At 38.5% G+C, this 57671-nt stretch carries 59 protein-coding genes (2 of these 59 running past the window's edge); 27 read left to right on the forward strand and 32 right to left on the reverse strand.

Annotated features, from left to right (window positions below; translation table 11 throughout):
• From G529_RS15990 to G529_RS0114315, 9 genes are all read right to left on the reverse strand, one after another.
• Positions 1-634, reverse strand: partial view of a hypothetical protein gene (locus G529_RS15990; RefSeq protein WP_051201465.1) — the 5' end (the start) only. 1958 nt of this gene lie to the left of the window's left edge; the window shows 634 of its 2592 coding nt (coding positions 1-634); it begins with the start codon at positions 632-634; its stop codon lies off the left edge, out of view.
• A gap of 15 nt (positions 635-649) precedes the next feature.
• The gene (locus G529_RS0114280; RefSeq protein WP_035696154.1) at positions 650-1150 is read right to left on the reverse strand and encodes a DUF4402 domain-containing protein; all 501 of its coding nucleotides are present in this window, start codon (positions 1148-1150) and stop codon (positions 650-652) included.
• Positions 1151-1154: 4 nt separating this feature from the next.
• Positions 1155-3836 carry a T9SS type A sorting domain-containing protein gene (locus tag G529_RS0114285; RefSeq protein ID WP_084509795.1) on the reverse strand — a complete coding sequence of 894 codons (2682 nt, stop codon included), beginning with the start codon at positions 3834-3836 and terminating at the stop codon, positions 1155-1157.
• Positions 3837-3839: 3 nt separating this feature from the next.
• Positions 3840-4652, reverse strand: coding sequence for a fimbrial biogenesis chaperone (locus tag G529_RS15995; RefSeq protein WP_035696155.1), 813 nt, complete (start codon positions 4650-4652; stop codon positions 3840-3842).
• A gap of 31 nt (positions 4653-4683) precedes the next feature.
• On the reverse strand, positions 4684-5181 hold the full coding sequence (locus tag G529_RS0114295; RefSeq protein ID WP_026916179.1) for a DUF4402 domain-containing protein: 498 nt from the start codon (positions 5179-5181) through the stop codon (positions 4684-4686).
• Between the two features lie 87 nt (positions 5182-5268).
• Entirely contained in the window at positions 5269-5652 is a 384-nt protein-coding gene (locus tag G529_RS0114300; protein WP_169513796.1) for a DUF4402 domain-containing protein, read from the reverse strand.
• Between the two features lie 296 nt (positions 5653-5948).
• The gene (locus G529_RS0114305; protein WP_026916181.1) at positions 5949-6455 is read right to left on the reverse strand and encodes a DUF4402 domain-containing protein; all 507 of its coding nucleotides are present in this window, start codon (positions 6453-6455) and stop codon (positions 5949-5951) included.
• Between the two features lie 206 nt (positions 6456-6661).
• Entirely contained in the window at positions 6662-6952 is a 291-nt protein-coding gene (locus tag G529_RS0114310; protein WP_051201466.1) for a hypothetical protein, read from the reverse strand.
• A 126-nt stretch (positions 6953-7078) separates the two neighbouring features.
• Positions 7079-7927, reverse strand: a complete 849-nt coding sequence (locus tag G529_RS0114315) for an OmpA/MotB family protein (RefSeq protein WP_026916183.1) — start codon at positions 7925-7927, stop codon at positions 7079-7081.
• A gap of 405 nt (positions 7928-8332) precedes the next feature.
• On the opposite strand from G529_RS0114315, the gene G529_RS16000 reads away from it, so the two are divergent.
• Both G529_RS16000 and tamL read left to right on the forward strand, forming a co-directional pair.
• Positions 8333-13363, forward strand: coding sequence for a translocation/assembly module TamB domain-containing protein (locus G529_RS16000; RefSeq protein ID WP_035696158.1), 5031 nt, complete (start codon positions 8333-8335; stop codon positions 13361-13363).
• Positions 13353-15626, forward strand: a complete 2274-nt coding sequence (gene tamL, locus G529_RS0114325) for a translocation and assembly module lipoprotein TamL (RefSeq protein ID WP_026916184.1) — start codon at positions 13353-13355, stop codon at positions 15624-15626. Before G529_RS16000 ends, tamL begins: the two co-directional genes overlap by 11 nt.
• Here tamL and upp read toward each other — a convergent pair.
• Entirely contained in the window at positions 15623-16282 is a 660-nt protein-coding gene (upp, locus tag G529_RS0114330; protein WP_026916185.1) for a uracil phosphoribosyltransferase, read from the reverse strand. The two genes, tamL and upp, sit on opposite strands and share 4 nt — an antisense overlap.
• Before the next feature lie 144 nt (positions 16283-16426).
• On the opposite strand from upp, the gene G529_RS0114335 reads away from it, so the two are divergent.
• The 14 genes from G529_RS0114335 to G529_RS0114400 all read left to right on the forward strand — a co-directional run bounded on the left by G529_RS0114335 (position 16427) and on the right by G529_RS0114400 (position 29517).
• The gene (locus tag G529_RS0114335) at positions 16427-17044 is read left to right on the forward strand and encodes a hypothetical protein (protein ID WP_026916186.1); all 618 of its coding nucleotides are present in this window, start codon (positions 16427-16429) and stop codon (positions 17042-17044) included.
• Positions 17045-17199: 155 nt separating this feature from the next.
• Positions 17200-17403, forward strand: coding sequence for a dodecin family protein (locus tag G529_RS0114340; RefSeq protein ID WP_026916187.1), 204 nt, complete (start codon positions 17200-17202; stop codon positions 17401-17403).
• A gap of 95 nt (positions 17404-17498) precedes the next feature.
• The gene (locus G529_RS0114345) at positions 17499-18071 is read left to right on the forward strand and encodes a Crp/Fnr family transcriptional regulator (RefSeq protein ID WP_026916188.1); all 573 of its coding nucleotides are present in this window, start codon (positions 17499-17501) and stop codon (positions 18069-18071) included.
• A 589-nt stretch (positions 18072-18660) separates the two neighbouring features.
• Positions 18661-19122 carry a cold-shock protein gene (locus tag G529_RS0114350; RefSeq protein WP_026916189.1) on the forward strand — a complete coding sequence of 154 codons (462 nt, stop codon included), beginning with the start codon at positions 18661-18663 and terminating at the stop codon, positions 19120-19122.
• Positions 19123-19449: 327 nt separating this feature from the next.
• Entirely contained in the window at positions 19450-20433 is a 984-nt protein-coding gene (locus G529_RS0114355; protein ID WP_051201467.1) for a fatty acid desaturase family protein, read from the forward strand.
• Positions 20434-20498: 65 nt separating this feature from the next.
• A complete protein-coding gene (locus G529_RS0114360; protein ID WP_026916191.1) occupies positions 20499-20693 on the forward strand; it encodes a cold-shock protein in 195 nt (64 codons plus the stop codon).
• Positions 20694-20788: 95 nt separating this feature from the next.
• Positions 20789-20983 carry a cold-shock protein gene (locus tag G529_RS0114365; RefSeq protein WP_026916191.1) on the forward strand — a complete coding sequence of 65 codons (195 nt, stop codon included), beginning with the start codon at positions 20789-20791 and terminating at the stop codon, positions 20981-20983.
• Between the two features lie 98 nt (positions 20984-21081).
• Positions 21082-21276, forward strand: coding sequence for a cold-shock protein (locus G529_RS0114370; RefSeq protein ID WP_026916192.1), 195 nt, complete (start codon positions 21082-21084; stop codon positions 21274-21276).
• 147 nt (positions 21277-21423) lie between these two features.
• Positions 21424-22479 carry an AI-2E family transporter gene (locus G529_RS0114375; protein ID WP_026916193.1) on the forward strand — a complete coding sequence of 352 codons (1056 nt, stop codon included), beginning with the start codon at positions 21424-21426 and terminating at the stop codon, positions 22477-22479.
• A 46-nt stretch (positions 22480-22525) separates the two neighbouring features.
• The gene (locus tag G529_RS0114380; RefSeq protein WP_026916194.1) at positions 22526-25360 is read left to right on the forward strand and encodes a M16 family metallopeptidase; all 2835 of its coding nucleotides are present in this window, start codon (positions 22526-22528) and stop codon (positions 25358-25360) included.
• Positions 25361-25585: 225 nt separating this feature from the next.
• Positions 25586-26887, forward strand: a complete 1302-nt coding sequence (locus tag G529_RS0114385) for a PAS domain S-box protein (RefSeq protein ID WP_026916195.1) — start codon at positions 25586-25588, stop codon at positions 26885-26887.
• Between the two features lie 137 nt (positions 26888-27024).
• Positions 27025-28611 carry a PAS domain-containing sensor histidine kinase gene (locus tag G529_RS0114390; RefSeq protein WP_169513797.1) on the forward strand — a complete coding sequence of 529 codons (1587 nt, stop codon included), beginning with the start codon at positions 27025-27027 and terminating at the stop codon, positions 28609-28611.
• The gene (locus tag G529_RS16005; protein WP_051201468.1) at positions 28611-29012 is read left to right on the forward strand and encodes a response regulator; all 402 of its coding nucleotides are present in this window, start codon (positions 28611-28613) and stop codon (positions 29010-29012) included. The genes G529_RS0114390 and G529_RS16005 overlap by 1 nt, the downstream gene beginning before the upstream one ends.
• A gap of 64 nt (positions 29013-29076) precedes the next feature.
• Positions 29077-29517 carry a PepSY-like domain-containing protein gene (locus G529_RS0114400; RefSeq protein WP_026916197.1) on the forward strand — a complete coding sequence of 147 codons (441 nt, stop codon included), beginning with the start codon at positions 29077-29079 and terminating at the stop codon, positions 29515-29517.
• A gap of 111 nt (positions 29518-29628) precedes the next feature.
• On the opposite strand, the gene G529_RS0114405 is transcribed toward G529_RS0114400, so the two are convergent.
• Positions 29629-30249 (reverse strand): SOS response-associated peptidase, encoded by a 621-nt coding sequence (locus G529_RS0114405; RefSeq protein WP_026916198.1) that lies wholly within the window; start codon positions 30247-30249, stop codon positions 29629-29631.
• A gap of 62 nt (positions 30250-30311) precedes the next feature.
• Between G529_RS0114405 and G529_RS0114410 the strand changes: the two genes are divergently transcribed.
• Positions 30312-30785 carry a peptide-methionine (S)-S-oxide reductase gene (locus tag G529_RS0114410; RefSeq protein WP_026916199.1) on the forward strand — a complete coding sequence of 158 codons (474 nt, stop codon included), beginning with the start codon at positions 30312-30314 and terminating at the stop codon, positions 30783-30785.
• Positions 30786-30792: 7 nt separating this feature from the next.
• Here the strand turns inward: G529_RS0114410 and G529_RS0114415 are convergent, their stop codons facing one another.
• From G529_RS0114415 to G529_RS0114435, 5 genes are all read right to left on the reverse strand, one after another.
• Complete coding sequence (locus G529_RS0114415) at positions 30793-31143, reverse strand: DoxX family protein (RefSeq protein WP_026916200.1); 351 nt, start codon at positions 31141-31143, stop codon at positions 30793-30795.
• A gap of 62 nt (positions 31144-31205) precedes the next feature.
• Positions 31206-31688, reverse strand: a complete 483-nt coding sequence (locus G529_RS0114420; RefSeq protein ID WP_026916201.1) for a DUF4251 domain-containing protein — start codon at positions 31686-31688, stop codon at positions 31206-31208.
• Positions 31685-31888 carry a hypothetical protein gene (locus G529_RS0114425; RefSeq protein ID WP_026916202.1) on the reverse strand — a complete coding sequence of 68 codons (204 nt, stop codon included), beginning with the start codon at positions 31886-31888 and terminating at the stop codon, positions 31685-31687. Before G529_RS0114425 ends, G529_RS0114420 begins: the two co-directional genes overlap by 4 nt.
• A gap of 61 nt (positions 31889-31949) precedes the next feature.
• Complete coding sequence (locus G529_RS0114430; RefSeq protein ID WP_026916203.1) at positions 31950-32804, reverse strand: formate/nitrite transporter family protein; 855 nt, start codon at positions 32802-32804, stop codon at positions 31950-31952.
• A gap of 27 nt (positions 32805-32831) precedes the next feature.
• Entirely contained in the window at positions 32832-33287 is a 456-nt protein-coding gene (locus G529_RS0114435; protein ID WP_026916204.1) for a nucleoside deaminase, read from the reverse strand.
• A gap of 190 nt (positions 33288-33477) precedes the next feature.
• On the opposite strand from G529_RS0114435, the gene G529_RS0114440 reads away from it, so the two are divergent.
• On the forward strand, positions 33478-33777 hold the full coding sequence (locus tag G529_RS0114440; protein WP_026916205.1) for an HPF/RaiA family ribosome-associated protein: 300 nt from the start codon (positions 33478-33480) through the stop codon (positions 33775-33777).
• Positions 33778-33833: 56 nt separating this feature from the next.
• Here the strand turns inward: G529_RS0114440 and G529_RS0114445 are convergent, their stop codons facing one another.
• From G529_RS0114445 to G529_RS0114510, 14 genes are all read right to left on the reverse strand, one after another.
• A complete protein-coding gene (locus G529_RS0114445; RefSeq protein ID WP_026916206.1) occupies positions 33834-35819 on the reverse strand; it encodes an aconitate hydratase in 1986 nt (661 codons plus the stop codon).
• Positions 35820-36093: 274 nt separating this feature from the next.
• A complete protein-coding gene (locus tag G529_RS0114450) occupies positions 36094-36810 on the reverse strand; it encodes a hypothetical protein (RefSeq protein ID WP_026916207.1) in 717 nt (238 codons plus the stop codon).
• 81 nt (positions 36811-36891) lie between these two features.
• Entirely contained in the window at positions 36892-37443 is a 552-nt protein-coding gene (locus G529_RS16300) for a 4'-phosphopantetheinyl transferase superfamily protein (RefSeq protein WP_051201469.1), read from the reverse strand.
• Positions 37440-37691 carry a phosphopantetheine-binding protein gene (locus G529_RS0114460; RefSeq protein ID WP_026916208.1) on the reverse strand — a complete coding sequence of 84 codons (252 nt, stop codon included), beginning with the start codon at positions 37689-37691 and terminating at the stop codon, positions 37440-37442. The genes G529_RS16300 and G529_RS0114460 overlap by 4 nt, the downstream gene beginning before the upstream one ends.
• Positions 37692-37694: 3 nt before the next feature.
• Positions 37695-38969, reverse strand: coding sequence for a beta-ketoacyl-[acyl-carrier-protein] synthase family protein (locus tag G529_RS0114465; RefSeq protein ID WP_026916209.1), 1275 nt, complete (start codon positions 38967-38969; stop codon positions 37695-37697).
• Positions 38970-38971: 2 nt separating this feature from the next.
• Positions 38972-39412 (reverse strand): 3-hydroxyacyl-ACP dehydratase FabZ family protein, encoded by a 441-nt coding sequence (locus G529_RS0114470; protein ID WP_026916210.1) that lies wholly within the window; start codon positions 39410-39412, stop codon positions 38972-38974.
• A 10-nt stretch (positions 39413-39422) separates the two neighbouring features.
• Positions 39423-40217 carry an enoyl-ACP reductase FabI gene (locus tag G529_RS0114475; protein WP_026916211.1) on the reverse strand — a complete coding sequence of 265 codons (795 nt, stop codon included), beginning with the start codon at positions 40215-40217 and terminating at the stop codon, positions 39423-39425.
• Complete coding sequence (locus tag G529_RS0114480) at positions 40211-41263, reverse strand: type III polyketide synthase (protein WP_026916212.1); 1053 nt, start codon at positions 41261-41263, stop codon at positions 40211-40213. Before G529_RS0114480 ends, G529_RS0114475 begins: the two co-directional genes overlap by 7 nt.
• A gap of 2 nt (positions 41264-41265) precedes the next feature.
• Positions 41266-41973, reverse strand: a complete 708-nt coding sequence (locus G529_RS0114485) for a methyltransferase domain-containing protein (protein ID WP_026916213.1) — start codon at positions 41971-41973, stop codon at positions 41266-41268.
• Positions 41966-43090: an NAD(P)/FAD-dependent oxidoreductase gene (locus tag G529_RS0114490; protein WP_026916214.1), complete on the reverse strand. Its 1125-nt coding sequence runs from the start codon at positions 43088-43090 to the stop codon at positions 41966-41968. Before G529_RS0114490 ends, G529_RS0114485 begins: the two co-directional genes overlap by 8 nt.
• A 76-nt stretch (positions 43091-43166) precedes the next feature.
• Entirely contained in the window at positions 43167-43871 is a 705-nt protein-coding gene (locus G529_RS0114495; protein WP_026916215.1) for a YiaD family glycine zipper/OmpA-like lipoprotein, read from the reverse strand.
• Positions 43872-43884: 13 nt separating this feature from the next.
• Positions 43885-44367, reverse strand: a complete 483-nt coding sequence (locus G529_RS0114500; RefSeq protein WP_026916216.1) for a membrane lipoprotein lipid attachment site-containing protein — start codon at positions 44365-44367, stop codon at positions 43885-43887.
• An 82-nt stretch (positions 44368-44449) separates the two neighbouring features.
• Positions 44450-44611 (reverse strand): DUF1328 domain-containing protein, encoded by a 162-nt coding sequence (locus tag G529_RS16450; protein ID WP_026916217.1) that lies wholly within the window; start codon positions 44609-44611, stop codon positions 44450-44452.
• Between the two features lie 130 nt (positions 44612-44741).
• Positions 44742-46748, reverse strand: coding sequence for an alpha-ketoacid dehydrogenase subunit alpha/beta (locus G529_RS0114510; RefSeq protein ID WP_035696161.1), 2007 nt, complete (start codon positions 46746-46748; stop codon positions 44742-44744).
• Positions 46749-46874: 126 nt separating this feature from the next.
• Between G529_RS0114510 and G529_RS0114515 the strand changes: the two genes are divergently transcribed.
• The 7 genes from G529_RS0114515 to G529_RS16015 all read left to right on the forward strand — a co-directional run bounded on the left by G529_RS0114515 (position 46875) and on the right by G529_RS16015 (position 53576).
• Positions 46875-47825 carry an isopenicillin N synthase family dioxygenase gene (locus tag G529_RS0114515; RefSeq protein WP_026916219.1) on the forward strand — a complete coding sequence of 317 codons (951 nt, stop codon included), beginning with the start codon at positions 46875-46877 and terminating at the stop codon, positions 47823-47825.
• Between the two features lie 2 nt (positions 47826-47827).
• Entirely contained in the window at positions 47828-48184 is a 357-nt protein-coding gene (locus G529_RS0114520; RefSeq protein WP_026916220.1) for a translation initiation factor, read from the forward strand.
• A gap of 27 nt (positions 48185-48211) precedes the next feature.
• On the forward strand, positions 48212-49141 hold the full coding sequence (locus G529_RS0114525) for a DUF1835 domain-containing protein (RefSeq protein ID WP_026916221.1): 930 nt from the start codon (positions 48212-48214) through the stop codon (positions 49139-49141).
• A gap of 1 nt (position 49142) precedes the next feature.
• Complete coding sequence (locus G529_RS0114530; RefSeq protein WP_026916222.1) at positions 49143-50012, forward strand: nucleoside phosphorylase; 870 nt, start codon at positions 49143-49145, stop codon at positions 50010-50012.
• Positions 50013-50085: 73 nt separating this feature from the next.
• On the forward strand, positions 50086-52143 hold the full coding sequence (gene ppk1 / locus G529_RS0114535) for a polyphosphate kinase 1 (protein ID WP_026916223.1): 2058 nt from the start codon (positions 50086-50088) through the stop codon (positions 52141-52143).
• Positions 52136-52996, forward strand: a complete 861-nt coding sequence (locus G529_RS0114540; protein ID WP_026916224.1) for a substrate-binding domain-containing protein — start codon at positions 52136-52138, stop codon at positions 52994-52996. Before ppk1 ends, G529_RS0114540 begins: the two co-directional genes overlap by 8 nt.
• Positions 52997-53009: 13 nt before the next feature.
• Positions 53010-53576, forward strand: coding sequence for a hypothetical protein (locus G529_RS16015; protein WP_157514690.1), 567 nt, complete (start codon positions 53010-53012; stop codon positions 53574-53576).
• A gap of 5 nt (positions 53577-53581) precedes the next feature.
• On the opposite strand, the gene ung is transcribed toward G529_RS16015, so the two are convergent.
• Positions 53582-54247, reverse strand: coding sequence for a uracil-DNA glycosylase (gene ung / locus G529_RS0114550; protein ID WP_026916225.1), 666 nt, complete (start codon positions 54245-54247; stop codon positions 53582-53584).
• Between the two features lie 47 nt (positions 54248-54294).
• Between ung and G529_RS0114555 the strand changes: the two genes are divergently transcribed.
• Positions 54295-56481 (forward strand): endonuclease MutS2, encoded by a 2187-nt coding sequence (locus G529_RS0114555; protein ID WP_026916226.1) that lies wholly within the window; start codon positions 54295-54297, stop codon positions 56479-56481.
• 2 nt (positions 56482-56483) lie between these two features.
• Positions 56484-56897 (forward strand): thiol-disulfide oxidoreductase DCC family protein, encoded by a 414-nt coding sequence (locus tag G529_RS0114560; protein WP_026916227.1) that lies wholly within the window; start codon positions 56484-56486, stop codon positions 56895-56897.
• Here G529_RS0114560 and G529_RS0114565 read toward each other — a convergent pair.
• Positions 56894-57671 carry the 3' portion of a dicarboxylate/amino acid:cation symporter gene (locus G529_RS0114565; protein ID WP_026916228.1) on the reverse strand. It continues 542 nt past the right edge of the window, so only the last 778 of its 1320 coding nucleotides appear in the window; its start codon lies off the right edge, out of view; it ends in the stop codon at positions 56894-56896. The two genes, G529_RS0114560 and G529_RS0114565, sit on opposite strands and share 4 nt — an antisense overlap.

Genomic DNA, 57671 nt, shown 5'->3' on the forward strand with positions numbered 1-57671 from the left:
CGTTCGTTTGCTGCGTGGTTGTTATGGCCCAGTCCAGATTTCCTCCTTTAAAAAATGGATATTTTCTTTCTATAAGGGTGTCTGGTTCAAGAATTCCTATGCTTCGGTTAAGATTCTTTCGAGCTCTGTCTCTTCTTTTTTGCTTGATTATAGGTAATTCCAGCTCTGTTGAAAAGGCAATTTGTAAATCCCGAATGGAAAAGGTTGTTTCTAACCCGAAAAACCTTTCGAAGAGATCAGACCGTAGATAAAAGATGGTAGCGGTTTGTATATATTCTTCATTCTGAAGCTTAATTTCCTGCGCATCCAACTCCAGGATCTTATTTTCCAGATCGAGTGTATACGGGGAATCCATATTTTCAACGAATCCTGAAATCACAGTGTTTGTATCATTGGTTTCGCTTTTAAGCTGAAAAAGTTGAAATAGATCGAGAAAGCTTATATACGCAACTTCATTTTTAATTGCTACAGGAATTTCCATGGTCCCCAGTTCACGGGAGGTCATGTCTATCATGAATTCATCATAATCGGGATATTCCTGAGCTTTTAGAACGCTGGAAAACGAAAGCAGTAAGAAGAACACTAAAACTCTGACCTTATACGAATGGCGAATCAATAGAATAATTCTTTTCATACGATACTAGCTGAACTATTCCTGAATAAAAGTAAGTGTGAAGAACCCGCTATAATTTCCTGCACCATTCGCTGAAAGCGGACCAATATTAAGAGTTCCGCCAACATAAACCGGGTTCGGAATTTCTGAAGCAGCCGTGGTAATAAAAGTTTTACCCGTACTATAGCTATTAATTTCAAGAGTTAATGTTTGTCCGCTTGTACCATTTAGGGTAAACTGACTGTCATGCATGATATTCACCAGGGTACCTGGATTAGCATAAACATCGAACAGAGCAGGAGAGACCGTAGTACCAGTGTTTAGCAGTTTTACATCTCCTGTCCAGGTGCGGGTACCATCGGAATCCACAGTAACAGTTCCTACACCATTATCAACTGCGAAACTTCCAAAGTTGAGAAATTGTGCAGTGTTCACTTCAACGTTGATTGGGATAGGTGGATTTTCCTGTGCTTTTAATTGCTTCGGAAAAAGGGCGATCATGAAAACGATCATTATGATGAAATATCGATATTGCATATAATTATTTTCTCACGATTACTTTTTTTGTAAATGTTCCTTGTGCTGAAGTATAAGTAACTAAATACACTCCGTTGCTTATAATATGATCAAATCTTAGATCTGCTTCGGCCGAAGCAGGAAGCTGCTGCAGGATCTTTCCATTTAAATTACTTAAGATCACGATATCCCCTTCGGCAGAATCTGCTTTCATCCGCACATGAATGGAACCCTGACCGCTCTTCAGAATAAAAGGTTCAAAGACAACGTCGGTTGGTGATACCTTATCATCATTAAAACGCAGGTAGAATCGATCATTGATTTCACCTTTATCGAGATCAACCTCGTAATCTTCATCCTGGAGGTTGGTCACCTTGTCATTTTGAGTATCTATAAGATAAATAGACATTTGAGCTGAAAGATTTTCAAGATCTTTTACACTGAATCGTATGGATCCAGATTGTTGTAAATTAACTCCAAGAGGAATTTGTTCTAGATTTTTGGCGTTATTCAATTTATGTGACTTAATGCTGGCTTCCAGCCGATCTTCAGTGATAATATATAAGTTCGGAACCTGGGTATTTGTATTCAGGATCTTCAAAGCATCTTTTTCACGATCGAATTTTCTACTGGCAAACGCATCATTATAAATTACTATGGCATCTTCAGCATTAGAAAATGAGAAGCTAGCGACAATACGGGCAAGTTCAGTATGAGATTCCTGTTGTTTATAGAAATCTTGCTCAAAATCGTTTACTCTTACTGAATTGTCCATGCTAATATTCGAACTGGAAGTACCACTGGTCGCATGCACAAAAAACCCCTGCATGGAAGGAATGATGTTTCCAGTATCGCCAGTAGAGCTAATGCCTGCAACATAAGAGGAGTAGGTGCCATTATATTGTTCCCCACTGGTGGAATTGAAAAAATAAACGGCGTTATCTATATTGGTAGTCATGGCAGACACCATATTCCAATCAATAGGTGATGGATAGGGGTTGGACACCAGGTGATAGCCTTTTGTATAATCTCCATGAATACTACTTAGACTTGTATTCATCGCGCCATCCTGTACACTGCCTTCCAATTCCACAACCACTGGAAGATCGCTGTTACCAAAGTTGAAAGCATAGCCTTCAAGTGAATTCATTGCATTAGTAGCAACATCATAGGCCTCCCATCCTGAGATATCATTACCATTAGCGTCTTTATTTCCTTCGATATATCGATATACATTTGGAAACTCTGACCCTAAACTGACGTATGGCGCGAAATCTCCAATGGTAGAGTCAGCAAACGGACTTCCAAAATATTTGTATCCAGAAGCAGAGGCAAGATATCGCTGCATTTTGACGGTACCGTTTAAGGTACCTGTTCCAGATCCATCGATAAGTGCAGTTTGATCCAGATTGCTGATTAAGGTTACTTTATTATCTGTGAAGAATATGCCCCGGTTAATTTTAAGCCAGCCATAAATTTTTAAATCTGCATTATTATTTACCTGCAGCGCATTGTCGATCTCTAGATTTAGAATATTTCCATTGAGGATCATGGAGGAGCCAATTTGCTGTTGTAGGTATCCTTTAAATGTAAGGGTGCCGGAATCTGCATCTATCTGTCCGGGACCAGAAACCTCGCCATATATTTCAAGTTTATTATCCAGGATTTCAATAAAACTAGATTCTTCCAGGATAATGTTTCTAACTTGGGCTATAGGTCCACTCTGTATGACCGGGTAATTTTGTAATCCTCGAGGAATTGTCACATCGGTTTCTGAAGATGGTAGAGTTTCGCACAACCAGTTTAGAGGATTATTCCAGTCATTTCCAACAGATCCACTCCATTCAAAAATTTCATTGATGATCACTTTTGCAGGTTTGGAAAATGTTACTTTGCAACCACTTACACTTCCGGTTTCCTCATCAGCTACAGCTTTTATCTTAACTCTGTATAAAATTCCTTCCAGATCGCTTGAGATATCTGTTAGAACCAGATCTTTAGATGTTTCACCATCAATATTTATATAGTTGCTGTCTTCGCTACTTTTTTGCTGCCACTGGTAAGAAAATTGCTGGTCACTGGTAACCTGAGTCGCAAAGATCACCGTAGAACCTATACAGCCCACCTGATCACCCGGACTCACAAGATTAAAACAATTCAGTTTGTCTGCGATTGCCGGAGGAAATGTTTCGATGTTATCTTCGTAACTTTCTTCAGAGCCATAATCACAATCTGTTTGCGCAACCCCTGTGGTATCTCCCTCGTACTCATCACAGCTTGTAAAATTATCCTGCCAGCCACTAACATCACCAAAGATATATACATTGCCGTCTTCGATATCTATGGAAGCTTGATCTGAACCTGAAGTTCGGGTAAAATTCCCCATTACAATAAGATAGGAGGAGATACTTATATCTACTTTGTTGCTCCCAATAAAGTCACCATATACAATAACGACAGCGTCGGGACCCATAGTAAACTGGCTTTTGTTTCCAGACATGTTGAGGTCTCCGTACACTAACAAGGTTCCGTTTACAACAAGATGACTGTCGTTCGATGGTAAAGTTACAGATAAGTATTCTTCAGTTTCACCCAGGGCAACCGTATGTAAACTATTAATTGTAAAGTCTTCCTGTGCGACCGACTGTCCCGACAGGAATATGACAAGAATTAAAAAAAATGAATGTCTAATTTGTGATAAGAACATAGGCTATTCCAGGTCTAGAACCGCATTTCCTAACATCACACCTTCTTCAGTTTCGTAAAATATTTGCAAAGATCCTTTTCCGGGATCCATCTGCTCGAAGTTTTGCAAGTCGAAATTAAAGCGTCTATTCAAATTTGGGGTATAGACTGCGATCCCTTTTACCAATCCTACTTCTACCGGTTCACTTTCTGGAGTATCGTACAAAACCCGAAGATTTCCATAAGCAGACATATTACCAGTTCGATTGAAATTCAAACTTAGATTTCCAGTATCCTTATCCAGGGATAGATCGTTAATTTTAATCTTTGTTGTTGATTCCCCAACTTTCAATATAACGGGAATACTAATTCCAAATACTGTCTTGATATTCAGGGAAATACCATCCTGGTCATTTTGAGCTTGTTCGCTACCCAGCGCAGTTTGCTTCTCGATAGCCCTAAAATACAAATGAGACCTGTATTCCTTATTCTCAAGTTCACCAGACCTGGTTATCTGCAACTTTACTGTTTGTGCTTCGTTTGGTGCCAATCGCACTCTACGAGGATAATACCTTAGGTTCTTATCTGCAAAGAACTGTCCTTCCTCCGGCTCGGTGATTTCCACGAAACCTCCGGCTTCCTTCATTTTGTACTGGATGAATGAGATGGCGTAAGATGCAGTATCGCTACCCGTATTTACAAGGTTTACTTCCTGGCTACGCTGATTTCCATCAAACACGACACGTTTTGGCATGATCATAAGATCACCCTGCGCTTTGCACGTAAATGGTAAAAGAGTGATAAAAACAAGAAGGGCAAATTGAAATCTTAGTTGCATGGGGATTGCAGATTTATCCTGTAAGGATTAGTTAGTTATAGCTTACAGTAACATTAAAACCAGAAGAATTTGTATAAAAACCAGCCGCCTGATTGGCTTCTAGATTCAGAGTTGCTCCAATTTTTAAAATATCCAGATCTTCTCCAGATAATTCAGGAATGGCTGTGAAATCGTCAATTAAGAGAAATTGATTAGGATTATTCTCATTAAATAATTTGAAGTTTTCCGGCAGTGTAATGGAGTAATTGTAATTACCATGTTTAACCACAGCTTCCGCAGCGCTTACCTGTCCAGGATTGGCAGGAGATAATTGAAGCCCGTAAGCAGTTCTGCTTCCTTCAGGAGACAGAATGACTCTTCCAGGATTATAGCCGCTAATAACATTACCAAAATGTAAATCTACACTCTTGGTAATTTCAATAGGTTCAACAACTGCGGCGGTGGAATTGACTACTGCACTGGCTGAAACCTGAGAAAAGGAAAAGCCTGTAACTAAAAAGAATAATATGAGAATGAAAGATACTTTCATGGATAAAAGTTACATATAAACAATTGGATAAAAAAGCGCCGCCATTTGTTATGACGGCGCTCTAGATATTTCTATTGGTAGAATTGTTTACTCATAACTAACGGTAACCTTTACGTCACCGGCATATTCTGCAACACCCTGGTTAGGGTTTACAGCTAATGTTCCTCCAACGTAGATTGTCTGAGTTCCAGAAGAAGTTGATTCTGGAAGATTTGTTACAGGCGTCAAAACCATATTTGAATGACCTGTAGCAGTTAGATCTGAAGCCTCTAGTGTTATTGTATATGTTTCATCACCACCAGTGATGTCGAATGATGCAGCCTGATTGGTTGTAGTTGGTGCATCCATATCTGCATCAATGGTTCTGGTTCCTGCCGCATCTGCAGCAATAATTACATTACCACCGGCAGCAGACCCGATGATTTTACCGAAATTAAGATCATTTGTCTTAACGATTTTGAGGGGACTCACAATTACTGCATTTGTAGTAGCAGTAGCATTTGATGATCCTTGGGAGAATCCAAGAGCACATACAAACAGCATTGCGAGTAGGGCAATCTTTTTCATAAAGAGTAGGTTTAGAGTTATTTAGTGCGGTAAATATGAACTTATTAAAGTCCTACAACCAAACTTATTCGTTAAAGAGGTGATAATAGTCGATGAGTGGCAATTTACTGTCGACGAATGGAAGATATGACATGTATGGTCTGACAGAAGGGAAATTTAATCGTTGAAATAGTATTGTAAGCTTTAGCCTACAAGGTGTATTAGTTATAGCTTACCACTACAGCTATAGGTGTAGTGGTACTGTATATGCCCGGGTCCAGACCTGGTTCCAATTCCAGAGTAGCCCCAACTTTGATTGTTTGAGAGTCTTGATTTAAGGTATTGGCTTCAACTTCCGTCTTAAAATCCTTTAGTGTAATTTCTGTAGCTCCATTACTGAGTTTAATGTTTTGTTCTGGAATCTGAACGCTGTAGGCATATCCATTCTGGCCGCTAACTTGCAGATTTGCAGCAGTTGCACTTTGAGAATCTTTTAAGATCGCTCCTCCGCTAGCCGTACGGCTATTATCCGTATTTAACGTTACCTGACCACCATGCTGAGCATCCACATCCGCGAAATTCATATTAGTAGTGGTTTGCAAAGCTATTGGTTGAACGATATTTACAGAAGCAGTAAATGTGGCGGTGGCGCTTGTTTGTGCCATGGAAATATTTAAACTAAATAAAAGTATGATACTAAATAACCCTGTGTATAATGTATTTTTCATACTTCAAATATAGATAAAGAGCAGATTACATCGACGAAATACATGAAAGGATCGACAAACGACATTCAACTTTAACATTACATTAACGTTTTAAAGACAAAGTATTAATTTTTTTAATAAGAAATGGCAGTTAGTCATAAAGGCTGAAAATAAAAAAGCCGCTGTTGAATGGCGGCTTTGTTTAGTATTACCAGTTTATGAATTGGTTAATTAGCATCTGAAGCTCCTTTTTGGTTATACTGCATATTTTCTTCATCTACTAATTCCGTTTTATTTTTAGCTCTGGCATCATTACTTGCTGGTATATCAAGTTCATCTGGAGTAAAATCCACATCTTGCCTATTGCTTAAATCCTTATCCTGGCCTTCATTCAGGCTTCTACCTTTTTCGTGTAGAACCTGCTTATCCTGTTTGGTTACTTCAGGATTATAAGGTATTTCCTTTTTATCTTCACTAATCAATTTCGCGCTCTTGCTTTCTGTTTTAATCTTTTTCATAATTTCTATTTTTATGAATATACTAAATGCAAAAGGTTGAATGCGTCAAGAGGAAGTTAATCTGTAGTTAAGGTAAATAAAAAAGAGAGCCGTAAGCTCTCTTTAATATATATAAGTGTTTTAAACTTATTCAGCGTCTGCCATACTACCTTCAGATTCGAGCATTGCGAAAAATTTATCCAGATTAGGAATGATCACGATTCTCGTTCTTCTGTTCTTTGCCATATTCTCCTTATTAGTGTTATCCACTAGTGGCTGATAGCTGCTTCTTCCTGCTGCAATTAGTTTGGAAGGCTCGACATTATATTTATCCTGCAGAATTCTAACAATAGAAGTAGCTCTTCGAACACTCAAGTCCCAGTTATCCTGAAGATACGATTCTTTAACCATGGTTCTGTCATCAGTATGACCTTCGATCATCACTTCCATTGCTGGTTCACTATTAATTACTTCAGCAAGTTTTTTGAGTAACGGTTGAGCTTCCTTCGTCACTCTGTAACTTCCGCTTCCAAAAAGTAGTTTATCTGATACATTGATCATCACGACAGTTTCGTCAACATTGATATCGATATCGTCTGCATCAGCACCTTCCGAGATATTCTGTTTAAGATTATAAGAAACTGCGAGGTTGATACTATCTTCTAAGGTTTCAGCACCTTTAACCTTTTCAGGGTCCATCTTGGCGATGGTAGATTTCATTTTCTCTTTTGTCTTTTTGGACATTACAGTGAGATCATTCATTTCCATCATTCCCTCATTCTCTGTTCTAAGAGAATTGATCTTTGCATTATAATCGGCAACACGCTCTTCAATGCGTGCATATTTTTCTTCAATTTCTTCTTTTTCAACCTGAGTCTTTTGAAGTGTACTTCTGGTGTCATTTAGTTCACCTTCCAAGGCCACATACTTCTTTTTCGATACACAGGATGTTAACAAACCTGCGGTTAATACAGTAGCTGTAATTACTCTTCTCATAATTTAGTTCTTAGTTTTCTGTTATGCTATCCCTGAATGCTAGAATAGTGCCAATAGAATTCGGTTAAGCAAACGGTTGCCCTGTATTTTGGATTGATCCAACCAATCACAATATTTACAAGTGCCTTAAAAACAGGGTTCTAACGTATTTTTTCGGCGATCAATTGAATTCAAGTTAATCTCAATTTCTTTAAAAAGCATTAAGTTATCTTTTTATAAAATGTGTAGATAAAGAAGCATGACTGTTGAAAAATTCTACAAATTCAAATTCTGAAATCCTCTATTTTGAGCCTACATTCATGAGGCTAACTATATATTTAACACAAGTTTATTAGTAAACTCGCAGCTATAAGTTCGCCATCATATATCTAAACGATAACTTTGGAAACTTCTAAAATTTATTTTTTGAGCACAGCCAAAGCACGCTTTTTCAAGATTTTAAAAATTCTGGGGAAAATACTCCTGAGCATCCTTATTCTACTTGTTCTAATACTCCTTTTTATAAGAAGTCCCTGGGGACAGAATATTATCAAGGATAAATTTATAAGCTCGATCGAAGAGAAGAGTGGTGCACAGATAGATCTGGAGAGAATTTTTGTACAGTTCAACGGGAATATTGAAGTCGACAATTTATATATCGAACATCCCGCGGGAGATACCATCATATATAGTGAACATATTACGGCGAATATTCCTTTCATGCCTCTAATTAAAGGTGAAGGATTCAGTCTCAAAGCTTTGGAGGCTCGCCGTGTTCGTGCTAATATTATTCGGGAAGATTCTATTACGGGGTTTAATTATGAAGTTCTCATGAAGGCCTTTGCTTCAGATACTACTCAAACTGCAACCACCGCGACAGATACGACCAGTTCAGGCATGCAGATATCTCTTGGAGAATTTGATCTGAAAAATTTTGACGTGGATTATGTAGATAAGGTGAGCGGTATTGATACCAAGGCAAAATTTGAAGAACTACAGCTCTCCTTTGCTGAAACAGATCTTACGAACATGGCTTTTGTTGTTGAAGACGCTATCCTGAATAATGCCCGCGTAACCTATAACCAAACGAAACCTTTTCCACCTTCGGAAGGTGAATCCAGTCCCGCCCCGATTTTTGAAGTACAAAAATTAAATTTCAATAATGTCCAGGCGATATACAATTCCAGTCCCGATTCGATTTCAGCTGAACTGAAGATTAATGTGCTGGAAACAAGTGCATCCAATTTCAACCTGCAGGATAGTATCATTTCTTCTGAATTGCTAAAACTTCATAATTCAGATATCATTCTGGAACTACAGCAGCAAAAATCCTCAGTAGCAAAGGATCAACAGAAAAGTACTGCCGAAAATTTTTCGTGGCCAGACTGGAAGATCAATATTGATAAAATCGACCTTTCCAATAATAATATCCTGTATCGTGTAAACGGTGCACAGGTAAAGCCTGGAACCTTTAATCCTGATGTTCTGGATATTCAGGATTTTGACTTGCAGGCTTCTCAAATTTCATACGCCCCAGAAAACGCGAGTTTAAATATTTCTGAATTTAATTTTACTGAAGCATCTGGAATTAAGGTAGATCAATTTAATCTCCAGGCAGAACTTACCAGCGATCATATAAGGCTTACAGATATAGTCTTCGACGGAATTGGAAACAGCTTGAATGGTAACCTAGAAATCAGTTACAATGATTTGGATGCTTTTCTGCAAGATCCTGGAAATGCTAATCTGCAGGCTGAACTTTCCAATATTAATATGAACCTGGATGAGTTTTTCAGATTTCAGCCAGAGTTTCGAGAAAATCAGTATTTAAAGAATCTCGCAAAATCTCCGGTTAAAGGAAATTTGTCCATTAGTGGTAAAGTGGATAATCTAAACCTGTCTAAACTTAATCTTCGTTGGAGAAATACCACTATACAGGGTAGCGGCAGCATAGTCAATGCACAGGATCCGGAAAATCTCAGCTTTAATCTGCCTAATGTACGACTTTCATCTACCCGCAAGGATCTCCAGAATTTTGTAAGTGAAGCCGATCTTGGAATGCAAATTCCCGAAAAGATTAGCATTAATGGAAGTTTTAAGGGTGATATGGAGCAGGTAAGGACTGCAGCCAAGATCGCGACTTCAGATGGTAGTATTGACGTAGATGGGAACTTCGAGTTTGGTGACAAGATTGCCTTTGACGCAGAGGTTCAGGGTGACGGGATCTCTCTGGGAAGACTGCTTCAAAATGATGCACTTGGTGATCTAAAAATAGACATTAAACTTACCGGAAGTGGTAATTCTGTGGCAGATCTTAATGCCAATCTTGATTCTACAATAGAGAGTTTTACCTATAATGGTTATGAGTTCAGGCAAATCGATTTAAATGGAGAGCTCAGGAACGGAAAAGGACCTGTTAATTTAGTATACCAGGATGCAAACCTGGATATGGAAGCACAACTGGATGTTGCCCTGGATTCGGTTTCTCCACGAGTTGATTTCAGTTTATATCTTGATGGTGCAGATCTTGAGGCTCTAGGGATTACCCAAAAGACTATCAAAGCAGCGTTTGAACTACAGGGATGGTTCGAAGGAAATTCTTCAGAATACGAACTTGAAGCTGAAATCATCGACGGTGTGGCGGTTTATAACAATAAGGCATATTTACTTGGCAGTTTTTCTGCAGATGCTTTTGTAAGACAGGATACCACTTCCGTAGACATTAATAACAGGATCCTGAACCTTGACCTTCAGTCCAATGCCAGTCCTGCAGCGTTTTCAGCAGCCATAGATCGACACTTTAAAAGATACATCACAGAAAATTACCAGGAAGATTCTATTTTCAATCCTGTTAATATGAAGATGAATGCGAAGATTAGCGAAGCGCCTATTCTAACAGAGGTTTTTCTTCTTAATCTTCAAAAACTTGATACCTTAACGATCGATGTGGACTTTGCAGAATCTGAAAGAAGATTGGATGCCAATGTCGATGTGCCATTCGTAAATTATTTCAATAGCGAGATCGATAGCCTGAAACTTGATATTAAATCGAATCCACAGGATCTTAAATTTGAATTCGCATTCAAGGAGCTCAATACCGGTCCGCTGGCTATCAAGCGTACCATATTTGGAGGTGATGTGCAAAACAGAAAACTGAACCTTGAATTTACTTCTCTTTATGACACCACCCGGGTCGTACACGCAACATCACAATTGAACTTTCAGGGTGATACGTTACAATTTCATATAGATAATAAGGACCTTGTTTTAAATGGGAACCCATGGCAGATCGAGAATTCGAATATGCTAAGCTTTGATACGGGTTACCTGAATTTCCAGAACTTTAGATTGTTTAGAGAAGATCAGGAAATGCGCATAAGCAACGATAAACCCGGTGTTGAAAAAGAACACCTGAGCCTTGACTTTAAAAACTTTAAGTTAGCTGCACTGTTAAGTTATCTGAATCCTGAAGAGAAGCTCGCACAGGGTCAGGTGAATGGAAATATAGTATATGAAGAACCTTTTGGAGAAACCGGTATCCTGGCAGATATGGAGATTAATAAACTATCTATGCTAGGTGTGGATATGGGAACTCTAAGTTTACAGGGGAATTCTTCTGGATTTAGTCAGTACGATTTCGAAATGGCGATGAAAGGTGGAGAAATCGATCTGGATCTTACCGGATCCTATATTGCGGCTGAGCCTTCAGCAAAGCTGGATCTAAATTTGGATTTGAACGAGGTGCGCATGACTGCTCTCGAAGGCTTTTCCCAGGGAGAGATCAAAAACGCTGATGGCAGTTTTAGTGGGAAATTTAAACTTAATGGCACTTTACTGGAACCGGTTTATGAAGGCAACTTACAGTTTGATTCAGCTTCCTTCAATATCGCGATGCTGGACTCTCAATTTACTTTGCCAAATGAACAACTCAATCTGGATAATCAAGGGGTATATTTCGATAATTTTGAGATCGTTGATGCTGAAAGCAACTCCATCGTGGTTAACGGTGAAATTACCACTCCAAGTTTCCTAAACCCAGGATTTGATCTTGATGTACAGGCAGAAAACTTTAAGCTCATCAATTCTACGGAAGAGGATAATGATCTGTTCTACGGAACTGCTGTCGTGGATGTAGACGCGCAAATCAAAGGTGATCTTACCTTACCAAAGGTGACGATGAATGTAGATGTGCGAAAAAGTACAGATCTTACCTATGTAGTACCGGAAACCGAACTTCAAATGAAAGAAAGGGATGGTATCGTCATATTCGTAAATAAAGAAACCCCCGACGATATCCTGACTGAAACCGAAGAAGAAAGCTACGTGGTTTCAGGCTATGACATTTTCGCAAGGTTAACGGTAAATGAAGGAGCAAAGTTCAATGTGATCATTAACCAGGAAACTGGTGATATTTTCCAGGTTCAGGGAGAAGGAGATCTTATCTTCAATATGTATCCTAATGGCAGAACTGCCCTTACGGGAATTTATAACATTAATGATGGTTACTATGAGATGAGTCTCTATAACCTTGTGAAAAGAAGATTTGATATAGCCGATGGGAGTCGTGTTTCCTGGGCAGGTGATCCCTTTGATGCACAGTTGGACGTTAGAGCCATTTACCGTGTAGAAACGGCCGCTTCAGGATTGCTGTCCTCAAGTTTGACCGCTGTAGATCCAGAGCAGGAAGGAATGTATCGACAGGAACTGCCTTTCTTGGTTTATTTAAACGTAGACGGAGATCTAATGGCCCCAAAAATTTCCTTTGGATTAGACATGCCAGAAGATGAACGTGGCGCCATTAGCGGAAGCGTATATAACAGGGTTCAGCAATTGAACAACCAGGAACAGGAATTGAACAAACAGGTATTCTCATTGCTGGTCCTCAACCGGTTCTTTCCAGAGGGCGGTAGTACAGGTGCAGGTGGTGGTACGATGGACGTAGCCAGAGATAACCTAAACAGTGCCTTATCAGACCAGTTAAACATGTTATCAAGCAAAGTACTTGGAAACAGTGGACTACAATTAAATTTTAATCTTGATAGTTATACAGATTATCAGGGAGATAATGGCCCTCAGGATCGTACTCAGTTGGGTATTAGTGCTCAAAAAGCATTCCTGGAAGACAGGTTGATCGTAGAAGTGGGAAGTGCCGTGGATATTCAGGGTGGAAATCAGGCAGGGCATGAGGCAAGCCCGGTCATTGGAAATGTTAGTATTTCCTATCTTCTTGATGAAAGTGGTATCTGGAGATTAAAAGGTTTCAGTAGAAGTCAGTACGAAAATGTGATCGATGGGCAGTTGGTAGTGAGCGGTATATCCTTGATTTTTACCAAAGAATTCAACAAGTTCAAGAATATGTTTGAAAAGGCGGTGATGGAAGAAGTAAAGAAGGAAAAGAAAGAACCTGCAGACACAGAAAGTTCAGAAGGTACAGAAAGCACGGAAGATGAAAATTAGAATTTCAGTAATTATAATAATAGCTGTAGCACTGTTCCAGTCCTGCAGCGTGGAAAAATTTATCCCGGAAGAAGAATTGCTCTATACGGGGTCTAGCATTCAAATCGAATCTGATACCGTAATAAAGGAGAAACCAGAACTAAAAGCTGAATTGCAAAGTGTTCTAAGGCCAAAACCTAATGCGCAGATCCTGGGTATGAGACCGGGACTCTATTTTCATTATAAAGCACAACGTGAAAAGCCGGGCTTCATCAATAAATTTTTAAATAAAAAAATAGGGGAGGAGCCGGTTTACTTATCTGATGTAGATCTGGAAAACACCGAAGATCTGCTTCTAAACAGATTGGAAAACAGGGGCTTCTTTTATTCAAATGTTACTTCAGAAGAAATGAAGAATGAAGATGCGAAAACAGCATCTGTGAATTATGATCTCAACGTACCAGAGCCTTATACGATGGCTACCTATCAGCTCGACAATGATACGCTACGAGTGTATAATGAGATCAAAGGCAATCTGGATAAAACGCTTCTGGGTGAAGGGATGAGATTTGACCTTCCAAAATTAAAACTGGAAAGGGAACGCATCGATCTTTTTCTGAAAGGGGAAGGTTATTACAACTTCAACCCAGGATTTTTAATTTTTGAAGCAGATACCAACCAGTATGACAGGAAAAAATTTGATTTATTTTTAAGACTAAAAAAAGATGTCCCTGCAAAATCTGTTATTCCATACAGGATTTCAAATGTAAATGTTTACGCAAATTATAATGTGGATGAAGACAGCGTTACCAACAATTTCAAACGATTCGAGGATAAGAATTACTTTCAGGATGAATTGTTCTTTAGACCAAAATATCTGGATCCTTATTTGTTAATAGAAACGGGTGATAATTTTAGCCCTGAAGCGTCCAGGGCAACCAGTAGGAGATTGGGAACTATAGGTTCTTATAAGTTTGTAAATATTAGGTACGATGAAGTTGATACTCTGGCTACAGATAGCATTGGCCTATTAGAAGCGAACATTTTCCTATCACCTTTAAAAAAGCGAGCGATAAAAGCAGAGCTGCAGGCCCTGACTAAATCCAACAATTTTGCTGGTCCGCATCTTGGAGTTACCTTTTCTAACAGAAACCTGTTCAAAGGTGGTGAACGTTTGGATATTTCAGCCAATTTTGGATATGAGGTTCAGCTTGGAGACGGAGGTATCCCGGGAAGAAATTCATTAAATTTCGCTCTTAGCAATGATTTAATTGTACCAAGACTTTTATTCCCAGTAGAATTTAATAACAACTTTTTTAAATATGACATTCCAAAAACCAGGATAAGCCTGGGAGGGGACTATTTAAAGAGAGCACAGTTATTTACTCTTACCAGCTTAAATGCTGCTTTTGGCTATTTCTGGAATGCTAACAGGTATGTTACACATGAATTGAATCCCATAGATCTTAATTTTGTAAGATTAGGGAATGAAAGCGAGGAGTTTTTAGAGATCTTGGACGAAAATCCGTTACTGAGAAGCAGTTTTGACCAGGAATTTATTGCAGGTCTAACTTATTCCTTCACCTACAATGGAATGATAGATTCTAATAAAAAACATGTGTTCTTTCTAAATTCCAATTTTGATATCGCTGGAAATACCATGAGTCTTATTGGCTCTGAAAACGAGCAGGGAAAAGATGAAGTTTTTGGGCTGGATTATGCACAGTACGCAAAACTGGATATGGATTTTCGCTATCATCTAAGATTTGAAAATCAGAGTTTAATAGCAACCAGATTGTTTAGTGGCTATGGAATCCCATATGGTAATTCTGATGTGATGCCTTTTAGCAAACAGTACTTTTCAGGTGGGCCTTATAGTGTTCGCGCCTTTAGAACCAGGTCTCTTGGTCCAGGGACATTCCAGGGAGCAGAAGATACCGAACAGTATCGTGACCAGTCTGGTAACATCAGGATCGAGGCAAATGCTGAATACAGGTTTCCAATCGTCACTTACTTAAACGGGGCATTTTTTATAGATGCCGGGAACGTCTGGAATAGCAAGTCCCAGGAAGAAACTGGCTTTGAAAATGGTCAGTTCCAGTCAGATTTTATAAATGAACTGGGAATTGGTGCAGGTGCAGGTCTGAGAATCGATATACAAAGTTTTGTGATAAGATTTGATCTTGCTTTTCCAATGCATGATCCAAACAAGCCACAGGGTGAAAGATGGGTAAATGATTTTGGCAGTCCGGTGTTTAATTTTGCGATTGGTTATCCATTCTAGTGTTGCAGCTTCTGCCCATAGCAAAGATCTCCGGCATCACCCAAACCAGGAACGATATAGCCATTCTTGTCTAGTTCATTATCTATGGTTGCAATCCAGAGTTTGGAATTTTCCGGAAACTCAGATTTTAAGAATTCAATACCTTCCGAAGATCCTATAACAGAAACCAGGTGGATCCTGGCCGGTGTCCCCATGGGAGTGATCGCTTTTAAAACATTAGCGAAAGATTTTCCCGTAGCAAGCATGGGATCTGCCAGAATAAGCGTTTTACCCTCCAGGGAAGGTGAAGCCAGGTATTCTACCAGGACTTCGAAATTTTCATCATTATCGGGATGATGTCTGTAAGCAGAAATAAAAGAATTTTCAGCGTCATCGAAGTAATTTAAAATGCCCTGATGTAAAGGCAGGCCGGCTCTTAAAATGGAACAGATCACCACCTCATTGTCTGGCTGGGCGATTTCAGAATTACCCAGTGGCGTTTCAACAGTTCGTTTTCGATAGTTGAGTTCCTGGCTCAGCTCATAAGACATGATTTCTCCCAAACGCTCTATATTTCTACGGAAGCGCATACGATCCTTTTGGACGTGTACATCTCTTAACTGACTTATAAATTTGTTAGCGATTGAATTATTTTGGGATAGTTCGTGAACCTGCATGTAATTTTCCTTTTTTGGTACTCAAAATTACTTTTTTTATTTTATTATTAAAGAATACACCTAAAACCTAATTTGGTCGTTATAAAATCGAAATTAAATATTGGCTGTATTTTTGATATGCTTTTGCTGCATAAAACACTTGCTATGAATAGATTCATTCTTTTACTCATCATGTTCAGTTCTGTATCGCTCTATTCTCAAATTGAGATTCCAAGAAGCACCAATACAGGAAGGGTTATCAAAGCCGAAGAATCAAATTCCACAGGCTTTCCTATTCTGAAAAGAGACAATGCCGAGAAGGAAAGTCGGTTTTTAAAAGAAAAGCCTAAAGCTATCGATCTCAGGGAAAATCCAAATAATTTACTTACTGAAGCAGACGCCATGAAAGAAAAATGGGCAAAAGATGCTGAAGTAAAAGAAGAATATAAATTTGACCAGAGCCTTGGTAACGTAGTAACGAAGGGTAGATTTGTGGAAGTTTACTGCCGAGACCACCAGTTTATTGACGGTGATAAGGTACAGATCATTGTCAATGGTGAATTAGTGGAGGCAAGTGTGACGCTAAGCGCTGGTTTTAAGCCGGTATTGGTCAATTTACAGGATGGTTTTAATAGCATTCAATTTGTTGCGCTGAATCAGGGAAGCTCAGGACCCAATACAGCTGAATTGAGAGTTCTTAGCGAAAAAGGGGAGATGCTCGCAAAGAAAGAATGGAACTTGCTTACTGGTGCAAAAGCCGAATTGATCGTTGTCAAAAATTAATGATCGAATATTACTTTTCAATGATTCTGACTTGTTCAATTTTTACTGCAAATTTCACATTAACTTAAGGTTACCTGACAATCTTCTGTTAATCTTTCGAACTAAGCTCCTTTAAGTTGCTAAATTGAAATTAATTAACCAGTAAAATTGAAATTATGGCAATTGTAAAAGTGATTGAAGTGATAGCCGCTTCAGAAAAAAGTTTTGATGACGCAGTACAAAAAGCAGTTACAGAGGCTGCGAAGACAGTAAAAAATATCCGCTCGGTTTACGTAAAGGAGATGAAAGCCCATGTAGATGGCGATAGAATTACTTCGTATGCGGTGAATGCAAAGATATCGTTTGAGAAAACCAACTAAGAGATCACAATAATTTAAAGAAATGCCGGACGAAAGCCCGGCATTTTTTATTGATTCCCTTTTAAAGACTTAAATTTGCTCCAAACATGGTACTAATGTCTGCAGATATTTTTGAGCATATATCCAGGGAAATCGAGTTTTCTGAGTTTGAAAAAACAGAATTTAGAAGTATTCTTTCTGAAGTTTCCATTCGAAAAAAAGAATTGCTTATTAAACCCGGGCAAACGGTACAAAATGAATATTTTGTGGTAGAGGGATGTTTGCGTGCTTACTATCTGGATGAGCAGGGTAATAAGCACATTATTCAGTTTGCCATCGAAGACTGGTGGATTAGTGATTTTGAAGCATTTTTTACTAACCAGCCTTCAAAACTTTATGTGGAGGCCATTGAAGATTCGAAGTTATTGTCTTTAAATCGAACGCTGCTCGAAGAACTATACCAGAGGATTCCAAAATTTGAACGCTTCTTCAGAATAAAAACCACCGGCGCTTTTGTTTCGCTCAGAAAAAGAATACTATCATCCCTGGAAAAATCGAACAAGGACCGTTATCTGGATTTCTGCGAAACCTATCCTGAAATCGAAAAAAGAGTTCAGAATTATCATATTGCAAACTATTTGGGAATGAAGCCAGAGAGCTTAAGCAGGATTCGAAAAGATCTGGCATAAAACCTAGTTAAGTGGCAACCTCCTTTGTGTTTTATACTGAAATGCATTTTATCAATAGCATGTCTATATATATAAAGTTGATGAACTTCATCTATAAGCTTAGGCTTAAATCATTCAATAATGTAAGACCTGTGTAAATGGCTTCAGAGTTAAATAAATTAGCTATGCATGATAAAAAGATCCAGGTTATACCAGGCCTGTTATCCATGTTTCGTCCTGGCAGACAGGAATTCTATAAGTTGATTTTTTGTTTTAGAAGACATCAATTGCCATGCTTTTATAAATTAATATTGTAATAAATATATACCGGTAAGTACATTCATTCCTTTCCCACATTACAATAGCAGCAGAATTACTTCACCTGATAGGTTATTGAATAAAATCTAATCCCGGAAGTTGATTATTTAAAGCTTTCACAATTGATTTGCTATGCCTATCTTTGTAAAAATTTTAGTGCAGGTCAAAATGGCTTACGCTCTCTCTGAATAAATCCTACAAAAGATAATCTTACACATTAAATTTTTCTGGTATTCGTTTAGTTGGTTCAATGCATTGAAATTTTCAACGAATATTAATTAATTTATAGTGAATGGCAAGATCCGGACAAACCCAAAACAAAAGAGAGAAAGAAAAGAAGAAAATCAAAAAGCGTAAGGAGAAAGAAGCCAAGCGTTTAGAAAGAAAAGAAAATTCCAACAAAGGTGGATCATTCGAAGATATGATCGCTTATGTTGATGCCGATGGGAATCTAACCGATACTCCACCAGATCCAAGTCAAAAGGTAGAAGTAGAAGTAGAGGACATCGAAATTGCAATTCCGAAGAAAGAGGACAGGGAGGAAGAGGAGATCATTACTGATACAGAAGGTAAGGTTTCATTTTTTGATCACTCTAAAGGATTTGGATTCATTATCGGAAAACAGACTGGCGAGAAATATTTCGTGCATGTGAGTGGTCTTATCGACGAGATCGATGAGAATGATAAAGTAAGCTTCGAACTGGAGCAGGGAATGAAAGGACTCAACGCTGTTAGAGTTAAGGTCATCGATTAAATTCTCTCCTAGAAAAGGGAACTAAATACAAAACTGAATTTATCCTGTAGCGTAAAAGTTTGAAAACTAATTAATTATTTATAGTGTGAATGTAAAAATAAAGATTACATTTGCCTTAGTAAATATTTTAGTTTTCTTCACTTTTTAGTCCTTTCAGGATATTTCAAGTTTTGTTTACTTCATTATTTAGTTTGTAAAATTAATAGTACCAGTATCAACAATCCAATATTCGCTCAAAAACGAGCATCCGATTTCTCAAAGACTCTTCGAAGCCGGGTAAATAGCTATTTCAAAAATAATAACATCAGTAAACATGCTAATGCAAGCATGATCGTAAAAACTGTGCTGATGCTATTGACATTTATAGTCCCTTTAATCATTGTTAACACAGGAGTCGTTGAAAGCACATGGTTGTTGTTTGGACTGTATATTTTAAGTGGTTTCGGCATGGCTGGTATTGGCATGGGAATCATGCATGATGCAATTCACAACTCTTACTCCAAAAATCAAAAGGTCAATCAATATCTGGGTTATACTTTAAATCTCATTGGTGCTAACGCAAGCATCTGGAGAATTCAGCACAACGTACTTCATCATACCTTCACAAACATTGAAGAGGCTGATGATGATATTAATCCTCCATTTTTCCTACGTTTTACTCCGCATACCAAAAGATATAGGATCCATAAATTTCAGCATTTGTATAGCTGGTTCTTTTATGGTTTATCTACTGTAAGCTGGGTAACTGCCAAGGATTTTGTTAGAATGGCCAAATTCAAGAAAATGGGATTTTTCAAGGAAGGTAAAGAATTCAAAAAACAGTTACTTACCGTAATTGGCTGGAAACTGGTTTCTTTCTTTTTTGTACTCATACTGCCAATAATCATGGCACCACAGGCATGGTGGATTGTTGTTATGGCTTTTATTAGCATGCACTTTGTTACAGGTTTAATGATTACTACCATATTTCAACTGGCACATATCGTTCCAACCACGGAGTATCCACTGGCAGATGAAAAAGGTATTGTACAGGGTGACTGGGCAAGTCATCAATTATTGACAACAGCTAATTTTTCTCCAAAGAGCAGGTTATTTTCCTGGTTTATTGGTGGATTGAACTATCAAATTGAACATCATTTATTGCCTAATATCTGTCATGTTCATTATAGAAAAATATCACATATCGTAGCGCAGACCGCGAAAGAATACGGTTTGCCTTATCATAACCAGCATAGTTTTGTATCTGCCGTTGGTGAGCATTTTAAAATGCTAAGACAGCTAGGTAAAGTTGATACATTGAGAGTTGGATAAAATAGATCGGAAGCCATACGATCTTAAAAGTTTAATGGCAATTTATAACAATTAATAAGTAAGTAATGCAAGAAGGAAAAGTGAAGTTTTTTAATTCAACAAAAGGATTTGGATTTATAAAAGCTGACGATTCGAACGAAGACATCTTCGTACACTCAACTGGTCTTATCGACGAGATTCGTGAAGATGACAGAGTACAATTTGAAACAGAACAGGGAAGAAAAGGCCTTAATGCTGTGAACGTTGAAGTAATTGACTAATTACTGATAAGTTTCAGCTTGAAACTTAAAATAAGAGATCATGGCCGGGTGATCTCATAATAAATCCGGCGCTATTAACATATAATATTAAAGTAATGCAAGAAGGTAAAGTAAAGTTTTTCAATTCAACAAAAGGATTTGGATTTATAAAAGCTGACGATTCTAACGAAGACATCTTTGTACACTCAACTGGTCTTATCGACGAGATTCGTGAAGATGACAGAGTACAGTTTGAAACAGAACAGGGAAGAAAAGGTTTAAACGCCGTTAACGTTGAAGTAATTGACTAATTACTCTTTGACGTTTGATTTTCAGACTCAAAATAACAGATCACTGCCGGATGATCTTTAAATGGAGCCGGCAACAATAACAATTAATTAGTATAGTAATGCAAGAAGGTAAAGTAAAATTTTTCAATGCAACCAAGGGATTTGGTTTCATTAAATCAGACGAAACAAACGAAGACATCTTTGTACACTCAAGTGGTCTTATCGATGAAATTCGCGAAGACGACAGAGTTCAGTTTGAAACTGAGCAAGGAAGAAAAGGATTGAATGCTGTAAATGTTGAAGTAATCGACTAACTACATTCTATTCCATAGATCCAAAAGCCATCCCTAATAGGATGGCTTTTTTTATTCCTTCCCGAGAATTATCTCTTTGTGTTTTTATTAATAGAATTGATTAAAACATTTACGATATTGTTCAAACCAACCAAAATTCAACAACTCATGTTCAAAAGTAAGCCTGCAATATTTTACATAGCCGCAGCAATTCTGGCTGTCTATTTTCTAATTGCCGGACTGGTTAAGGCCAAGGGTTTTTTCGCTCCATTGGCTACTGCCGTTATTCTTAGTCTCGTGGTCCTGCCACTGAGTATCTGGATGGAAAAATTTATGAAACGAGCCTGGGCTGCCATGATAAATAGTTTGCTGTTATTCGGGATAAGTATTGGATTGATGGCTTTAATAAGCATGCAGGTTAGAAATTTTACAGAAGACTGGCCAAAGATACAGGAGCAAATGGCGCCTAAAATTGAGCAGCTTAAAACATTTGCTCTGGAACATACACCTCTTGACCCTGAAGATATTAATCAATCCAATGAAGAAGATAATGAAGCCATGAGTGCCAGTATGCGCAAGAAGATTACGGCATTTCTTAGTGGACTGTCCAGTTTTCTGGCAAATTACCTTTTAACATTCGTATATGTATTCTTCCTGCTTAATTACAGGGAAATCTTTAAAAACTTCCTGCTGCGTATCATGCCCGATTCGAAAAAAGAGTCGATCAAACATACGTTGTCAAAATCCATAAAAGTAGCTCCTCAATACCTGCTGGGTAAATTAATGCTTATGGGCCTTCTTGCAATATTGTACTCCATTGGCCTCGGAATTTCTGGAGTGGATAATTTTATTCTGGTAAGTGTTATTGCCGCAATTTTGACTTTGATCCCCTACGTTGGTAATATTCTTGGATTTACTATGGCCGTTGCTTTTGGATTTCTAAGCAGCGGAGATACAGCTGTACTTATTGGTATTGCGCTTACTTTTACAATTACGCAATTTGTGGAATCTTATGTATTACAACCATTTATAGTTGGAGATCGTGTAGACGTACATCCATTCTTTGTTATCGTCTCTGTTATTGCTGGAAATTTGATATGGGGTATCATTGGGATGATCCTCGCTATCCCGGTGTTAGGTATCATCGTGGTAATTCTACACAATATTGAAGCAACCAAACCATTAGGTATACTTCTTAGTAAAACGAAGTTCTCTGAGACCTGATTGATATTAATTCCTTAATTTGGAAGAATAATCAATTTATTCTTCCATGAGAAAATTTTATTTTTTACTTATTTCAGGTATGCTGTCATCTGGGGTTGGTCTTAGCCAGTCTGCAGAACCAAACCAGCAAGTTCCCGAATTCGAACTCAATTACGAAAAATTCACTTTGGACAATGGTCTTGAGGTGATCCTTCATGAAGATCACAGTGATCCAATTGTGGCAGTAGCCACTATGATGCACGTGGGTTCAAACAGGGAGAAACCTGGTAAAACCGGTTTTGCTCACTTTTTTGAGCATATGAGTTTTAATGATTCTGAAAATGTTCCTGTTGGTGCCAACCGTAAGATGATTCCAGAGTGGGGTGGGAGCAGAAATGGCGGAACCTGGAGTGATGGTACGGTATATTACGAAGTAGTACCCAAAGACGCTTTTGAAAAGATCCTCTGGATCGATTCAGATAGATTTGGATATATGATCAATACAGTTACACAAGCTGCTCTTGATCGTGAAAAACAGGTAGTAAAGAACGAAAAGCGGCAACGCGTGGATAACGCTCCCTATGGTTATACAGATGAAATCATTAGAAAAAACCTCTACCCAGAAAACCATCCTTACAACTGGACCGTTATTGGACAGTTACCAGACCTACAGTCGGCAACCCTGGAAGATGTAAAGGAATTCTACCAGCAATATTATGGTGCGGCGAACGCATCGCTCGTAATTGCAGGTGACATAGACATAGCAGAAACCAAACGACTGGTTGCCCAATGGTTTGGCGAGATTCCCTCAGGACCTGAAGTTGAGCCAATGAAGGCAATGCCGGTAGAACTTAGAACTACCAAAAACCTTTATTTCGAAGATAATTTCGCAAAACTCCCGGAACTTAGAATGGTTTATCCAACAGTAGAAGATTATAACAAGGATATGTATGCCTTACAAATATTAGGACAACTCTTAAGCGGAAGCAAAAAATCACCTTTGTATCAAACGGTAGTTGAAGAATCCAATCTTGCACCACGCATTAGTACCTACCAAAGTAGTAGTGAGCTCGCGGGAGAATTTGTGGTAAGAGTACGTGCTAATTCAGGAACAGATCTGGATAGTGTTCATTTCGCCATTCAGAAAGGTTTTGAAAGGTTCGAAGAATCTGGGGTAAGTGAAGATGATCTGAAAAGAATCAAAGCCGAACTTGAAACTCAACTTTACCAGGGAGTTAGTACTGTACTCAACAAAGCTTTTCAATTAGTACAGGATAATGAATTTAATGGTGATCCCGGATACTTAAAGAAAACGGCAGAACTTACAAATGAGGTCACTTCAGAAGATATCATGCGCGTTTACAATAAGTATATCAAAGATCAGCATTATATTATGACCAGCGTTATTCCCAAAGGCAGCCTGAACCTGGCTATAAATAATTCAGAAGAAGCCAACGTGTGGATTGAAGAAGTCAAGAAAGATGTAGCCAGCGAGGAGGTTAGCCAGGGAGAGGAAGCTGTATACGACAAAACTCCGTCCAAATATGATCGAAGTGAACCTGAATTTGGCGATCTGCCTTTATTCAAGGCACCGCAAATCTGGACAGCAGAACTTGAAAATGGAATAGAGATTTATGGAATTGAGAATAACGAAATACCGCTTGTACAGTTTGATATTACAATTCCAGGTGGACAACGACTGGATCCAGATGGAAAAGAAGGTGTGTCGTACCTGCTAAGTGATTTAATGTTACAGGGAACAGCCACGAAAACTCCGGCAGAATTAGAAGAAGCTCTCGGACTTTTGGGAGCTAATGTATACATAAGTACCGGAAATGAAGACTTTCGTATTTCAGGCACCTGTTTAAGCAAGAACTTAAAGGCAACGATGAAACTCGTGAAGGAAATATTATTGCAACCAAGATGGGATTCAACAGAACTATCGAGATTAAAACAAGCTCTTGAGACCAGTTTGAAGGATCGAGAAGCGAATCCACAGGCAATTGCCTCTACAGCGTTCTATAAGCTATTATATGGAGAGGAGCATAGTTTCGGAGTGCCGGTAAATGGTACTTTAAAAACAACTGCAAATATTACTATGAATGATTTAAAAGCTTATTATGCTAAATTATCTCCTGAAGATGCCAAATTTCATATAGCAGGTGCGGTTGGAAAAGATCAGGTAATAGACATTGTTTCCAATTTAGAAACAGATTGGGATACTGCAGCTCCTGAAATATCTACCTCTGAAATAGATGCGCCAGGCGAACCGGGAACTTTATATTTTATAGATGTTCCAGACGCTAAACAATCTGTGATCATGGTGGGCAAACTGGTACTTTCAGAAAATGATGAGAATGCCAGTAAACTTGCTTTTGCTAATGAGATCCTGGGTGGTGGTTCGAGTGGTAAACTATTTCAGACTTTAAGAATTGAAAAAGGTTATACCTACGGAGCATACTCTGGTATTGCCCAGAATGAAACAATTTCACCATTTTATATCTCAACCAGTGTTCGTGCAAACGCTACTTTACCCTCCCTGGAGATCATCGAGAAGATGCTGACTAATTATGCTGAAGATTTTGGTGATGAAGAAGTTGAACTGACGCAGAACAAGCTATTAAAAGAAAACACTCGTTCTTATGAGAGTCTGGGAGCTAAGCTGGGTATGCTGAATGATATAAGCAAGTATAAGAAAGCTGCAAATTTTATTGAATTACAGCAGGAGGAACTTATGAATATGACAGAAAACGACTTCAAGTCTATTATTAAGCAATATATTGACGAAACAGGAATGATCTATTTGGTGGTTGGCGACCGGGCAACACAACTAGATGAAGTCAGGAAGCTGGGGAAACCTGTGGTTGAACTTGATATTTATGCCAATAAACTAAAAGAATAGGGAAGAATTCGATTCTATAATTTAGTACAACAGCGCGAAATTATCGCGCTGTTGTTGTTTTGTAAGACCTTTTAATCAGTTAATTAACAAATACTTATTCAAAGAATTAGTGATTTACAAATAATTAATAATATATTAGATAATACATCGTATAAAACTAACTCACGGTAAGAAGATTCTTTCAATCTTCTAAAATGAAGTTTAGTTAGAATTTGTCAATTGTTTATGTCTGGATCGTCAAGAATTCATCTCTTACATGTAGAGGACTCCAAAACAGATGCGTACTTACTACAAAGGCATCTGGAGAACACTGATATCCAGATTTACCTGGCGACAAGCAAAAAAGAGTTCGAATATTATCTCCACAATCATTCTTTTGATATTATTCTTTGCGATCATTACCTACCAGACCTTTATTCTAATGAAGCCTTGGAAACTGTTAGAAAAATGGATAGTGTCTTGCCATTTATAATATTTTCAGGCACTTTACCACCAGGTACAGCGGTTAAGCTTATGGAGAAAGGTGCCAACGATTTCATTTTTAAAGATAGGCCAGAAAGGCTCATACCTGCGATCCTTAATGCGATAAGTCGATGTAAGTTGGAACGTGAACGTGAGCAGATGGAGAAGCAGATTCGATTTAGCGAAAACAGATTCCGGAAACTGGTAGAGTCTTCCCACGAAATAATTTGCATTTTAAACCGTGAGGCTGAAATTATCTATTGTAGTCCTTCCATTAGAAATTTATTTAATGATCATACTAAGGTCCTTGGATGTGCTATTGGTCAAATTATCGATTTCGAAAATCCAGTTCGATTCCTTGAATTATTCAATGAATGTAAAAACAAGAAACAGCGCATAGAGGATTTAGTATATGTCAAACTATTAAATTCAGTAGGTGTGTTCAGATGTATTTTAAGAAATCATTTGAACGACGAAGGAATCAATGGTATCATTATTAAGTTTCGAGATATTACTGATGAAATATCAAAAGATAAGCAAATAAGGGAAAGAGATGAGAAACTGAGAGCTTTCTACGAAAATAGCATTGATGGGATCATCATGGCGAAAACTAATGGAATTATTACTTCGGCCAACCCTGCGATGTGCAGGATGCTGGGAATGCAGGAATCTGAACTTATCGGGCAGCATAGAAATATAATCATTGATACCGATAAAGATAGAGTTGCTGAATTACTCGAAGAACGCAGGAAGATCGGAAAAGCAAAATCTGAGCTCAATCTAATTAGAAAAGATGGTACAGTATTTCCAGCTGAAGTTGCGTCCTCTATACTTCCTTTCAAGAGGGATGGTAGAAAGATTGAAAAAACTGCTACTATTATTAGGGATATTACTGAACAAAAAGAAAACGTCCGGCAAATCAATGACACAGCGGAAAAGCTGCAGTATGCTGAAAAAATTGCCAGAATTGGATATCTGGAAATCAATCTTAAAGCGAATACCGTTTACTGCTCCGGGGAGGTTAGCAACATATTAGCTGTTGAAAATTGTGATGATTTAAAATAGAGGAATTTCGTAGCCTGATATTTAAGGAGGACATACACATATTTGAAGATCTAAAAAGCGCGGTTCTGGATAAAGCTGAAACAAAAAATATTGAATTAAGAATACACGTAAGAAATTCAGAATTCAGGTGGTTGAATGTGATCGTAAGCCCTTTGATGGACGGAGAAGAGATCGTTGGAGGAAAAGGAACCTTACAGGATATTACAGAGAAAAAAGTAAACTTTGAAAAATTAGCAATTAGCGAGAACAGGTATAAAAGTCTAATCCAATCACAGACAAATTATTTCATCCGAATTGATTTGGAAGGAAACTTAACATATTGTAATCAAAGGTACATCGATGATTTTGGATGGTTATACCCTAATCATGATCCCATAGGTAAAAATAGTTTGATAGACTCGCTTCCAAGCCAGTACGAAAAAATCATGGCCCTTGGTGACAAATGCACCAGATTTCCATTCAAAAATTTCCAGCTGGAGATAGATAAGATAGGGAAGAATGATACGAGCAAGGCTACCATATGGGACATCGTATATCTTAAAAATGAAAATGGCTCCGGTGAACTACAATGTGTTGGAATAGATATTTCAGACAGGGTGAAAGCTGAAGACGAGAATAAATTTCAAGCTAATATTCTTAGCAAAATTGGGCAGGGAGTTGTAGCCACAGATGCTGAGGGAAAAATAAAATATTTTAATGCAGCCGCTGAAAAGATCTACGGCTGGAAATATGAAGAGGTTAAAGATGAAAATCTTGTTGAATTAATGTTTCCAGATTTACACGAATCAGATCTGTTAGAAGAAATCCTGGAGAAGATATCTTTTGAGCATACCTTCAGTAGTCAGTATCACGGAAGAAAAAGTGATGGGACAAGTTTCCCCGTCCAGGTTACTATGTCTGGAATCGTCGATCAAGAGCGTAATCTCAATGGTGTTATTTGCATCTTTTCAGATATTACCAAACTTAAAAAATCTGAGAATAAGCTGAGGGAGCTCAATAAGAATCTTACAAGTTACACCAATGAGCTGGTAAGCGCGAACAAAGGTCTTGAGCAATTCAGCTATATTGTTTCTCATAACCTACGCGCACCGGTCGCCAATATTATTGGAATTGCTGAAATTATTGCAGATGAGGATATTGAGCCAATTATGCGGGATAAGCTTATAAGCGACATGTTGAATAACGTTCAGCGCGTGGATACTGTGGTAAGAGATCTTAATGATATTTTGAAGGTCAAAGCCGACTATAATAATTCCAGAGAGTTGGTTGATTTCCAGAGTTTAACCGATGATGTACTGCATATGACTGGATCACTAATCTCTGAAGATGAAATGACAGTGGATACTGATTTTGGTAGTTTTCCATCTATGTTAACCTCGAAAAGTTATCTCCATAGCGTCTTTTATAATATTATTCTAAATGCCATAAAATACAAACATCCGGACAGAGAGCTTTTTTTAAAGATCTCCAGTCATTCAGATGCCAGGTTCAATACGTTGACATTTTTAGATAATGGATTAGGAATCAAACTTGGTAAAAACAAAGAGGAGTTATTTGAACTTTATAAAAGACATCATCATCACATTGAGGGCAAGGGGATGGGCTTGTTTATGGTAAAGACTCAGCTTGATTTAATTGGAGGAAAAATTAATCTGGAAAGTGAACCTAACCAGTGGACTAAGGTATGCATTCAATTCCCGAATAAAATTACAAAAACAGAATGATGAGTACACATGATTACATAATTGTAGATGATGATCCTGTGAATAATCTCATCTGTAAGCTAGTGATTGAGAAATTCGATCCAAATGGGAAGGTAAACGTGTTTCAGCAACCAGAGAAAGGACTGGAGTTTTTGAAATCTTTTGTCATCGATGATTCTCAAGCAAAAATAGTACTGTTCCTGGATGTTAACATGCCTACCATGACTGGCTGGGATTTTCTTGATGAATTTCTGAAATTTGATGAAAGTCGGAGAAATTTGTTCGAAATATATATTCTAACATCAGCGATTGAAGATTTTGATCCGGAAAAGATTAAATATCCCATGGTAAAAGCTTTTCTCTCCAAACCTCTTCGGAAAACTACACTTGTTGAATTAAATTTAGACTTCTCTACCTTCTAAAATTTTATGATTTCATTTGATCCTCTCTAAGCTTTAGTTTTTAGATTTATAAAAAATTAAAGTTATGAAAGGAATCATATACGCCGGAGTTTTTGCTTTAAGTATTAGTGTGATGAGCTGCCAGGAAAATAAAAGTGAGGAAGATACTGTACCCGAAGCGGTACAAAGCGCATTTCAAAAAAAATATCCTGGTGAAAATGATCCAGATTGGGAAAAAGATGATCATGGATATTGGGAATCTCATTTCAAAATAGATGGAGAGAAATATCGCGCAGATTTTAATGCTGATGGAACATGGGTAGAAACTGAAAATGACATTAAAAAGAAGGAATTACCCCAGGTCATATTAGATATCATCGCCAGTGAATATGCTGATTATGAAATTACTGAGGTAGAACATGTACAATCTGCAACCAAAGGGGAATTTTTTGATGTAGAATTTAAACAGAAGGGCAAGAACAAGGATGTAATGTTCAAAAAGGATGGAACAGTTATTACTAAGTAATAGGTAATATCCCAGCATTTATTTCCGAAGAGACCGTGGTTTGAATTAGGGTGATCATAGCACAATCATGTCGAGCAATATTGCAAATCCTGCATTAGAGTTAAATAGGATTTAATCTATGGCTGTCGCCTTTAAGGTGACGTCGTATGGATACGCGAAATTTTTAAGTTCAGTGCCATTCAACCAGTTTTGATGGTCCTGAGCTTTTAAAATCACAGGCATTCGTTTCTTGTTGTTATGAATCTCGCTCATTAGTTCGTTAGCTTCAGTAGTGAGAATAGAGTAGGAGTTCACTATTGAATCATCATTAGGGTTTTGCCAGGTTGAAAAGATCCCCGCAAAAGCAAAAATTTCCTGATCCTGAGGTTCCAGCATAAATTTTTGCTTGGTTTTTCCTCTGGGATCTAGCCATTGCCACTCATAATAAGCTTCGGCAATTACGAGACATCTATTGCTGACAGAATTTCTGAATGCCGGCTTCTCTGCTGCTGTTTCAATCTTACTGTTGAGGGTCATTTTTTTTATGGAATCATCCTTGGCCCAGAATGGAATCAATCCCCACTGAAACATTTGTATTTCACCGGGAGAATCGTAAGTGATTACCGGAGTTTTAGAAAAACTAAAGGCATTAATTTCCAATTGTGGCTGGTATTTCTCAGGTTCCACAAATCTTGCGTCTAGCGACTTTTCCAGTGAAAATATCTTTTTGTTCAACTTAGTACGGTAACACATGATACAATTTTTTTAAATTTAATCATTTAGTGAGCCTAAAAACATAGTTAAAAGTTAATATAATGATAATAGGTCTTGGAGGTGGTTGCCACTGGTGTACGGAAGCAGTTTTTCAGGCTATCAAAGGTGTCATCGATGTACGACAAGGGTATGTCTCTGCTAAGCAACGTAAAGATAGGCTCTATGAAGGTGTTTTGATCAAATACAATCCAGATATCATTGCGTTGGAAGATATCTTGCTAGTTCATTTAAGAACTCATCAAAGTATGAAAGACCATAGTATGCGACATAAATACAAGTCGGCAGTTTATGTTTTAGATCCTACCAAATTCGAGAGCACCAAAATTTCATTAGAGCATGCTGCCAAACAAATGGATTCAGAAATTGTGACTGAGGTATGTGAACTTGCTGAGTTTTCAGATTCCAGGAAGGCTATACGGAATTACTATAATTCTAATCCTGAGCGACCGTTCTGTACCAAATATATCCAGCCTAAGCTTGATTTACTACAAAGGGAGTATGCTTACTTATTATAAAACGATTTTAGTAATTGAGCTTATATAAGGCAAATGCCAGGTAGATATTAAAAATAGCATAAATAAATGATGGAGCAGATTGAATAAAATTATCCTTTATTTTTATTCTAACGCCATATCCAAAGATCATTAGTATAGCTAATCCCAGCGCTGCGCAAATAGCCAGAACTGGTTTGTAGTAATAACCAATCAGCAAACCCAAAGCACCAATTATCTGTAGTCCACCAACGAGCTTTACATAATTCTTCAAACCATAGCGTATAAATTCAGATTTCATATGTTCTGTGACAAAACAACTTATACCGAAAAAGATAAAAGATATGGATGAAAAAAAGATTAGAAAGGTTAGTGTGTTCAAAAGTTTGGCTTTAATATATCTGACCTATAACTTATATTATGTAAAATAGGATTTTTTGTTATCTACTTCCTTTTATAAAAACCGCGATATGAAATATTATCCCGTTGATTCATTAATAACTGAAGATTGGTTTTGCCATTGGTATACATCGAGAGAATGTATCTTATTTGTTCTGTACCGGTATTTGTTTCAAATTTTAGCTCAACTTTATCTGTAAAACTTGAGTCTATCTCCAATTCCTCTACCAATCCTGAGTAACGAATACCTGCTTCCGCATTATATCCGCCAGAGAACTGTCTAACTCCAAAGTATGGTAAGAATATTTGTACGGAATCATTACTAAACCTTAAATGATTTTCATTTGTGACCAAATTAATCTGGGCACCCCGCAATGGTAATGCCCAGTTATTCTCGATCTCAAATGCTTTGGATTCTATTAAACTGAGCAAATCGGTTTTATCTGTGTAAATGTTTTTACCTGTTTTGCAGGATATGCATGTGATCAGAAAAATAGAGATTATTCCAAAAAGAACGAAGTTTCTCATTCTTCTTCTGTTCCTTCAAGACTATCTAAAGTGTCCTGAATTGTTTGATCTTCCTCGTCTGATAGCCCTTCCCTTTCTTTTTTAATATGAAGATTACCGTTTTCTCCTTTGTATAAGCTTTCATCCTTTTCATGAAAGTTGGAAGGTCTACCGGAATTCTTCTGCCAGTCTGCCTGATCTTTTTCGTTTTTGTTTCCCATAATTTCTTAGAATTTTCTTTAATACTTCTAAATTTAAATAAATCTAATTTGAATTTCTTCGTTAAAACTTGATGTTAAATACAAATGCTCTGTATTTCAATAATGCGACGAAAACCGTGGCACCTACTGCATTGCCAGCTAAAGCAGTTGCCAGCGTTTTTAGGTATACCAGAAAGTTGATTTTATCAGATACCAGCATTCCCGCGAAAATTTCAATATGACCAATAATACTATGATGCAATCCCGTAAAACCCATAACCGCAGTAATAACATATATAATTAAAATCTCGGCCGTGGTTTCTTTTGATGACGTTACCAGCCAGCTTAAAAGTCCCATTAACCATCCTGCCATTATCGCACTAAGAAATATGGTGAGTATATCATAATTCACGAAATGTTCACCAATCTTGGCTACAACTTCTGCCGGAAATAAATTTAATCCAGAACCAAGCCATGAAACCGTTAGACCAATTAACATCCCGCCAGCTAAATTTCCCAGGATCACAATACCCCAGATCTGGAAAAGGCTCAATACGCTTCTACGGTTGTTTAATACTGGCAAAGCCAGTAACGAGGTTTGTTCGGTAAATAAGATTGACTTTCCCAAAACCACCAGAATAAACCCGATGGGATATACAAATGCGATCAATTTGAAAATGGTCTCCTCTGCAACCTTGCCCTCTAAAAAACTAAATAAGGAACACAACATCAGGAAACTAAAACCAATTTCTAAACCAGCTGTAAACGAACTTAATAAAATACTGCTTTTACTCCGATCATAAGTTTCACAACCTTCAATGATCTGTTCTTTAAGGATCTCACCATGGGTTTTGGTCATGGTTTTATCCTTAGAACCCTGATTATGTAATTCCTGATTGATCTTTCCTGTATTCTCTTTTTCTTTTTGCTTATCCATATTAATAATGGCGTAATTCTTAACTAGTTATTTTTGAGACCAGACCTTCAGGGCTTCATTACGACATAACTGTATCATTTTAAATTCCTCGTGTCTATCTTCAGTAGAAGAATTATAATACATGTTGGAATAAACAAAACCAAATTCTTTTGCATCCTCGGCAGATGCCGCATAGTAAATATAATCGAAATTTGCCCAATGTGCAGCTCCAAGGCACATCATACATGGTTCACAGCTCGTGTAGAGAACACAACCTTCCAGATTTGTGGTACCAAGTTTTTTGCAAGCCATTTGTATGGCGCGTAGTTCTGCATGTTGAGTACAATCCTGATCGCCATTAACATTGTTGTAAGTAGCTGCTATGATCTGCTCCCCTTTCGTGATCACTGCTCCAAAAGGACCACCATCTTCATTTGCAGCTCCTTTTTTTGCCAGGCAAATAGCTTTACCCATCATTTTCTTTGGAAAGTCTGTTGTTTTCATATAGCAAAAATAAGGATTGGTCCTACCCTGCAATGTTTGTTTTATTTTCTTTATCTATTAATTAGAAATACTTTAAGTATATAAAATCTGCCCTCTAAATAGTTTATTAAATGTTTGCTAAAAGAGCCATAACAGCCTTGGTGTCCCAATGGATATTCGGTTAATTTAAACAATCAAAAAATTGAACTAAATGGAAACTGTATTTGAATTTGTAAACATTGATAAAAGTGAAAATCTTGAGGCTTTTACTGAAAAGAAATTAGAGAAGCTGGAGAATAAATATGATTGGATCGTAAGAGCAAATATCTATTTTAAGCATGATGAAAATCAGAAGCCAAATGGCTATATCACTGAAGTTAGATTAAGCGCTCCTGGACCTGAAATTTTTGCTCAGTCCAATGAAAACTCTTACGAAGCTTCGATCGCAGAAACTGTTCGTGATTTAGACAGACAATGCGAAAAACGTAAAGCAAAAATGAGTTCTCACTAATATTGAGATCATATTAAAAAAGCCCTCTTTCCAGAGGGCTTTTTTTTACTTAATTGCTAAGCTTTTAAATCCTGTTTTTCTAATTTCTCCTTGAATTCATTAATAATTCCTCCTTTTAACAAAACCTGAATTTGTCGATCACTCATGGAGTGTTTTGTTTCAAAGCTTTGTTCATCACCATTTTCTTTCTTGACCACAACTTTAATATTGTTCCTATTCTCAATGTCTCTTTGCAAATTATCGAATTCTACAATATCTCCCTGTTCGATCTTTTCGTAGTCTGATATGTCTATAAATTCAAGCGGTAAAATCCCAAAGTTTACCAGATTCTGCCATGCGATCCGGGCATAAGAAATTGCAATAACTGCTACCTGCCCAAGATACTTAGGTGCAATGGCGGCGTGTTCTCTACTGGATCCCTGCGCGTAATTATCTTTGGCTACCACAATATGACCACCGTGGCTTTCTTTAGTGTCCATTGCCCGGTCGTAAAAGGTTTCATCTATTACGGTAAAAGCATATTTACTAATTTCAGGCAAATTACTACGGAAAGGCAAAACTTCAGCTCCCGCCTTTAGGATTTCATCTGTAGATACATTATCACCCATTTTCAGAAGTACAGGAACCTTGTATTTGTTGGAGATAGGATCTATATGAGGAAGGGATTGGATATTGGGTCCTTTCACAAGTTCCACATTTGTCCCATCTTCCGGAGGTGCAACCAGCATATCGGTATTGATGATCTCTATTTCGGGATGCTGGAATTTAGGATATTTCATATCATACAGTTTCTCCAGATCCCTGGGGTCTGTAATTTTTCCTGTTAAAGCCGAAGCGGCCGCAGTTTCAGGACTACATAAATGTACCTGATCATCCTTTGTTCCAGATCTGTCCGGGAAATTTCTAGGCATCGTTCTCAAACTGATTGTTCCAGAAGCCGGCGCCTGTCCCATTCCAATACACCCCATACATCCAGATTGATGAAATCTTGCTCCCGCTTTGATAAGATTCGCAAACGCGCGATTTTCGATCATGTTTTGAATCATTTGTCTGGACGTGGGATTGATATCGAAAGAAACGTCTGTATTTACAGATTTTCCTTCAACAATAGCGCCAGCGATCCAGAAGTCTCGAAGCCCTGGGTTTGCTGAAGATCCTACAACTACCTGACTTATACTTTTACCTGCAACTTCAGAAACAGGCACAACATTACCGGGACTGGTTGGTAAAGCAATCAATGGAATAAGTTCATCCAGAATGATTTCATCATGGTATTCATATTCACAACCTTCATCGGCTAAAATCTCTTTCCAGTCAGATTCCCGATCCTGAGATCTTAAAAATCTTTTAGTTTCTTCATCACTAGGAAATACAGTAGTAGTAGCTCCAAGTTCGGCTCCCATATTGGCAATAACATGACGATCCATCGCACTTAAATTTTTGAGACCATCCCCATAATATTCTATTACCTTCCCTACTCCGCCTTTTACATCATAACGTCTTAGCATTTCAAGAATCACGTCCTTGGCACTTACCCAGTCTGGCAGATTTCCGGTAAGTTTTACTCCCATTACTTCAGGCATTTTCACATAATATGGTTGTCCTGCAATGGCAGATGCTACATCCAGACCTCCGGTTCCTATCGCAAGCATTCCTAATGAGCCAGCGGCAGGCGTATGACTATCTGATCCAACCATGGTTTTTCCCGGTTTTCCAAATCGCTGCATGTGTACTGGATGGCTTACACCATTACCCGGTCTGCTATACCAAAGACCAAATCTTTCGGCTGCAGAATGTAGAAACAGGTGATCATCGGCATTTTTAAAATCGGTTTGAAGTAAATTATGATCTACATACTGTACTGCAACTTCTGTTTGAGCCTTTTTTAGCCCCATAGCCTCGAGCTCAAGTTGTACCAAAGTTCCGGTAGCATCCTGAAGCAGTGCCTGATCTATTTTGATTCCTATTTCTTTTCCTGGGGTCATCTCCCCTTCGAGAAGATGTTCTTTGATAAGTTTTTGAGTAACGTTCAATTTTGCCATAGTTGGTTGTTTTGTTCCTTAAAGTATAAAGTTTTGTCTGAAATTATTGGCAGTTTAACAGAACCTTAGTTTAAGCCGTTAGTTTGAATGACTTTCATCATTTTCTGTGTTGCGCTGCTGTGATCAAAATCAGCAATTTTTCATTCGTAATATGAAATAAAAAAGGTTGTTTTTGAGAGAAATTATAGCGACGGATTTGCTGAATTCAGGGCAATCATGATCGTATACTTTCAGTCTAAACAACCTTTGTATAAATTATTTAAGAGTTTCTTGACTAACTCTTCCCTAAAGAATTCAGGATATCTATCTGATGTCCTTCTTCTAAATTGAAACCTGGTTTCCCTTTTCGTGGAAAGATAAAACTGAATTCAGTATCGAATGCAGCCCAGCTTTCAGCCAGTCCAAAATCATTGTTCGCGTTGGTCTTTTCTGGCCTTGAAAATGTCGTTAATTCTGAAGAATAATCAGATCCTACGGCGTCTTCACCCGGAAACAACATTCCATCATTAATTTCTGAGTACACTACTACAGAAGCTCCGCTGGCGCCAGGAAGGTCAAAAATATTGATTGAAAAGCTATCAAGAACAGCATCCTTTTTAGTAATATCCTTCACCTTGAAGCTGTCCTTAAAATTATTTCTTGGATGTGCATAAATGGTAGCACCACCCGCGTCTTCAGAAATAGTCTTTAAGTCGGCATAGGCAGTTTTAAGAATGGAGTCACAGGTGATCAGGATTCCTTTTATCTGGTAACCTTCTTCCACAAATTTCTTCACTGCATTCTTTGTAGATTCTTCTACCACGTCGATAAGAAGAATATCTCTTCGATTTAAATGTCTTATAGCGTAGCCCTGGTTATATTTTCCATCTACTTCGTCACCCTTTATGATGAATGTATCCGGGATCATCTTTAAAAATTTGCCTTGTTCACCTTGTTCAATAAACTCAGCTGACTGACTGTGAACGATCTCCATTTTATCTACTTCTTTCATAATTTTGATTTTTGATTTCACGATTGAAGATACAAAAGTGGTTGCCTGTCAACAATGGAGTTTTTAAATGTTTAACTGCTTTTAGCAGTTAATTAACGGAAAGCAAACGGCGGCAAACCTGCCGTGGTGAGTGATGGAAACTGGCAACCTGGTGGAGTTGTTATTGAAGGCTAATTCTGGAATTCCGAATTTATTTTTATAAATCTTAATGTCCTCAAGCTCTATACCGGTTCGATGGCAAAACTGCCTTGTAAAATCATTCCAGTAATCGCTACTATATGGAATTTTTATGTGATCTATAGGTTCAGTAGCAAGCCAGGCGTAGAGATGCTCTTTATCCTGATCTATTTTGATATCATAAATAGCAGCGTCCTTTTTAATATGAAGTTCGTTCAGGTCACAAATGTAACTTAAAGGATCAAATCTGGCTGTAAACTGAAAGATTCTTTGATGAGCCTTATATGCTGTTTCCTTCATCGCCCATATTTTCCAGATGGAAAGTTCCGGATTATCCTGTTTAGCAAGTTGAGAGATCTCTTTTTCTGAAAAAATTTTCGATAAAAACCGAATGTTCCGGATTCTTGGTTTTGCCAGGGCTATTTTTAGATCGATGATATCGTTTCCAATAATCAAGTATTCAGTTTTTTAAGAATGATGTCCCTTGCATCGCCTACGGTCATCATCCCCTCCATGGAATTGTTATCTATTTCAATATCGAATTCATCTTCGACGTCCAGTACTACATCTACAAGATTGGCAGAATTGATCTCAAGATCATTTAAGAAGTTTGTGCTTTCATTAAACTCTAAAAGACCTTCCCTGCGTTGTGTATAAGGAGTAACGATCGTTTTTATTTTGGCAATTATATCCTGATTGGTCATTTCCTAGTTATTATAGCGTTTAAAGATAGTGACCGCATTTACATCTCCAAAACCAAAACTGGCTTTAGCGGCAATATTAATTTCGGTTTCTATTGTTTGCTTCGGAATACTTTGCGGGCTTATTAAACCGGCAATTTCAGCATGAGTATCTTCACAATTCATATTTTCAAAAACAAATTGATTTTTGATCTGAAGAATTGTTGCAACGCTTTCTATAGATCCGGAAGCGCTTAAACAGTGTCCGGTCATTCCTTTCAATGAATTTATTATTGGAAAGTCTTTCCCAGACCGGCCAAGTGCGGTTGTCCAGTTTTTAATTTCAGTAGCATCCCTGGTAGTTGCGGTAAGATGACCGTTGATATAGTCAATTTTATTCGGCTCTATTCCCGACGAGTTTAAAGCATCTGTTATACATCTTTGCACAGCATCATTATTTGCTGCGGTCATACTTCCACCAGATCTCTGGCCGCCACTATTAACCGCACCACCAAGAACTTCTGCATAAATAATCGCTCCTCTTGCAAGCGCAGACTCCAGAGATTCAAGCACCAAAGCTCCTGCTCCGCTTCCCGGCACGAAGCCTGTAGCAGTTGCACTCATGGGCCTCGAGGCTGCTTCTGGGTTATTGTTATAATTTCCTGGCAAAATTCTCATAGCATCGAATCCTCCCCAAACATATGGACCATCGTCACTACAACTACCAACGAGCATTCTTTCAGCCTTCCCGGAAAGGATGCGATCATACCCCATGATGATCGCTTCTGTTCCTGTTGTACATGCCGAAGAATTGGTGGTGACCTGGTTTCCACATCCCAGCATGCCTCCCAGATACGCGCTAATCCCGCTGGCCATCGTCTGTATCACACTGGTGCTTCCAAGTCTCCTTGTTTTACCTGCATCGATCAAATGAATAGCTTCCCTGAATTTGTCCACTCCCAGGATACCAGTTCCAAATATAATCCCTGAATTCCAGTCTGGCCCCTCTTCCGAAGAAACCGGAAGCATTGCATCTTTCCATGCATCTACCCCGGCGATAACTCCATAAAGGAGTCCGCTGCTGTTTAAACCTTTCTGCTGAAGTGGAGTAAAATACTGGTCTACTATCTCCTGGTTTACAGGTGGCTTCCCTCCTATCTGGCAGCTAAAATTGAGATCTTTCAAAACCTGGTGAAATTTGATTCCGCTAACCCCATTCCTTAGAGCCTTTTCAAATTTGTCAATTCCTATCGCATTTGGTGCGGCAACACCCAGTCCGGTGATCACAACTCTTCTTTTCATTTTTAAGGTTTTAGGATCATTCCTGAAATTTCTCCACGACACAAAACCTTTTCTTCTGCATTCGTCATGGTTACGTGACACTTCAGCTTGTTAAATCTGAAATACTGTTTTACAGATCTTACAAATACTTTTTCTCCGGGATACACGGGAAGTAAAAAATCTACATGAGAAGAGGTCATGGCTATTTGAAGAGGTTCCACCACTGTTTGTTCTATATCTAAAAGATAGATTCCTAGAGAGACCACTCCAATCTGTGCCATACATTCGGCCAGGATCACTCCCGGTGTTACGGGGAGATTCTTAAAGTGGCCACTATAAAAATCGTGTGTTCGTTTAAAAAGATAATTTCCTTCGATCTTATCCTTACTAACAGCAGTGATCTCATCTACAAAAAGGAAGGGATCTGTATAAGGCAACCTGGAAATGATATCAGTACTTTTCAAAAGTGCGAATTTACATTAAGTGTTCACCACCATTTACGGGAATGATGCTGCCGGTGATCCACGATGCTTCATCCTTACTCAAGAGATACACCACATTGGCTACGTCATCTGGAACTGTTAATCTTTTAAATGGATTGTGCTTTAACGCATGTTCCCTTAGGGTTTGATTGCCTGGGATCATCTGGAAAGACCTGGTCACGGTTATGCCTGCCTGGATGCAGTTCGCACGAATACCTTTCTCAGCAAATTCCAGGGCGATTGCCCTTGTCAAAGATTCCAGAGTTACCTTGGCTGCAGAAACTGCTGCGTAATTTTTCCATGCTTTCTGATTCCCTTCGCTGGTAAAAGCGATGATGCGCGCGTCTCTGGCAAATAAATCATGATGGTACAGCTCCTTGGTCCAGTCGTACAGACTTAACGCCATGGCATCTATGGTTAACTGAAAATCGATATTACTCAAATTTTGATCTGCTCCCAACATGGGTTTTAGATTACCCTTCGCAATACTGTGCAATAGTGTTCTAACTTTACCGTGACTTCCAATAGTACTTTTAATACTGGCTACAAGTTCATTCCGGTTTTCCCTCTGAATTGCGTCTGCATTGAAACTACGAAATTCCACACCGGTTTTGCGAATACTTTCAAATGCATCTTCAATCTCTTTCAATTCAGATCTCCTATCCCTATGAATAATGATAACGTTCATCCCATGCAGAGCAAGTTTCTTTGCACTGGCATATCCAAGACCGCTGCTACCTCCAAGGATGATCGCCCAATAGTCTGTATTTCTGAATTCCTTTACCATTCTATTAAAATTCTCTGCGCAGAAAATCCAGGACCAAAACTTAGCATCAAACCCTGTTCTCCTTTCGCAATATCTTTGTTCAAAAATCTTTCGAGAACGTACAGCACTGTTGCGCTGCTCATATTTCCGAATAATTTAAGTACTTCACGGGTATCATTAATATTCTTACCTAAGTTACCAAAAAGTTCAGAAACAGTCTGCACTATTTTCTTACCTCCTGGATGAAATATCAAATGTTCCACCTTTTCTATGGAAGAGCCATGTTTGTCCAAAAATGGATGAATGATCTGGGGGAAATGCTGAGAGATCGTTTCAGGCACTGCCGGATCAAGAATCATTTGCAAACCTTCGTTTTTAAGATCGAAACCCATCATTCGTGTGGCATCGTAAAAATGGTACATTTCCTCACCAATGATCCTTGGAGACTGCAGGCCTTCTTCCGAAGATAATAAAACACAAGCGGCACCATCTCCAAAAATGGCGGCGCTAACCATATTTGCCATGCTTAAATCTGTAAGCTGAAAGGTTGCAGTTGGACTTTCAACTGCGATCACAGCCGCACGTTTCCCGGGATTGGATTTTAAGAATTGATGAGCGTAAATCATTCCAGAGATACCCGCAGCACAACCCATTTCTGTAACCGGCAAACGTGTTATATCCTGTTTTAAGTCTAACTCGTTGATCAGGTAAGCATCCAGTGAAGGAATCATGATGCCGGTACAACTTACAGTAATAATGAAATCTATACTTCGAGGATCCCAGTTTGCAGCGACCAGTGACTTTTGCAGGACCTGGCTACCCAACTTCTTTACCTCTCTTACATAAATATTATTCTTGTCTTCAAAAGAGGTGGCAGTAAAAACTTCTTCAGGATCCATGATAGAATAACGCCTGTCCACCGCTGCGCCTTCAAAAATCTTTACGACTTTTCTTCGAAATCTCTCATCCTGCTCCCCAAGCCAATCATTTACCAGGGGAATAATATCGCAGGTTTCCCGTGAATATTCAGGTAGTTGCTTCTCTACGTTAACTATATGTACGCTCATAATTATTTTTTAATGATCCATAAATAACGAAATGCCCATTTCCACTGGATTGAATAGGTGTCAACATTGATAGTATTCATATATTTATGAATATCATGTCGTTTAAAACCTCTTAAAATTGAGATTAGACCATCTTTTCGGGCGATTTCATTTTGCACAAAGACTGCACAGAAAAGTTTAAACAACCTGTAGGCTAATGCGGAACGTTGCAGATCGTTGATAATCACAGCAATATTAGATTGGTCATAAAACTGATGCAATATTTCAGGAATTTGAGAATCCTTAAAGTGATGTAATGTAAGGGTACACATTAGCACATCAAACTGAGAGTTTCGAAATTCTGCACTAAAGATGTTTTGAGTTAGAAATTCCAGTTCAGGATAATCCTGAGACAAATTGCAGGCAATTTTTATGGCGTGAGCATTTGCATCTACTCCCGTGAGCTTGAGTTTCAAGTTTTCCCTTCTGCCCCATTCAGCAATCTTCCGTAGCATCGCTCCATTTCCACAACCAACATCAACAATGGAGATTTCCCTGGTTGGATCGAGATCTAACTTTTTAAGACCATCAATACTAATTTGATTGCCACCAAGCAAAGAATTGACCCGTTCAAGATCATCCAGAGTAACTCTTAATTCTTCGCCTCTAAAGTCAAAATCGTCCATGATCTCTGGTTCCAAAGATCTTTTTGTGGTGTCTATTTTATACATGCATTTCCTTTCCGTGGGTTTTTTTGATGATCTTTGGAAGCAATCCTGGTACGCGTTGAAGAATGCCTTGAGTGATATCACTCATCCTTTCGTGCAATAGTACCTTCTGAAGAATTCTGCCAGTACGCATCCTCGAGCTAAAATTTTGTTTCCACGATTTAATATAGGTAGAAGCTATATTTGTACGATATCCAGGGTTTAATTCAAATTTCAGAAGAGCTTCAGAAACCAGCTTCGCGCTACGTATGGCCATCGCCATACCATTTCCAGATAAAGGATGGACAAGACCTGCAGCGTCGCCAATCATAAGAATGTGATCTTCAACCTGAGTTTTACTGTCAAAAGAAATTTGGGCAATGCTCAGAGGTTTTTCAAATTCCAGCGTGGAGTTCCTGAAAAAATCGTTTAAATATGGATTTTCAGAAAGCACCTTATGCTCAAAATCCTTAATCTTACCATGCTTTTGAAAAGATTCATAGGTAGCAAGATAACAGACGTTCACAGTACCAAGATCGGTTTTTGAAAGTCCGCAGTATCCTCCATTAAAATTGTGTAGAGCGACCAGATCGTCAGGAAATCTTTGATGATCATAATGCGCTTTGACAGCTATCCAGGCTGACCTCTTGTTGATAAATCCTCGATCAAGGTTCTTATCCAGATTGGAACGTTTACCATACGCACCAATAACAAAATTCGCTTTTAGACTATGGCCGTTTTTACAGTTTACTAAGAATTCATCATTTTGAAAATTGCAGTTTTCCGCTGTAGTATGCATAAACTTACCGCCTGCTTTCAGGAATTGCTGAAAGAAGAGATGATCCAATGTGTAACGGCTAATACCCAACCCACCTAGCTCCAACGTGCATTCCAGTAAGTTTCCCTTAGCGGTACTAAATTCCAACCTGGAAAGTTCTGGTACATGAGTATTCTGCAAGTCTACTCCCAGAAAATTTAAATACGGTTTTACTTCGTTGGATAAATATTCTCCGCAGACCCTATGTCTGGGATATGAATCTTTTTCAATCAGGCACACAGTAGCTCCAGATTTTAATAGATGAATACCTGCCACCAAACCAGCAAGCCCTCCACCCAAAATAACTACATCTGCTGAATTCATACATTGAATGTAAGTAATAAACATAAAAAATCCCGGTTAATACCGGGATCTTTCAAATTATATTTAATGTGGTGTATTAATTACCATTTTGTTGCTCTGCCTGTTCTTTAGCCTTCTCCTTTAATTCTTCATTTGCAACTATGGCAAGTTCTACCCTTCTGTTCTTCGCTCTGCCTTCTGCGGTAGAGTTATCATATTTTGGCTGGGTTTCACCATACCATTTGGTTGTAAACCTGCCTTTTTCAATACCATTATCAACAAGGTAGCCTGTTACTGCCTGTGCTCTGTTCTTTGATAAAGTTAAATTGTAGCTATCGCTTCCCGTATTATCGGTATGACCTTCTACTAAAACATTGGTTTGAGGATATTCTTTGAAAATTCCTACCAGTTTGTTTAAAGTTTCCTGTGATTTAGCGTTGATCGCATACTTTTCGGTATCAAAATAAACACCACTATTTTCATCAAAAGTAACGTTGATACCTTCTCCAACTCTTTCTACTTCAGCTCCAGGAATTTCGTTCTCGATCTTCTTGGCCTGTTCGTCCATTCTGTTACCAATAATGGCTCCGGCTGCACCACCAACAACACCACCAATAATAGATCCAAGAGCGGTATTTCCATCACCGGTATTATTACCAATAACACCACCAATTACCGCACCTCCCGCAGTACCTATTACGGCACCTTTTTGTTTATTGTTAGCGTTCTGCACTGCATCACATCCAAATAAAAGTGTGGATGCGAAAAGTATTACGAACATTCTATTAATTACTGTTTTCATAGCTTCTGTATAATTATAGTTTAGTAAAATTCATATTAATTGTAAACGGTGAGCCGTCAAGACTTACTGTTTGTGACCAGGTCATATTATTATCAGTTAAACTCTGTAAATTCAGTCTGAATCCTTCATTTCCTGTTGTAGATTTGTAATTTTCATTAGTAGGCTTCAAAAGAAAATCATAGATACCCTCAGGAGTGTTATCTTCATCTATAGACCATATAAAATAATTCGCCTCACCATCACAACCTGTTCCTGAAACAGTATAGGTACCACGATTATTATTGGATACAAAATCCCAGGTACTATTTTCAAAACAGGAAGCCTGTGCTTCATTAAATAAGGTCACATTAAACTGTCCTGGATTATTAGGATAGGTAACACTTGTCAATGTCCATTCACCGTCAAAAGTTTTTCTGGCTTCTTTCGCAACTTTGCTGGTTCCACCACAAGATGCTAGCAGTACCACTGCTGTAAGTAAAATAAATATCTTTTTCATGTAGAATTTGAATTAAATTTAAAAATCCAATGCGACAGAAAATAGTTCCAGAGCACATTGGATTTAAAATGTTATTGTTCGATTATCTTCTGAATAAACGACTTAGTAAAGAAATTACTAACAGTACAAGGAAGATATAGAAAATGATCTTCGCGATATCCGCTGCGCCGTCTGCAATTCCTCCAAAACCGAAGATTGCGGCCACGATAGCAATAATCAGAAAAATGACGATTAAACGTACCATAATGTATAGATTTATTGATTAGTTGAATCTAAATTACAGCAGTAGTAAAGCGTCAACAAAAGATTATTAATTATTTAACAGAGAATGTGTTAAGTATTCTTAATTATCTCAATCTAATGGTAAAAGACTGCTAATAATTCAATAACTCCTGCAACTTCAGTTTGAATCTTTCCTTCGGAAGATATTGGTTTTCCAACGCTTTTGCGAATGGGATCGGTGTTTCCAAAGAGCCAACTCTGCAAACCGGTGCGTCGAGTCTCTCGAAACAATTTTCAGAAATTAAAGCTGCAATTTCTGAAGCAAAACTATTAACCAAAGAGTCTTCTGTAAGGACAATCGCCTTTCCTGTTTTTGAAACAGACTTATAAATGGCTTCCTCATCGAGTGGTTGTAAACTTCGAAGATCTATTAGGTCTGCATCAACTATACCCAATTCATCCAGAATTTCCAAGGCCCAGTGTACACCAGCACCATAAGTTACGATACTTACCTGATGGCCCTCCCGAACTAAGGAAGCTTTTCCAAATTCCAGGGTGTAATATCCTTGTGGGACTTCCTGCCTGATACTTCTGTACAATGCTTTATGTTCAAAAAATAGAATTGGATTAGGATCGTTAAAGGCTGTATTCAACAAACCTTTCGCATCGGCTGGAAAAGCTGGGTAAATTACTTTTAGACCAGGAATCTTTGTGAACCAGGCTTCGTTGGTCTGACTATGAAATGGGCCGGCACCCACACTTCCACCACAGGGCATTCGAATCACCACATCGGCATTCTGGTTCCAGCGATAATTTACTTTTGCCAGGTAGTTCACAATGGGATTAAATCCTGAACTTACAAAATCACTAAACTGCATTTCTACCATTGCTTTTATGCCCTTAATAGACAATCCCATGGCTGTGCCAACTATAGCCGACTCACATATTGGTGTATTACGTACTCTCTCCTTGCCAAATTTGTTCAGTAAACCTTCGGTTATCTTAAAAACACCTCCATAATCTGCTATGTCCTGTCCCATCAATACAAGTTCGAGATGCTTCTCCATCGATTCGGAAACAGCTTCAGCGATAGCGTCAATAAATCGAATTTCTGAAGTCTTGGAGTCCGGTAAAACTTCTTCATAAGTATACTTAGCAAAGACGTCGTTCAGTTCGGTTTCGATATCTGCGGAAATCATAGCTTCAGAATTGGCAATCTCCAGATGTTCGTTGATCTCATCCAATATTGTTGCTTTTATTTCTGAAATTTTATCTGCTGAAATGACCTCATGTTCCAGAAGATAGCTTTCAAAATTAATTACAGGGTCCTTTTCCTTCCATGCATTCATTAATTCCTTGGGAACGTATTTGGTGCCACTAGCCTCCTCATGTCCCCGCATTCTAAAAGTTTTAAATTCTATCAGGACAGGCCTTGGTTCTTTGCGCATACTCTCAGCAATTGCCGAAATTTTTTCGAAAACCTCCATTACATTGTTACCATCTATGATATGTGACTCCATACCATAACCAGCCCCGCGATCGGCCAGATCTTTGCATCTGTATTGCTCGGTTGTTGGAGTGGAAAGCCCGTAACCGTTGTTTTCAATGCAGAATAATACCGGAAGATCCCATACAGAAGCGATATTCAATGCTTCATGAAAATCACCTTCGCTGGTACCACCCTCACCGGTAAAAACTGTGGTAACAGCTCCTTCTTTATGAAGCTTGCTTGCCAGCGCAATACCATCGGCAACTCCAAGCTGAGGTCCAAGATGAGAGATCATTCCAATAATTTTGTACTCCTGCGTTCCAAAATGAAAGCTTCGGTCTCTACCCCTGGTGAAACCAGAAGCTTTTCCCTGCCATTGGGCAAAAAGTCGATGCAATGGAATGTCCCGGCTGGTAAAGACGCCGAGATTTCTATGCATAGGCAAGATATACTCATGCCGATGCAAAGCTTTGGTTACTCCTACCGAGATAGCCTCCTGCCCTATCCCACTAAACCATTTACTAATTTTACCCTGGCGAAGTAAGATCAGCATTTTTTCTTCGATCATTCTTGGCTTGAGAATGGCGGTATACAGATCTAAAAGAATCTCAGGATCCAGGTTACTATGGTTGTTTTTGATAATGGTTTGTGTGATATCTACAGAAGACATAAATTATAGATTTGTTTGATAAATGTAAGTAAAATTATAAAGCTGTATAAAGCCTTTGAATCTATGGTTTGCTTAATTTTACTTAACTTTGTTTGTTACCTAAAATTTTAAAAGCGCTTTATGGCAATGAATAATATTCCCAGTGTAGATCTAGCCGATTTTCTTTCGGAAGATCCTAAAAGAAAAGAGAAGTTTGTTAATGAGATCGGTAAGGCTTATGAGGAAATAGGTTTTGTAGCTCTTAAAAATCATTTTTTGAGTGATGATCTGGTTGACAATCTATATAAGGAAGTAAAAGACTTTTTTGATCTGCCGGTTGAAACTAAAAAGAATTACGAGATCGAAGGCCTGGCTGGGCAAAGAGGTTATATATCCTTCGGAAAAGAACATGCTAAAGGTAAAAAAGAAGGAGATCTTAAAGAATTCTGGCATTTTGGACAGGAACCTTCAGAAGATGCCAATCTTTCTGAAGACTATCCTGAAAACGTACAGGTTCAGGAATTACCAGATTTTAATAAAATCGGGATGGAAGCATATAGAAACCTGGAAAAAACCGGTATCTATGTGCTCCGCGCCCTTGCTTTATACATTGGATTAGAGGAGCATTATTTCGATCACTGGGCAAGTAATGGAAATAGTATTTTAAGACCTATTCACTACCCACCTATTACCGAAGAACCGAAAGGAGCTGTAAGAGCCGGGGCCCATGGTGACATTAATTTGATCACGCTGTTGATGGGGGCCTCTACGGGAGGTTTACAAGTACTTCGGAAAGATGGCGAATGGATCGATGCTATTCCAAAAGAAGATGAGCTGGTTATTAATGTAGGAGACATGCTGGAAAGACATACCAATAATAAACTGCGTTCCACCATTCACCGCGTAACGAACCCGCCAAAGGAACAATGGGGCAAACCAAGATACTCCATTCCTTTCTTTATGCATCCCCGTAGTGACATGAGGCTTGATTGTCTTGAAGAGTGTATCGACGAGGACAATCCGAAGCAATATGAAGATATTACCGCTGGAGAATTTTTACATCAGCGTCTTGTGGAAATAGGTCTCATCAAAAAATAGTTATGGCGAAAAAGAAATTAGGTCTGGAAGATCTGGGAGGTTTCGTTTTTTCGACTAATGATGAATTTGATGAATCATCATATACCAATGATGATTCGCAGGAAGATATTTCTCCTGAAGATCAGCAACTGGAAGCACACTTCAGCAATAAAGGAAGAGGAGGCAAAACCGTTACGATCATTAAAAACTTCCAAGGTCCCGATGAAGAACTGATCAAGCTTGGAAAATTGTTGAAGAAGAAATGTGGTGTTGGAGGAAGCACCAAGGATGGCGAGATAATTATCCAGGGTGACGATCGTGAGAAAATAATGCAGATCCTGGAAAAGCAAGGATATCAGGTTAAACGTGTTGGAGGTTAATTCCAGCACGTTTTTTATATCTTAAATATGAGCAAAAGGACCTTACACATAGTTAACGGTGATGGCTTAGCTGAACAAATGCAGAAGCTGAATTTACCGGGCGAACTAATTATATGGCGTGAACTTCTATGTGAAGGACCCACAAGCAGGAAACTGAATGATAAGTTTTTTAATATTCGGAAGAAGTTCCTGTTTGAAACCTATGCTATTACAGAAGAAAATTACGAAGCGCGATTTATAGCTGAAGTAGAAAGACTAAAATCCATGCAGGATTATGATTCAGTGTATCTCTGGTTCGAGTATGATCTGTTCTGCCATATAAATATGCTGGCCGCAATACAGGTACTGGCTAACAAAAAAATGGATATGCCCGTTTATCTGGTTAGCAGTAAGAAGCTAAAGGCAGATAAAGAGTTTCAACCCTTGTGTCAGCTTTCAACTTCAGAATTAAGGAATCACTATGAAAAAAGTATTGCTTTAACTACTGAAGATATAGAGATCGCATTACTAGTCTGGGAATTGTATTGTAGTGACGATCCTTTAAAATTGAAAGCTCAGATCAAGACAAAGTCAAATTTTGAATACCTGTCCAGTTGTATTAGGGCACATATTGAAAGATTTCCAGACAGCTCTACCGGTATTAACTCCCTGGAGAAGAATATCCTGAAACTAATTGAATCAAGAGCAATTACCAGTAGAAATCATCTGTTAGGTTATGCGCTTCAGCATCAGGGATACTATGGATATAGTGATAGCCAGATGCAACAGATTCTGGACAGGCTCTCCCTGTTCTTTTCTGAAAAAGAAAATAAAATACAACTTACTGAAAAAGGTTTGCAGGTTCTTAGTGGTAAGAAAAATTTCTATCGTGAACTTGCAAATGATCAGGTCTACGGCGGAGTACGAAAGTTCGATTTCCTCTATGATCCTGAATTAAACAGATTATTAAAATTATAGAATGAGTTTAAAAGCTTCAGAATTAATCCTCAACGAGGATGGTTCCATATATCACCTTGGTTTACTACCGCACGAAATTGCAGATACAGTGATCACTGTTGGTGACCCCGCAAGAGTGGAAAGAATTTGTGCCTATTTCGATAAGATTGAGATCACCAGGATGAAACGTGAATTTTGTACCCATACTGGACTACTCGATGGTAAAAGGATCACCGTTATGTCCACGGGAATGGGTACCGACAATATTGATATTGCTTTAACCGAGTTGGATGCCCTGGTAAATATCGACCTGGAGAAAAAAGAAGTCAAGGATGAGCTGAAGTCTTTGGATATCATAAGAATTGGCACAACGGGTTCCATTAGGGAAGAGATCGCATTGGACTCCTTTCTCGTAAGTGAACTGGCAATGGGTTTTGATGGCCTGATGCATTTTTACAAAAGTGACGCATTTTTACAACATGATCTTGCCGAGGAATTTGTGAAGCAAACAAACTGGTCTTCTAAGAAAGCCTATCCATATGTAGTCGCTGGAAGCGATCAGCTTATCGAAAAATTCTCATCAAAGGATACAGTAAAAGGCTTTACTGCTACCAATATTGGATTTTATGGACCTCAGGGCAGAGTACTTAGAAACGCCATTCCTGAAACAGATATGAACAATCATATTGCTGCCTATAAACACAATGGGAAAGCAATTACCAATCTTGAAATGGAAACTTCAGGAATCTATGGAATGTCCAGACTTTTAGGGCATCACGCTGTCTCTATGAATGCGGTATTGGCCAATAGAGCAACCGGAGAATTTTCAGCAGATCCAAAGAAACTTGTGGACAATCTTATAAAATACTGCCTTGAAAGGATCGTTTCTTAACGTGCTTATTTAACAATATATTAAAAGCTCTGCATGGCTTACTTTGTATTTTTGATCAAACAAATGAATGCCCATGCCGCAACCTAGTGAAAACCGATTTAGACATCGAGATCTAAACTGGTTAAGTTTTAACGAAAGGGTACTACAGGAGGCTGCAGATAAAATAAATCCTCTTTACGACAGGATGAAGTTCCTGGCTATTTTTTCATCCAATCTGGATGAATATTTTCGTGTGCGCGTGTCTCAGTTACGCCAAATGAAAAGGGTCAAGAAGAGTATCAGGAAAAAACTAGCCTTAAAACCTTCAAAGATCACTAAACAGATCATTGAAGAAGTTAAAAAACAACAGAACCAGTTTGGCGAGATTTATAAAAAAGAGATAATCCCGGAACTTGCGGCGAATAATATTTATTTACTGGAGGCAGATCATTATGATGAAGAGCATGCTGTATTTGCCATGAATTATTTCAAAGAACATGTACAAAAACATCTTGAGCCTGTAATTATACATTTGGATGATGAGAATGAGTTATTTTTAAAGAACTCCATCCTGTATTTTCTGGTTACTTTCAAGAATGATCAAAAGTTAGCGATTGTCAATATACCGGTGGAAGAATGTGGCCGCTTTGTGACTTTTGAAGCTAACGCGGGAAAACATCAGGTCACTTACCTGGATGAAATATTGCGACACCAAATGTTCAGTATTTTTTCTGAAGATGAAATCACCGGAATTTATGAGATCAAATTATCCCGTGACGCTGAACTTTATATCGATGATATTTATGAAGGTGTTCTAGCCGAAAAAATTTACGAATCTTTGAAGCAAAGAACAGATGGCCAGCCAACGCGACTGCTATACGATGCGAGCATGCCAGATGAGGTGCATCGCAAAATCAGAAAGTTGCTTAATTTAGGAAAGATCGATATGATGCCGGGAGGTAAATATCACAATTTCAAGGATTTCTTTACTTTTCCAGATCCCGGGGGGAACAAATATTTGCATTTTAAAGAATTACCACCGCTCCCGCATAAAACTCTGGAGAAAAGTACTAATTACTTCAAATCAATTCTGGAAAAAGATCAGGCATTGCATTTTCCTTTTATGTCTTTTGATTACGTTGAGCGATTTGTAGAACAGGCAGCTGCAGATACAAAGGTTACAGATATAAGTATCTCGCTTTACCGGGTGGCAGATGAGTCAAAGCTTACCAATTCACTTATGCAAGCCCTGGAGAATGGTAAAAATGTAACCGTTTTCGTTGAAGCTAAAGCAAGATTTGATGAAGAAAACAATATTAGCTGGGGAAGAAAATTCGAGGAAAAAGGTGCTCACGTTATATACTCGTATCCGAAGGTAAAAGTACATTCCAAAATCATGTTAGTGAAAAGATTGGAGAATGACGAAACTGTAAGATATGCTTATATTGGCACCGGAAATTTTAATGCAGAAACTTCTGAGATCTACTGCGATCACGCAATTTTCACAGCGAATAAACTGATCACGAAAGAACTTGACCGTTTATTCAAGGTGCTCGAAGGTGAATTGATTATTCCAAGAGAAAAGAACCTATTGATCTCTCCATTTTCTACCAGGCAGAAATTCACCAAATTGATCTACAATGAGATCGAAAATGCCAGAAATGGTAAGCCAGCGAAGATTACTGCCAAAATGAACAGCCTTGAAGATGAGGAAATGATCGAGTTATTATACCGGGCGAGCGAAGCCGGCGTAGAAATTAGAATGCTTATTCGCGGCTTTACCTGTCTCATTCCAGGAGTTAAGGGAATGAGCGAAAACATTTATATTACCAGTGTCGTGGATAGGTTTCTGGAACATGGAAGAATTTATCTTTTTGAAAATGGTGGTGAAGAGAAAATGTTTTATGGCAGTGCAGACTGGATGAGTCGTAATCTAGATCGCAGGATTGAGGTGATTTCACCAGTTCTGGATAAAGATATTTTCAATGAATTCAAGGATATTCTAAATATTCAGTTGAGTGATAATGTAAAAGCACGGATTCAGGATCAAAATGAATCCAACACCTACGTGCAGAAAGAAGAAGGCGAAAACTCAGTTCGGTCACAGTACGCCATTTATGATTATCTAAAAGAAAAACATTCAAATGACTAGGATCAAAGTTGGAGGTGTACCGGAACACTTTAATTTACCGTGGCATCATTGTATCGAGAATAAAAGTTTCACAGAAGCAGGAATAGATCTGAAATGGCAGGAAGTTCCGGAAGGAACGGGTGCCATGTGCAATCTTTTGCGGGAAGATGACTTAGACGTAGCCGTTATTCTTACAGAAGGGATTACTCGCGATATTATTAACGGCAACCCTAGTAGGATCATTCAGAATTATATTGGAAGTCCGCTCATCTGGGGAATACACGTAGATGGCAGATCTTCTTATAAAAACATTAATGATTTGAAAGACACCAAGGCCGCAATTAGTCGCGAGGGAAGCGGCTCGCATTTGATGGCCTATGTAAATGCGGAAAATGTTGGCTGGGATACAGCTTCGCTTCAATTTGAGATCGTTCACAACCTGGATGGAGCCATTAAGGCATTAAAAAGTGATGAGGCGCAATATTTTATGTGGGAACATTTTACCACCAAACCGCTGGTAGATAATGATACCTTCAGGCTAATTGCCGACTGCCCTACCCCATGGCCGTGTTTTGTTATCGCAGCTTCTGAAAAAGCAATCAATGAAAAACCTGATGAGCTTCAAGAAATGCTACAAATTCTTAATGCTGAAACGAGTGAATTTAAAATTCAGCGTAATATAGATGTTGAATTAGCTGAGAGATATGGACAAAAACTGGAAGATATCAGAAAATGGCTGGATTTAACCCATTGGAGTCAGGAACAAATTTCAAGTGAAGATCTCACTGAAGTTCAGGAAAATTTAAAAAGACTCAATCTTATTTCAGAAAAGGTAGATTATAACGAATTAATTCATAATTTCAGAGGCAAATAATCTACCTCTAATAATGAAATTATTTCTATCCTGCTTGCTAATGGCAACAGCTTCTTTGGCATTCTGCCAGACGACCGACAGTATTACCAACCAAAATTCCAGGGAATTCGGAAAACAGGAATTGAGCCTGAATGCATTCAATCTTGTGGCCTTTGGAATTGTTGATATTACATACGAACGTATAATTTCTGAAAATTCTACCTGGGCGATTGAAGCTTTCTACCATCCGTCTAAAGATGACTATTTAGATGAAGCTTACTATAAAGAGCTGTCGTTGACCGGTAAATACAAGCACTTCTTTAGCTCTAAATATGCCCGGGGTTTTTATGTACATGGATTTGGAATGTTATCCAATGGTGAATATGACGATGGATATTACTATAATGAAAGCATCGATGAGTATGTATATGACACCTATGATTACACAGATTTTGCCATAGGTTTTGGTCTGGGTGGCAAATTTGTTTCCAAAGGCGGTTTTTTATTAGACCTAAGCGGTGGTATTGGAAGAAATTTATTCAGCGACAGATCCCCGACCATTGCGGGTCAGTTCATGGTGAATCTGGGATATCGATTCTAACCAGCTTACCAGTTGACAGGCTGTTTACCTTTCGATTCTAAATACCTGTTCGCTTCACTAAAATGCCTGTTGCCAAACCAGTAACCTCTATTTGCGCTTAATGGTGAAGGGTGACCACTGGTTAAAACGAGATGCTTTGAACTATTGATAAGCTTGGATTTTTTCTTGGCATAACCACCCCAAAGCATAAATACTACGTGTTCTTTTTCTTCAGAAATAAGCCTGATTACTTCGTCTGTAAATGTTTCCCAACCTTTATTTTGATGAGAACCTGCCTGGTGAGCCCTAACAGTAAGTGTGGCATTGAGTAACAGTACTCCTTGATCTGCCCATCTTTCCAGATTTCCGCTGGAGGGAGCCGGCTTATTCAGGTCTGATTCAATTTCCCTAAAGATATTAACGAGTGACGGGGGAATCTGGACATGATCACGAACCGAAAAACATAAACCGTTCGCCTGCCCTACTCCATGATATGGATCCTGACCCAGAATGACCACCCTAGTATTATCAAAAGTGGAGTGATCAAAAGCAGCAAAAATCTCACTACCGGGAGGAAAACATTTATGCTCTGTATATTCCTTCTTTACATATTGGATTAAATTCCTGAAATAGTCCTTTTCAAATTCAGCATTTAGAACTTTTTTCCAGCTTTGATCTATTCTTACGTTCATGAGAATTGAGTAACTTTGTAGATCCTCAAATGTAGGGAAAAATTGATATGATAAAAATTAGTTCCAGGAGTCTGGATGATTTGGAATTTCCAGTAGTATGTTCGCAGGTAAGTGAACTTTGTATTACAGGACAGGGAAAAGAAAAGGCTCTAAAGATTCAACCATACCCGAGTTTTCAAAAGACCGTTTTTGGACTCGATCAAACCAATGAATTTATTAAATCGAAAACACAGGATGAAGCGATCCCAAATCATGGGTTCGATAGTATTCAGTCTGAACTTCGGTTATTGGCTATAGAAGAGTCTGTTTTAGAGATAGGAGGTTTCAGAAAGATCTCCTCTCTTAATGAAACTGTAAACAATCACCTTAAATTCTTCAGAAAATACGCGCATTTATATCCGGCATTATCTGAGACTGTGTCGCATCTGGAATATGATCTCAGCCTTGTAGAAAGGATCAATTCAGTTATAGACCGATTTGGAGAGATGAAAGATGACGCTTCTACTTATTTACAACAGTTACGAAGATCTATTAATGCAGTAAAAGGCCAGATCAACTCAAGTTTTAATTCAGCATTAACCACCTATAATGGGTATGGCTATCTTGACGAGATCAAGGAAAGTGTGGTCGAAAATGTGCGAGTACTTGCTGTAAAATCCATGTATCGCCGTAAGGTAAAAGGTGGAATTATGGGTAATTCCAAAACCGGCAGTATTGTATATATTCAGCCTGAAGCAACTCATCGCCATACACGGGAACTCAACAATCTTGAATATGAGGAAAAGGAAGAGATCAAGCGAATATTAAAGGAACTTACTGAATTCACCAGGCCTTATCGTGAAGTGCTTGCAGATCATCAGGATCTTCTTAGTGAAATGGATGTAATCGCAGCAAAGGCAAAATATGCCAATAAGATTAACGGTATTTTACCAAAGATTACTAAAGACAGGGAATTACACCTGAAGGATGCGTACCATCCATTATTACTTCTAAATAATAAGAAAAAGAACGAAAAGACCTATCCACAAAGCATTGAGTTATCTGCCAGTAACAGGATTATGGTCATCTCAGGTCCCAATGCCGGAGGTAAAAGTATTACCTTAAAGACTGTTGGTCTTCTACAGGTGATGCTACAAAGCGGAATGCTGATTCCGGTTCATGAATACAGCCGAATGTGCCTGTTCTATAAAGTTCTCACTGATATTGGTGATAACCAGTCCATTGAAAATCACCTGAGTACGTATAGCTACCGCTTGAAAAACATGAATTATTTTCTACGGAAGTGTGATAATAAAACCCTTTTCCTGATTGATGAATTTGGAACCGGAAGTGATCCTGAACTTGGAGGTGCGCTGGCCGAAACCTTTCTGGAAGTTTTCTATGAAAAAGGTAGTTTTGGTATACTTACCACGCATTACGCCAACCTCAAGAAACTGGCTAATGAATTGCCAGAAATGAGCAATGCAAATATGATGTTCGACAGCCAGACCCTGGAACCAGTGTACAAGCTGCAGGTAGGAGAAGCCGGAAGTTCATTCACTTTTGAAGTTGCCCAGAAGAATGGGATTCCATATAGCCTAATCAACCGTTCCAAGAAGAAGGTAGAACGTGGTAAGATCAGGTTTGACAGAAGTATCGCCAACCTTCAAAAAGAGCGTTCTAATCTTCGAAAAACTACCGACAGCCTTAAAACCAAAGAGGAAAAAGCTGCAGCAGAGAAAGAGAAGCTGGAAGAAATAAATACCAGGATTCAGCAAAAACTGGAAAGCTATCAGGAGCTTTATGACACCAATCAACGCATGATCTACCTGGGTCAAAAGATCAACGATTTAAGTGAAAAGTATTTCAGCAATAAGAAAAAGAAAGAACTTATTGGTGAATTCATCAAGTTGGTGGAGATAGAAAATTCCAAACGAAAAAAGGAAAGTGCCAAAAGGCTGAAAGCTAAGAAGAATAAAGAAGAGCAGCTTAAAAAAGAGGTTCAGAAAAAAATTGAGCCTATCAGGCAAAAGAAGAAAGAAGAAAAGAAAAAAGAAACGCAGTTAAAAAAGCAGGAAGCTAATAAACCAAAAGCGAAACTAAAAATTGGAGATCGTGTTCGACTGGAAGATGGAAAAGCGGTTGGAACAATCGATAAAATTGAGAAGGATAAAGCGCTGGTGAATTATGGTATGTTTACCACTTCGGTTGGAATGGCGCAACTGGAACTCGTACAAGCTGCTAAAAAGAAATAATTATGGAAAATTCTTCCAGACATAAGATCATCCTTTTTGATGGAGTATGCAATTTGTGTAATAATGCAGTGCAGTTTATCATTAAACATGACCCTAAAGATCGTTTCAGATTTGCGTCCCTGCAAAGTGATACCGGGAAACAACTAATTGAAGAGAGAGGTTTTAATCCTGAAGATCTGGATTCTATTATGCTTATTGAACCAGGGGTGGCTTATTATAGAAAATCTACTGCAGCCCTTGAAATCTCGAGAGACCTTAATGGTGGATATTCCTTATTAAAAAATTTCCTGTTTCTTCCGGAAGGTTTTAGAGATAGCATCTACGATTTTGTGGCTAGTAATCGATATAAATGGTTCGGGAAGAAAGATCATTGTATGATCCCTACTCCCGAACTAAGATCTAAATTTTTAGATTAAGCAGTTTGCTCATTTTCAGGATGATAATCATCATCCCAATCTTTTACGTTGGGTGGCCCCATCATATCGACAGATTTTGCTACCATTAGAGACACCGCAGCATCACCAGTAACGTTTACCGTGGTTCTGCACATATCCAGTGGTCTATCCACGGCGAATATCAACGCCAGTCCGGCTTCAGGAATACCAGCCTGTGCCAGTACGATTACCAGCATCACCATTCCGGCACCAGGAACTGCGGCAGAGCCTATTGAAGCTAGCGTAGCAGTCGCAATGATACCTAATTGCGCACCCAGGGTAAGATCCATTCCAAAAGCCTGTGCTATAAAAACTGCAGCGACTGCCTGGTAAAGACTGGTACCGTCCATATTGATCGTGGCACCAATAGGAAGCACAAAACTTGTAACTTCCTTATTTACACCCATATGTTCTTCGACTCTTTCCATGGTAACAGGAAGTGTAGCGGCGCTGGAACTCGTAGAAAATGCAAGAAGCTGGGCTGGCCCAATACCATTTAGAAAAAAGGAAGGAGTGTTCTTTGTAAAGATCCATACCAACAGTATATATACTCCAATCATGAGCGCAAGACCAATTAAAACTGTCAATGCATACATTGCAAGAGCCGCAAATAAATCTGCACTCGGTGATTCCACCACCAGGGCGGCAAGCAAGGCAAACACCCCATACGGTGCCGTTAGCATGATAAGATCGATCATTTTCAGAATGACTTCGTTAAAGCCATCAAAGAAATCTTTTACAGGTTTTGCTGTTTTT

It is taken from the genome of Christiangramia portivictoriae DSM 23547 (assembly GCF_000423045.1).
Lineage (GTDB): Bacteria > Bacteroidota > Bacteroidia > Flavobacteriales > Flavobacteriaceae > Christiangramia > Christiangramia portivictoriae.

Bases quoted from the DNA above. Each gene is read 5' to 3' on its own strand.
- G529_RS0114280 (WP_035696154.1), bottom strand. From the start codon at position 1,150: ATGCAATATCGATATTTCATCATAATGATCGTTTTCATGATCGCCCTT.
- G529_RS0114285 (WP_084509795.1), bottom strand. From the start codon at position 3,836: ATGTTCTTATCACAAATTAGACATTCATTTTTTTTAATTCTTGTCATA.
- G529_RS15995 (WP_035696155.1), bottom strand. From the start codon at position 4,652: ATGCAACTAAGATTTCAATTTGCCCTTCTTGTTTTTATCACTCTTTTA.
- G529_RS0114295 (WP_026916179.1), bottom strand. From the start codon at position 5,181: ATGAAAGTATCTTTCATTCTCATATTATTCTTTTTAGTTACAGGCTTT.
- G529_RS0114305 (WP_026916181.1), bottom strand. From the start codon at position 6,455: ATGAAAAATACATTATACACAGGGTTATTTAGTATCATACTTTTATTT.
- G529_RS0114310 (WP_051201466.1), bottom strand. From the start codon at position 6,952: ATGAAAAAGATTAAAACAGAAAGCAAGAGCGCGAAATTGATTAGTGAA.
- G529_RS0114315 (WP_026916183.1), bottom strand. From the start codon at position 7,927: ATGAGAAGAGTAATTACAGCTACTGTATTAACCGCAGGTTTGTTAACA.
- tamL (WP_026916184.1), top strand. From the start codon at position 13,353: ATGAAAATTAGAATTTCAGTAATTATAATAATAGCTGTAGCACTGTTC.
- upp (WP_026916185.1), bottom strand. From the start codon at position 16,282: ATGCAGGTTCACGAACTATCCCAAAATAATTCAATCGCTAACAAATTT.
- G529_RS0114335 (WP_026916186.1), top strand. From the start codon at position 16,427: ATGAATAGATTCATTCTTTTACTCATCATGTTCAGTTCTGTATCGCTC.
- G529_RS0114340 (WP_026916187.1), top strand. From the start codon at position 17,200: ATGGCAATTGTAAAAGTGATTGAAGTGATAGCCGCTTCAGAAAAAAGT.
- G529_RS0114345 (WP_026916188.1), top strand. From the start codon at position 17,499: ATGTCTGCAGATATTTTTGAGCATATATCCAGGGAAATCGAGTTTTCT.
- G529_RS0114350 (WP_026916189.1), top strand. From the start codon at position 18,661: ATGGCAAGATCCGGACAAACCCAAAACAAAAGAGAGAAAGAAAAGAAG.
- G529_RS0114355 (WP_051201467.1), top strand. From the start codon at position 19,450: ATGATCGTAAAAACTGTGCTGATGCTATTGACATTTATAGTCCCTTTA.
- G529_RS0114360 (WP_026916191.1), top strand. From the start codon at position 20,499: ATGCAAGAAGGAAAAGTGAAGTTTTTTAATTCAACAAAAGGATTTGGA.
- G529_RS0114365 (WP_026916191.1), top strand. From the start codon at position 20,789: ATGCAAGAAGGTAAAGTAAAGTTTTTCAATTCAACAAAAGGATTTGGA.
- G529_RS0114370 (WP_026916192.1), top strand. From the start codon at position 21,082: ATGCAAGAAGGTAAAGTAAAATTTTTCAATGCAACCAAGGGATTTGGT.
- G529_RS0114375 (WP_026916193.1), top strand. From the start codon at position 21,424: ATGTTCAAAAGTAAGCCTGCAATATTTTACATAGCCGCAGCAATTCTG.
- G529_RS0114380 (WP_026916194.1), top strand. From the start codon at position 22,526: ATGAGAAAATTTTATTTTTTACTTATTTCAGGTATGCTGTCATCTGGG.
- G529_RS0114385 (WP_026916195.1), top strand. From the start codon at position 25,586: ATGTCTGGATCGTCAAGAATTCATCTCTTACATGTAGAGGACTCCAAA.
- G529_RS16005 (WP_051201468.1), top strand. From the start codon at position 28,611: ATGAGTACACATGATTACATAATTGTAGATGATGATCCTGTGAATAAT.
- G529_RS0114400 (WP_026916197.1), top strand. From the start codon at position 29,077: ATGAAAGGAATCATATACGCCGGAGTTTTTGCTTTAAGTATTAGTGTG.
- G529_RS0114405 (WP_026916198.1), bottom strand. From the start codon at position 30,249: ATGTGTTACCGTACTAAGTTGAACAAAAAGATATTTTCACTGGAAAAG.
- G529_RS0114410 (WP_026916199.1), top strand. From the start codon at position 30,312: ATGATAATAGGTCTTGGAGGTGGTTGCCACTGGTGTACGGAAGCAGTT.
- G529_RS0114420 (WP_026916201.1), bottom strand. From the start codon at position 31,688: ATGAGAAACTTCGTTCTTTTTGGAATAATCTCTATTTTTCTGATCACA.
- G529_RS0114425 (WP_026916202.1), bottom strand. From the start codon at position 31,888: ATGGGAAACAAAAACGAAAAAGATCAGGCAGACTGGCAGAAGAATTCC.
- G529_RS0114430 (WP_026916203.1), bottom strand. From the start codon at position 32,804: ATGGATAAGCAAAAAGAAAAAGAGAATACAGGAAAGATCAATCAGGAA.
- G529_RS0114435 (WP_026916204.1), bottom strand. From the start codon at position 33,287: ATGAAAACAACAGACTTTCCAAAGAAAATGATGGGTAAAGCTATTTGC.
- G529_RS0114440 (WP_026916205.1), top strand. From the start codon at position 33,478: ATGGAAACTGTATTTGAATTTGTAAACATTGATAAAAGTGAAAATCTT.
- G529_RS0114445 (WP_026916206.1), bottom strand. From the start codon at position 35,819: ATGGCAAAATTGAACGTTACTCAAAAACTTATCAAAGAACATCTTCTC.
- G529_RS0114450 (WP_026916207.1), bottom strand. From the start codon at position 36,810: ATGAAAGAAGTAGATAAAATGGAGATCGTTCACAGTCAGTCAGCTGAG.
- G529_RS0114460 (WP_026916208.1), bottom strand. From the start codon at position 37,691: ATGACCAATCAGGATATAATTGCCAAAATAAAAACGATCGTTACTCCT.
- G529_RS0114465 (WP_026916209.1), bottom strand. From the start codon at position 38,969: ATGAAAAGAAGAGTTGTGATCACCGGACTGGGTGTTGCCGCACCAAAT.
- G529_RS0114475 (WP_026916211.1), bottom strand. From the start codon at position 40,217: ATGGTAAAGGAATTCAGAAATACAGACTATTGGGCGATCATCCTTGGA.
- G529_RS0114480 (WP_026916212.1), bottom strand. From the start codon at position 41,263: ATGAGCGTACATATAGTTAACGTAGAGAAGCAACTACCTGAATATTCA.
- G529_RS0114485 (WP_026916213.1), bottom strand. From the start codon at position 41,973: ATGTATAAAATAGACACCACAAAAAGATCTTTGGAACCAGAGATCATG.
- G529_RS0114490 (WP_026916214.1), bottom strand. From the start codon at position 43,090: ATGAATTCAGCAGATGTAGTTATTTTGGGTGGAGGGCTTGCTGGTTTG.
- G529_RS0114495 (WP_026916215.1), bottom strand. From the start codon at position 43,871: ATGAAAACAGTAATTAATAGAATGTTCGTAATACTTTTCGCATCCACA.
- G529_RS0114500 (WP_026916216.1), bottom strand. From the start codon at position 44,367: ATGAAAAAGATATTTATTTTACTTACAGCAGTGGTACTGCTAGCATCT.
- G529_RS16450 (WP_026916217.1), bottom strand. From the start codon at position 44,611: ATGGTACGTTTAATCGTCATTTTTCTGATTATTGCTATCGTGGCCGCA.
- G529_RS0114510 (WP_035696161.1), bottom strand. From the start codon at position 46,748: ATGTCTTCTGTAGATATCACACAAACCATTATCAAAAACAACCATAGT.
- G529_RS0114515 (WP_026916219.1), top strand. From the start codon at position 46,875: ATGAATAATATTCCCAGTGTAGATCTAGCCGATTTTCTTTCGGAAGAT.
- G529_RS0114520 (WP_026916220.1), top strand. From the start codon at position 47,828: ATGGCGAAAAAGAAATTAGGTCTGGAAGATCTGGGAGGTTTCGTTTTT.
- G529_RS0114525 (WP_026916221.1), top strand. From the start codon at position 48,212: ATGAGCAAAAGGACCTTACACATAGTTAACGGTGATGGCTTAGCTGAA.
- G529_RS0114530 (WP_026916222.1), top strand. From the start codon at position 49,143: ATGAGTTTAAAAGCTTCAGAATTAATCCTCAACGAGGATGGTTCCATA.
- ppk1 (WP_026916223.1), top strand. From the start codon at position 50,086: ATGCCGCAACCTAGTGAAAACCGATTTAGACATCGAGATCTAAACTGG.
- G529_RS0114540 (WP_026916224.1), top strand. From the start codon at position 52,136: ATGACTAGGATCAAAGTTGGAGGTGTACCGGAACACTTTAATTTACCG.
- G529_RS16015 (WP_157514690.1), top strand. From the start codon at position 53,010: ATGAAATTATTTCTATCCTGCTTGCTAATGGCAACAGCTTCTTTGGCA.
- ung (WP_026916225.1), bottom strand. From the start codon at position 54,247: ATGAACGTAAGAATAGATCAAAGCTGGAAAAAAGTTCTAAATGCTGAA.
- G529_RS0114555 (WP_026916226.1), top strand. From the start codon at position 54,295: ATGATAAAAATTAGTTCCAGGAGTCTGGATGATTTGGAATTTCCAGTA.
- G529_RS0114560 (WP_026916227.1), top strand. From the start codon at position 56,484: ATGGAAAATTCTTCCAGACATAAGATCATCCTTTTTGATGGAGTATGC.